This window comes from Ectopseudomonas toyotomiensis, assembly GCF_017167985.1.
Lineage (GTDB): Bacteria > Pseudomonadota > Gammaproteobacteria > Pseudomonadales > Pseudomonadaceae > Aquipseudomonas > Aquipseudomonas toyotomiensis.
Genome location: NZ_CP070505.1, coordinates 2,541,715 through 2,598,168 on the forward strand (window position 1 = coordinate 2,541,715; position 56,454 = coordinate 2,598,168).

A 56,454-nucleotide genomic window follows, 5' to 3' on the forward strand; every position below is an offset into this window, starting at 1 on the left:
AGACTAGCAACAGCACGGCCAGCAACAATACCGAGACCAGCGCCGCCTTCAGGCGAAGATGATTGTTCATGGTCGGGTCCTCATGCGTGGCGGATGTCGAAGCCGGCCAGGTAGTCGTCGGGGGCCGTCGGATCGTATGGCCTGCCCATCACTTCGAAGGGTTTGTAGCCACTGGCCGGCTGGGCCTCGGCTTCGGCCATGCCCAGCGCCGCCATCTGCCGGCGTGCGTCGGTGAGCAAAAACACCTGCTCGGCCAGCGCGCTGTAATCAACATCCGTTTTCACGTAACCCCAGCGCTTCATCTGGGTCAGCATCCAGGTGGCCATGGAATACCAGGGCATGGGGTCGAAGCCGGAGCGTTGCGGCTCGTTCTGTACCTGGCCCAGGCCATCGGCATAACGCCCGGAAAGTGCCTGGAGGATCACCGTCTCCGGCTGGTTCAGGTAATTCGGCGTCGAGATCGCCTTGGCGATGGTCGGCAGCTGGGCCGTGTCCTGAGCCATGGCGGCGGCGTTGAGAATGGCGCGGTAGAGCGCGGCGAACGTGTTGGGGTTTTCCTTGATGAAGGCTTCGGATACACCGAAGGAGCAGCAGGGATGGCCATCCCAAAGGTCCTTCGACAGCACATGGATGAAGCCGACCTGGTCATACACGGCGCGCTGATTGAACGGCTCCGGACCAAAGAAACCGTCGATGTTGCCGGCCCGCAGGTTAGCGATCATCTCGGCCGGCGGCGTCACCCGCAGCTGTACGTCGCGGTCCGGGTCCAGTCCATGCTCGGCGAGGTAATAGCGCAGCAGGAAGTTGTGCATCGAGTACTCGAAGGGGATAGCGAACTTGAAGCCCTTCCAGTTCTTCGGGTCGCGGTTCTCCTTGTGCTTGAGCGCCAGCACGATGGCCTGGCCGTTGATGTTCTGGATGGTGGCGACCCGCATTGGTTGCGGATTCGAGCCCAGGCCCATGCTGATCGCCAACGGCATGGGGGCGAGCATGTGTGATGCGTCCAGCTCGCCGTTGAGCATGTTGTCGCGCACCAGTGCCCAGCCGGCGGTCTTCTGCAGGCTTACCGACAGGCCCTGCTCCTGATACAGCCCGAGCGGGTCAGCCATGATTAGCGGCGTGGCGCAGTTGATCGGGATGAAGCCGATCTTCAGGTTGGTCTTTTCAAGCGGCCCGCGTTCATCGGCCATCGCCTGCAGTGACGTCAGCGGCAGCACGCTGGAGATGGCGGCCATTGCCGTGCCGACACCGACCGCCTGGAGAAAGCGCCGGCGCGTCACGTCGTTAGGGAAGAGCGCGCGCACCGCCGCGGCCTCGACGAAGTCCTGAGACAGGAGATTCCGGTCGCGCGAGCGTGCCAGGCGCGCCTGTTCCGCAGCGCGATCATGCGCTTCGGGGCTTTCATGCTTTCCGCAGGCACAACCGGTCAGCGCGGTGTGCTCCGAATAGGGGCGGAAGAAGTTATCGTCGCTCATGTCTGTACCCTCCAGTTTGGTCTGCAGTCACGCGGCGTCGGCGCGGCCAACCCGCAGCGTTGACGTACTCGTGCCATTGGTGCGTTGTTCCATGAGCAGAAAGCCCTCGGTTTCCTGCACGACATGCCACTGCCCGTCTGCACGAGGCATGCCGTGCAGGGCTATCGGCAAGGAGGCGGTCTTCAGCCGGATCACTGGATCGCTGTGGCGATAGAGCGCGTCCGGCATGCCGGCGATATGGGCGGCGATGGCTCGCGCCTGACGGGCGATGGGTTCGATGAAGCGGCAGGGCATGCCGCCAAGACTGATGCAATCGCCCAGGGCATAGATGTCCGGGTCGCTGGTCTGCAGCGTGGCGGGGTCAACGCTGATGCCGCGTGCGAAGTCCAGGCCGGCCAGGCGCGCCAGGCGGGGCTCGGTGGCCAGGCCAGTAGCGGCGATCACGTGATCCACGTCGCGGCGCTGACCACAGCGAGTCAGCAGGCGCTTGCGGCCGTCTCCAAGCGAGGTCAGCGAGGAGATTTCGACGTTGCCAAGCAGCTCGATGCCCAACTGGCGTTGCGCGGCGTGCAGACGGCGGGCCGCCGGCTCGGGCAACAGGTTCGCCAGTGGCAGAGACTGACGATCCACCAGCGTGACCCGGTGTCCCGCTCGCGCCAGATCCTCGGCGATCTCGCAGCCGATCATCCCGGCGCCGATAACCGCCACGTCCTGAGGGCTGCGCTCGGCCAGCCGCGCCTGCAGACCGGCCCAGCCGTGCAGGTGGTTGACGCGCCAGCAAAGCTCGGCCGGCAGCGAAGCCGGCAGGGCGGGGCGGGCGCCTTGGGCGAGAACCAGCCGGGTGTAGCTCAGGTTGCCGCGTGTGGTTCGCAGTTGACGGAGCCGCGGGGAAAGGCCTACGGCGAAGGTTTCAGGCAAAAGGCGCACGCCAAGCCGAACAGCGGCATCGGCGGCGCGCTCACGCACCAGCTTGTCCGCGGACTGACCGCGGCTGAGCGCAACGGACAGCTCGGGCTTGTGGTAAAGGTCGCCCTTGCAACCGCTGACCAGCGTGATCGGCGTGGCTGGATCGATGGCCCGGATGGCTTCGACGACCGACCAGCCGGCCAGCCCGCCACCGACCACGAGGATGCCTGTCTCGCGGGGCCCGACCGGCATCGCCACGGCAGCCGGCGTCTCGCGCATCACGTAGGGTTCGAAATCCAGCTTGGTCACGCCGCAAAGCGGGCATTCCCAGTCATCCGCAATGTCCTCGAAGCGGGTACCGGGCGCCAGCCCGCTGTCCGGATCGCCGAGCTCTTCGTCGTAGATCAGGCCACAGGCGCGGCAGATGAACTGCCGCCAGGCTTGGGTGATTGCGCTCATGCTGGCTGGGCCTCCTGCATCAGGCGGTTCATCTGGTAGCGCAGGTGCTTGATCGCCGGGGTGACGATCGCCACGAAGTGCGCCTCGCGGATGCGCCGTTGTGGCCCGGCACTCATCAGGTAACCGCGCGCGCCCTGGTGCAGCAGGGCCGACTGAGTCGCACGCAGCGCCAGCTCGGCGCCTTGCACGCGCGCATCGAGCACGTCGAGCATGAAGTCCTTGTCGGTTTCGTAAGGGGTGCGCACCAGCTCGGCGACTCGTGAATTGAGTTCTGCAAATTCGGCTTGGAGCACGTCGGGACGGTCATGAAGGAACTGGTTGACGTGCCCCAGTACCGGCTCGACCTCGTGCATCGCGTCCAGGCTGGCCTGCACCAGGCCGGTCGCCATGCCGACCTGCAGGAGGATGAAGGCGGCGCGTACGCGGTTGACGAAGGGCCCGGCGGGGTCGGCGATGAGCTGGTCCTCACCGATGAAGTGATCGGTCAGGCGGATGCCCCAGGTGCTGGTGCCTTCCATGCCGGAAAACTCAGGGCAATGCCTGAGCTCGACGCGCTCATCCAGATCGAGCAGAAACATGATCTCGTGGGACCGAGTGCCATCGGCCCGTTCGACAGCCGCGATCGCGCCGCAGTACTGCCCGGGGGCGATGTGGCTGACCCAGGGCAGTGAACCGCTCACCCGATAGCCGCCTGGCACCCGCTGTGCGCGCAACAACATCGGCTCGATGCCGGCCATGGCCTTCATCGGGTTGGACAGGGCGGTACCGCCGAAGCGACGACCTTCGACGTGGTCGTTCAAGCGCTCCAGCAGAGCCGGGTTCGCCGATTGCTCCATGTACAGGCCGCAGACGTTATGGCACCAGGCGAGAAAGCCGGTGGAGCCACAACTGCGGGCGATCTCGCTGGTAGCTGCCAGCGCAAGCCCGAAGTCGGCACCGCGCCGGTCCAGATGAGCCCCGAACGCGCCCACCTCGGCGAGGCGCGCCATGATGTCCAGCGGGTAGTAACCCTCCCGGTCAATGCGGTGGGCGGCCTCGGCGAGAGGCCCGCCGGCTATCTCGGATACCCGCTGGAGCACGGTTTTGTCGTTCACGCTGGGTGTCAGCCCAGCAACGGGCGCGGCGACACTGTTCATGGCGACCTCCTCGATGCGTGACTCAGTCGGCCAGCGCGATGCTGAACGGAATGGGGTTGCGCATGCTGTTGGCCACGGGCGAGTAGAAGTTGGCGTGCTTGACGATATCGTCGAGCTCTTCGCGCGTGGCGTCGCCCTCGACCAGGACCTTCACGCGAATCTCCTGGAAGCCCATTTGCTCAGGCTGCATCGGCGCGCCGCCGGCGCCCCACGCCGCTGGGTTGCCGATGTCGGCTTCGAGGAAGATTTCCAGCTTGCTGAGCTTGATCTGCTTCCAGGTGGCCACTGCTGTAATCCCTACGGCGAGACAGCCACCCAGCCCGGAGAGCACGATCTCGCCCGGTGCGGGCGCGGTGTCTTCGCCGAACAGATGCAGCGGCTCGTCGACCACAACGGCCTCGTGGTCACCGACATAGCTGAGGCTGCGGTACATGCCCTGCATGACCGTATGGACCTTGTTGGTGCCACGGCTGGCCGGGTTGTTGCGGCCCTTCTCGGCGAAGGCCAGCAGGCCGTCGCGATCGATCGGTCGCAGGTAGGATTTAACGGTGGTAGGTGCAGGTGTGTTCATGGAGCTCTCCATTCAGTTCATCAGTACCGACGCAATGTCAGCCCTGGCTGAATGGGGTATCGCAACTGCCATGCCAGCTGTCGAAAGCCTAGTAAATGTGCTTACATTTCAAACTGTTACGGGCCTTGGGTTTGGGATTGCCCTGATTTCGTCCTTCGCTGAACCCGAGTAGAGCCGAACACAATGTAGACATTGTCGACATTGCGTTCGGCCTCAGCGATGGGCTACCAGCTTCTGCCAGCGGTAGTGGAACTGTCGCGCGGTCATGCCCAGCAGCTGAGCGGCGCGCGTCTTGTTTCCGCCACAGCGGTCCAGCGCCTGGCGCAGCGCATCGGCCGTATGGGAGGCGACCGAGACGTAAGGTCGGATGTCCTCGATATAGGCCGGGGGGCTGGGTGGTGGAGTGGCCAGGGCAGGTGTCGGCGCAGCTTGCTCGTTCTCCCGCGGCAGGTAACGGTCGACGTCCGCTGCGCTCAACAAGGCGTGATCGGCCAGCAGCACCATTCGCTCGATGACATTGGACAGCTCGCGAATGTTGCCCGGCCAGGCATGCCGCTGCAGGCGCTTGATCGCCTCGGCACTTAGGCTGACGTTTCGCTGGTTGGCCTGGTTGATCCGGTTGAGGAAGTGCAGCACCAGCACGGGGATGTCCGACCGGCGTTCAGCCAGCGAGGGCAGGCGTATCGGGATGACGTTCAGCCGGTAGTACAAGTCCTGGCGGAAGGTGCCGGCAGCGACCTCGGTTTCCAGATCACGGTTGGTGGCCGCCACCAGCCGGACGTCGATGTGCAGCTCCCGCTTAGCGCCGAGGCGGGTGATGGTGCCCTCCTGCAGCGTGCGAAGCAGCTTGGTCTGCATCGCCAGCGGGAGCTCGCCAATCTCATCGAGGAAAATGGTGCCGCCATCTGCCTGCTCGAACCAGCCGGCACGGGCCGTTTGCGCCCCGGTGAAGGCGCCCCGCTCGTAGCCGAACAACTCAGACTCGAACAGTGAATCGGGAATGGCTGCGCAATTGACGCGGATAAACGGCTTGTCCCGTCTGGGGCTGGACAGGTGCAGCGCACGGGCGAACAGCTCCTTGCCGGTGCCCGACTCGCCGAGCAGCAACACGCTTGCGGTGGTATTGGCAACGCGTTCCAGTTCTGAAAGCGCGCGCAGCAGCTGGGGCGCGCTGCCGATAATCCCGTAGCGGCTGGTGCGGGTCTCCAGTGCCCGGGCCAGCAGGGCGTTGCGCTGCTCGAGCGCCTCGGTCTTTTCTCGCAGGTGCTGCTCCAAATGGAGGATCTGCCCGGCAAACGTCGCCAGGATTCGCAGGATGGTGAGGTCATCTGCCAATGGGCGTGCGCGGCTGCGGATGCGATGGCAGGCCAGTACGCCGATGGTGCGCTGGCCGATCTGGATCGGTAATGCGATATAGGAAACCGGCCCGGAGGGGAGGTTGTTACGCGCGACCATGCGGCCCAGAAACAGCGGATCGTTATCGATGTCCTGAACGATGATCAACTGACCGCGCGCCAGCACTCGCCCCGTCACGCCTTCATCGTGTGTATAGCGGCCACGACTGATTTCGTCTGCGGTCAAGCCATAGGCATAACGGATCTGGCTCGATTGCCCTGACTCGTCGAGCAGCACGATTCGCCCACGGTTCAAACCGAGGAGCTCGGACAGCAGGTGGAGCATCTCCCGCAGCACGGTGTCGGGCGAGAAATCTCGCCCCGCCAGTGCGGTTACCTGTTGCAGCAGCAACATTTCCTGAGTCCGCCAGAAAACGGGGGAGTTCTCCGGTTCCTTGTCGCCGCTGGTCATGGTCGGCGTTCCTCGTAAGGCGTTAACGATGCGTCAGTATTGGGGTTAAGCGAAGCAATGTTCGTGCTCGTCGCAAAAACCCCCCTTAGCTGACCTGCGGTATCAAGCGGGCATTTTTCGCACATCTCTTCTGACGGCCTGAGGTGGCACGCCGAATCCGCGGACAAAAACCTCGCGCATATGGCGTCGGTCGCGAAAACCCGTTTCGCGTGCAATGACGTCCAGGCTATGGCGGCTTTGTTCGACCATCAACCGCGCGGCTTCCAGGCGCAGGCTTTCGATCGCCTTGGCAGGGGATTGGCCTGTCTCGGCCGTGAAGACTCGAGTGAACTGCCTTGGGCTGAGGTGCACGTGCTCGGCCAAGTCCTCGACGCTCAGCGGGCGATTGAGGTTCTGCCGGGCGAAGTTCAATGCCTGTTGAATGCGATCGGACTTCGGTGCAAGCGCCAGCATTTCAGAGTGTTGCGATTGACCGCCGGAGCGGCGCTGGTACATCACCAGCTTGCGCGCGACGGACCGCGCCGCCTCGGCACCGAGGTCCTTTTCCACCATGCCAAGGGCCAGGTCGAGCCCCGCCGTCATGCCCGCCGACGTCCAGACAGAACCATCAATGATGTAGATCCGGTCCTCTTCGACATGAACCGCTGGATGGCGGCTTTGCATCTCCCGAGCGTAGGCCCAGTGCGTGGTCGCCCGTTTGCCGTCCAGCAAGCCGGCCTGCGCAAGCACGAACCCTCCCGTGCACACGCCAGCCGTGCGGCGAGCCTGGGCGCCGGCCAGGCGGACGAAAGCCAGCACGTCCGGGTCGGGCGGGTTGCTCAGCGGGTCATTGACGCCCACGACCATCCAGGTGTCGGCATGACCAGGCGCCTGGAAGGCACGGGTTTCGATAGAAATACCCAGCGACGAGCGAACCGGCTGGCCTGACGCCGAGAAGTTTTCGATCACATAAAACGGCTCGCCAGCCACCACGTTTGCGAACTCGAACACTGTCTGGGTGGCGAGCGACATGATCTGGAAGCCGTCCGCCAACAGATAACCGATGCGATGCATGACGAATCCTCGATGTCCTAAAACACGAACATAAACGTCATTTGCGACATTGGCTAGCCCCGGCATGATGGCTCCACCTGAACGACACACCCCTGGAGCTCATCATGAACCACCCAAATGCAGGAACCGCCCTCATCACCGGCGCGTCGTCCGGCATCGGCGCGATCTACGCCGACCGCCTTGCCCGCCGCGGTTATGACCTGATTCTGGTTGCGCGCAACCGCGATCGCCTGAACACCCTGGCCAACCGCATCACCAACGAAACCCGTCGGGTTGTGGAGGTGCTCGATGCCGATCTCGGCGATCGGCGCTCCCTGGCCAAAGTAGAAGCCAAACTTAAGGAAGACGCCAGCATCACGCTGCTGGTGAACAACGCCGGCATCGGTACCCACACGCCTCTGTTGCAAAGCGATGTGGATCAGATGACCCGCATGATCGACCTGAATGTTACCGCCTTGACGCGCCTGAGCTACGCCGCCCTGCCGGGGATGGTTGCCCGCGGCCATGGCGGCATCATCAATATCTCGTCGATCGTCAGCATCGCCCCGGAAATTCTCAACGGCGTGTATGGCGGCAGCAAGGCGTTCGTTACCGCGTTCAGCCAATCACTTCATCACGAACTTGCCGACAAAGGCATTCAGGTTCAAGCGGTGCTGCCTGGCGCCACTGCGACCGAGTTTTGGGAGATCGGTGGCTTGCCGCTCGAGCACCTGGACCCTGCAATCGTCATGACCGCCGACCAATTGGTCGATTCGGCTCTGACCGATTACGACCGCGGCGAGCTGATCTCCATCCCTTCTCTGCATGACATCGAGCAATGGCGCACCTATGAGACCAGTCGCCGCGCTATGTCCGCCCAGCTGTCGAGCAATACCCCTGCACCCCGTTACTCCACCCACTAAGACCAACTGAAATAGAAGGAAACCTAGCCATGAAACTGACTAAAAACACGATTTTCATCACCGGCGGCACCTCTGGCATCGGTCGCGGGCTGGCCGAGGCCTTTCACCGGCTTGGCAACCAGGTCATCATCGCTGGCCGCCGCAAGGCCCTGCTCGACGAGATCGCCGCAGCCAATCCGGGCATGGATACCGTCGTACTCGACATCAACGACCCGGTGCAGATCAAGGCCGTCGCCGCTGAGGTGATCGCTCGCCACCCTGGCCTGAATGTGGTGATCAACAATGCAGGCATCATGCCGTTTGACAACCCCGCATCGGGGGATCTGGATGACGACCAGGCGGTCGGGCTGCTGAACACCAACGTGCTCGGCCCGGTACGCGTCAGCGCGGCCTTCGTCGAGCACCTCAAGCGTCAGCCGCAAGCCTGGATCATCAACAACAGCTCGGTGCTGGCCTTCCTGCCCCTGGCCGCGACCGCGCTGTACTCGGCCACCAAGGCGGCCATTCATTCCTACACGCTGTCGCAGCGCTTCGCCCTGCGAGATACCAGCGTCGAGGTTCTGGAAATCGCGCCGCCGTGGGTCGACACCGACCTGATCCACAAGAGCGGCGACCCGCGCGCCATGCCGCTCGATGCCTTCTTGAGCGAGACACTGGCCAAGCTCGAGCACGCGACCACCGAGGTGCTGGTCGACGGTGTGGTACCGCTGCGGGCCAATGTCGGGCCTAACGAGCATGCGCTGGTGAACCAATTCAATCAGTCGCTGGTAGACAACCCGATCCCTGTCGCCTGAAAAACTGCCGGCCGGCCCTGACTTGGGGTCGGCCGCTTCTGCTCATCACAGGAGCACGACCATGAGCAACTCCATCCCGGCCCAGCCCCTGTTTGCATTGCGGCTGCTGAGCCTCGCCTATTTCATCCAGGCTGTCGGCGCCCTGTCGGTGGTCGGCAGCCTGGAAGCGATATCCCGAGAATGGGCGCTGAGCGCCTCGCAAAGCGCCTACCTGATTACCGTTTTCGGCGTGACCTTCGCGCTCGCAGCGCCGTTGCTGCAGGTCGTGCTGGGCTACCTGCCGCGCCGACGGCAGGTGTTGCTCGGGCTTGGGCTGTTCAGCACAGCGTCCATGCTCTTTGCGTTTGCACCCAGCTACGAAGTCTTGTTGGCCTCACGCGTGCTGATGGGGATCGGCGCCGGCTTCATTGGCCCGGTGCTCGGTGCGCTCGGGTCGAACCTTGTCGAGCGGGATCAGCAAGGCAGCGCCATCGCCGTCGTACTGCTCGGGCTGAGCGTCGCGGGACTGGCAGGCATGCCGATCACCGCCTGGCTGGCTCATGTATGGGGCGCACGTAATCTCTTCATGGGCATCGGTCTGGCGGGCATGGTGACGGCCATGCTGATTCTCTGGCGCGTGCCGAACAAGGTTGCCGGCGAGCGCGTGGCCTTACGCAGCATGTTGAGATTGCTGACCGACCCGGGCTCGCTTAGCGCGTTGCTCGTGGTCTTCTTCGTCACCACCGGGGTGTTTTCGACCTACGCCTTTCTCACGCCGATCATCCGCAACGATTACCACGGTGATCCCGCTGACGTCTCACTGGCGCTGACCGTACTGGGCGTGGCCGGCGTGCTTGGCAACCTGTTCGTAACCCGGGCGGCTCGTTACCTGAGCGCTGTGATCATGCTGGTGGCCGGGGTCGGCCTGCTGATGGCTGACGTTCTATTCATGTGGATGGCGCCATCGCAGCTCGGCTGGCTGCTGGTTGCACTGGTGCTTTGGGCCTTTGCCACGGACATCGTCTGGCCGACGCAACAACGGCGGATGGTGGAGCTGCGGCCCGAGCAGCGCGGCATTGCGCTTGCCCTGACCGCGTCATTTCTCTTTTGCGGCATCGGCCTCGGTTCGGCGATCGCCGGCTGGGTCTACCCGGCGTACGGCTATGCGGGCCTGCTGGCCTCGTCACTGCTGTCTCTCAGCCTTGCATTGGGCTGCCTGGTGCTCTCGGAACGTCGGGCTCTGCCTGCCTCCGCAGATGCCATGGCGTGACCGAATTCCACTAAGACCACTACCTCGTTATCCAACCAGGAGAATTCCTCATGAAGCAAGCAATGGCAATCTTCGCCCTGGTGGCGTCCCTTCTCGGAGGCTGGAAAGGCGCCTACGCCTCGGATGATGTCGATGTCCGTCTGTACCGACTGGACTGCGGAACCATGCATCTGGGTGATCTGACGCTGATGTCGGATTCCGGCGCCTACAAGGGCCGTTCCTATGACATCGTCGTGTCCTGCTATCTGATCAAGCATGGCGACGACTGGCTGCTCTGGGATACCGGCCTTTCCAAGGACTTCCTGGGCGGCGTGACGAGCGGGAGCTTGAAAATGGAACTCACTACGACGCTGGTTGAGCAGCTCGAGGCGCTCGGTCTTTCGCCCAGCGATATCGACATCGTCGCCCTGTCCCACGCGCACTTCGATCATGCGGGGCAGACCGGTGACTTCCCTGAAGCCACGTTGGTTTTGCAGCGCAGCGAATATCAAGTGCTGCTTCAGGAGAAGGTGGCCAAGGCGCATTTCATCGAGCCCGGGCTGCTGCAGAGCCATGTATCCGATCCAGAGCTGAGCAAGGTCAAGTTGGTCGAAGGCAATCACGACCTGTATGGGGATGGTCGGGTGAAGATGATCGCATTGCCGGGGCATACCCCAGGCCACATGGCACTGGAGCTGACCCTGCGTAACGCAGGAACGGTGCTGCTATCTGGCGACCAGTGGCATTTCACCGAGAACAGACTGAGAAATCAGGTCCCGACATTCAACTTCAGCCACGACCAGACACTGGAATCATCGGAGAAGCTCGAACAGCTGGCCAGCCGTAAAGGCGTGACTTTCATCATTCAACACGAGCCTGCTGACAACGCACGGTTGCCCGCTCTTCCTGGCTATCTTGACTGAGTGGTCCGCTGGCGCGGGTGGGTTGAAATGGCGTGTATCGCAACGGCTGCGCAGCAGTGATGGCAATTGCTGCACAGTTGTTAGCGGGCCCAGCCCTCTCGTCTGGCCGGATAACAGAACCTCCGATCTTCCAAGTCCCCGTCTGCATCTTGTCCCCCGAAACAACAACCCTTAGGAGTACTGATTCATGGACACCCCGATCATTGTGGTTGCCACGATTACGTTACAGCCCGGCAGCCGTGAAGTGGCCGAAGCGGCGCTGCGCAAAGCCGTCGCACGAAGCCGCAAGGAACCTGGCTGCGACCAGTACCAGCTGCATGAAGACAGTGAGCGGCCGGACAGGTTGGTCATGATCGAGCGTTGGCGAGACGAGGCGGCGCTACAAGATCATCTTGAAGGGCCAGTCTTTCGAGAGCTGGCCGAAACGCTTGAAGGGCATATCACGCTCGACGTGACGAAGCTGTCGCTGCTGGCTTGAAGCCGTGGCGTCTCGGCCGCCAGAACCGTGGGATGCGCTACGGGTTCTGGCTGGCGCTATTTGGGCTTGCCGTTCAAGCGATCAAACCCGGATCAGACGCGAGAGGCGGCAGCTCCTGTTTCAGCGGATCGAGACGACTGCGCAACAGTGCATGCAATTGCTGAACGGCCGGCGAATATTGCTTGCGATGCGGGCACACCAGGTTAAGCGGTGTGGACTCGCCTTTATACTGAGCCAGCACTATCTCCAGCCGTCCCGCCTCGATGTCGTCGTGTACGTCCAGCCAGGATTTGTAGACCAACCCTTCTCCCGCGACCGCCAAGCGTCGCACGATGTCGGCGTCGTTGCTGAACAGCGGGCCGGTGACCTGTACCGTATGATCACCTAACCGCCAGCGGTCATGCGCGCGTCCGTTGAGCGAATACAGCAGGCAATGGTGCTGAGCAAGATCGGCGGGCGTTTGCGGCCTGCCGTTACGCTCCAAGTAATCCGGGGCGCCTACCAGGACACGGCGATTCCAGGGAGCCAGCGACAGGGCTACCCAACTAGCATCGTCAAATACCCCGTAGCGCAGCGCAACGTCCACCGGGTCTCGGAATACGTCGGCCACTTGATCCGATATCAGCAGGCGAAGGCTGAGCGCCGGATGCTGCCGGCGGAACTCGGAAAGCCACGGCAGCAGCAGGTTACGACCGAGATCCGACGGCGCGGAGACCTGCAGCAAGCCATGCAGTTGGGTGCTTTCCCGACGCACCCGGTCCTGGCCTTCGCGCAAGGTATCCAGCGCCTCGCGCGCAAACGGCAGGTACTGCTCACCTTCGGCAGTCAACCGCAGGCTGCGCGTGGAGCGAGCGAACAAACGAACATCCAGATCGCGCTCGAGGCGCTTGATCGCCGCGGCCACCTGGCCCGGTAGCAGGCCAACTTCGCGGGCGACGTTGGAGAAACTGCCCAGTGCGGCTGTGCGCACGAAAAGCTGAAGGTCTTCGAACCGAACCATTTTCACACCTGCGATGAAAGTGCTGGCGGATTTTGAGCCTTTTTCCAGAGGTATGGGAAGCCGAAGATGACCCGACGTTTCGCTTATACCTGACCTTCAAGGATTACCCACATGAAAGCTATCGTCTTCACCGAATACGGCCTGCCAATCGACGACCCTCGTGCATTGTTCGACAGTGAGCTGCTAGAACCTACCCCAGGGCCGCACGACCTGCTGGTGCAGGTCAGGGCCATCGCGGTGAACCCGGTCGATACCAAGGTCCGTTCCGGTAAGGGTGCTACCGAGCAGCCTAAAGTGCTCGGCTGGGATGCGGTCGGTGTAGTGCGTGCCGTAGGCGCCGACGTAACGCTGTTCCAGCCCGGCGATGAAGTGTTCTATGCCGGCGCCATCGACCGTCCTGGCAGCTATAGCGAGCTGCACCTGGTCGACGAACGTATTGTCGGGCGCAAGCCGCGCAGCCTGGACGATGCCAGTGCCGCCGCTTTGCCATTGACGTCGATCACTGCCTGGGAACTGCTGTTCGACCGCCTCGGCATCAGCGAGGACAGTGGAGCAGGGCAGAGTCTGCTGATCCTGGGTGCCGGCGGCGGCGTGGGTTCGATCCTGACGCAACTGGCCCGCCAGTTGACCGGCCTGCAGGTGATCGGCACCGCTTCTCGCCCAGAAACCCGGGAATGGGTCAGCGCCCTGGGTGCGCATCATGTGATCGACCACAGCCGGCCGCTGGCCGAGCAGCTAAAGGGCATTGGTATCGAGGCGGTGGATCACGTGATCAGCCTCACCCACACCGACAGCTACCTTCCTCAACTGATCGAGGTGTTGCGGCCCCAGGGCCATCTGGCACTGATCGACGATCCGGCCGTGCTCGATGTGGTGCCGCTCAAGCGCAAGTCGCTGGCGCTGCACTGGGAGCTGATGTTCACCCGCTCGCTGTACGGGACGGACGACATGATCAAGCAGCACCAGTTGCTCAACCGTGTGGCGGAGCTGATCGACGCCGGTGTGCTTAAGACGACTGTAGGCGAGCATTTCGGCCGCATCGAGGCGGCCAACCTGCGGCGTGCCCATGCACTGATCGAAAGCGGCAAAGCCATGGGCAAGATCGTCCTGGAAGGCTTCTGACTTATCCATGGACCAGCGCCCGCCGCGCGGGCAGGAGACTCATCATGCGCATCGAAAAACGGTTTCGCCACACACTGTTGGCCTTGGCGCTCGCCAGTCCAGTCACCTTCGCCACACCACTTCAGCCGCTGCCGGCGAGCGCTGCGTCGGCTCGGCCGATTGGAGTGATTGACCAGGTATTTGCATTCCATGACGCCATGCCCACCGGCGTCACCGTCAGCGAGACCGGACGTATCTTCGTCAACTTCCCGCGCTGGGGCGACGCCGTGCCTTTCACCGTTGCTGAAATTCGAGACGGGAAGGTCCAGCCTTACCCCAATGCAGCCATCAATACCGAAGATCCGGACGACCCGGCCAAGGGATTCATCAGTGTGCAAAGTGTGGTCGCCGACGGCATGGGGCGTATCTGGGTGCTGGACACCGCTGCGCCGGAATTCTCCACGCCGCGTCCCGGCGGCGCGAAGCTGGTCGCCATCGACCTGGCCAGCAATCGGGTGGTCAAGACCCTGGTCTTTCCACCTGAGGTGATCCTGCCGAGCACCTATGTCAACGACATGCGCTTCGACTTCCGGGTGGGCAAGCAAGGCACGGTTTACGTGACCGATTCGTCCGTATCCGGCCCCGGCGGCATCATCGTCATGGATATCGCCAGTGGTAAAGCCAGCCGTCGCCTGAGCGGCGCAGTGCAGACTTCTGTCGACCCGGACTTCGTACCGGTCGTGGAGGGCAGACCGGCACTACTGACCAAAGGCGTCGATGGCAAGCCGAAGGCGCTGGGGGTGGCTTCCGACGGCATCGCTTTATCCGCGGATGGAAAAGACCTCTATTTCTCTCCGTTGTCCAGTCGCCACCTGTACGCCGTATCTACCGCACTTTTGCGCGACCCAGCTGTGAGCGAGGCACAGCTGCAGGCTGCCGTGCGTGACCTGGGTGAGAAGGGCGCCTCCGATGGCCTTGAGGCGGATGCCGAGGGTGCCGTTTACGCCACCGACTACGAACACAACGGGATTCGCAAGCGTCTGCACGACGGCACGTGGCAAACCATTGTCCATGACCCGCGGGTGCTCTGGCCGGACACCCTGTCCATCGGCCCGGACGGCTACCTGTATTTCACCGCCAACCAGCTGCATCGCTCGCCTGGCTTCAACGATGGCCAGGACCTGCGTAGCAAACCCTACAGCCTGTTGCGGGTGAAGATCGATGCAGCGCCGGCACCTACTCACAGAGACGGCTCCGCTGATGCAGCAGCTATCGGCAACCATTGACTTCGGACTGTGCCCGAGACGTACGTCTGCGGGCGAGGTGAAACCATGAAACCGATCATCCGCCTCGGTTACATCGACCTGAGCTTTCATGCGGCCAGTGCCGCGCTGGTGCAGCGCGTACTCGAACGCCACGGCTATGAGGTTCAGGTCAGTGCCGCGCCCCATGAAGACATGTTCCGCCGCTATGGTGCCGGCGCTGTCGACATGCTGGCCTCGGCCTGGCTGCCGGCGAGCCATGGCGACTACCTGGCGCCTTATGCCGCGCAAACACGCACGCTCGGCGTACTGTACCGGCCTTACTGCATCTGGGGCGTGCCGGACTATGTGCCCGTCGACGCGGTACAGAGCGTCGCGGACCTCCTTCGCCCCGAGGTCGCAACACGGATGACGAGGCTGATCCAAGGCATCAATCCCGGCGCCGGCATCAGCCGCTTCTCCAGGGCGATCATTCAAAAATACGCCCTCGATCGGCTCGGCTATCACTTCGAGAACGGTACTCAGGCCGATTGCTTCGTGCACTACGAACAAGCCCATGCACGGCGCGAATGGTGCGTCGTGCCACTGTGGCATCCGCAGTTCCTTCATCACTCACACTGCATTCGCCCATTGGACGAACCCCTGGGGCTGCTCGGTGGCCAGGATGACGCAACGCTGATCGTGAGCGAGCCATTTGCCCGCGATATGCCCGTGGCATTGCTTGATGAATTGAACCGCCTCAGTCCTGGCAACGCAGTCATCAGCGAACTTGATCACTTGATCTGCCGCGGTGGGATGTCAGCGCTGCAAGCCGCCGACGCCTGGCTGGCTCGCAGCGCTGCCCTTTGAAAAACACTATCTGACAGGAGAAACAACCAATGGAACTCGCCAGCCTCGCCAAACGTCGCTACACCACCAAGGCCTTCGACGCCAGCCGCAAGATCCCGCAGGCGTCCATCGACGCGTTGCTCGAACAACTGCGCCACAGTCCATCCTCGGTCAACTCGCAACCCTGGCATTTCGTCATTGCATCTACCGACGAAGGCAAGGCGCGAATCGCCAAGGGAACCGAGGGTAGCTTTGCCTATAACGCACCCAAGGTCCTCAAGGCTTCGCATGTGATCGTGCTGTGCAGCCGTAACGACATGACCGAGGAACACCTGCAGGCGCTGCTGGAGCAGGAAGCCCGTGATGGCCGTTTCCACAGTGAGGACGCCAAGGCCGGGCAGGACAATGCCCGCCGCGGTTACGTAGCGCTGCACCGCTATGACCAGAAGGACCTGCAGCATTGGATGGAAAAGCAGACCTATCTTGCGTTGGGGACCCTGCTGCTAGGCGCTGCCGCGCTTGGTCTGGACGCCACGCCAATGGAAGGCTTCGACTTCAAGAAGCTCGACGAGGAGTTGGGGTTGCGGGCACAAGGTCTAACCAGTCTCGTACTGGTCGCGCTTGGCTATCGTGACGAAGCCGACTTCAATGCCGGCCTACCGAAGTCGCGCCTGCCGGCAGAGCAGCTGTTCACTCATATTTAAGAAACAAGCCCCCCTAAATCGACGAGCAAGCGGGCGCCACTCGGCTTCCTGATGGCAGGCATTCGCCAGCAGCTTCTTTCGTAAAGCAGCGAGCAGCCGCTACGACAGGGCTTGATCGATCCAAGCAACCCTGGATGCTACCGATCAGCCCTATGGAAACGCAGGGGGGGTGGAGCGGCGCGCGAAGCGGCGATGATGAGGGGGCCGCCTCGCGATGACTTATAGGCGATGCTTACGCTCATCGATTCACATCTACCACCACGCGTCCGCGAACCTTGCCATCAAGTAACTGCTCGGCGACCGGAATGGCCTCGCTCAGGCCAATCTCGTGGGTGATCTGATCCAGTAGCGAGAGGTCCAGGTCGGTGCAAAGACGCTCCCAGGCCTCTACACGCTCCTTGTAGGAACGGGTGACGCTGTTGATGCCAAGCAGGCTTACACCGCGCAAGATGAAGGGCGCCACCGTTGCTGGGAATTCCATCCCTTGAGCTAGGCCGCAAGCAGCAACGACTCCATCGGCGTGCGTACCGGCGCATACGTTAGCGAGCGTATGGCTACCGACTGAGTCGATTGCCGCAGCCCATCGCTCTTTCGCCAGGGCTCGCCCGGGATTGGACAGTTCGTTGCGATCGATGATGGTAGCTGCGCCTAAACGCTTGAGATATTCCATCTCGCCGATCCGGCCTGTCGCGGCAATCACCTGGTAGCCTCGGCGTGCCAGCAGCGCAATGGCGAAGCTGCCAACACCACCATTGGCCCCCGTTACGAGTACCTCGCCACGCGCCGGGGTCAGGCCATGACGCTCGAGGGCTAACAGACAAAGCATCGCCGTATAGCCTGCAGTTCCTATTGCCATGGCCTGGCGTTCGCTCAAACCCTTCGGCAGCGGGATCAACCAATCCCCGCGCAGCCTGGCTTTCTGGGCCAATCCTCCCCAGTGGCTTTCACCTACGCCCCACCCGTTGAGCAGAACTCGGTCACCAACCTGATAGTCCGGGTGATTGCTGGCTTCAACCATTCCTGCCAGGTCAATTCCGGGGATCATAGGAAATTGGCGGACGACCGGGCTCTTGCCGCTGATAGCCAAGCCGTCCTTGTAGTTGAGCGTGCTGTAGCCCACGCGGACGGTAACATCGCCAGCCGGGAGCTGTTCGTCATGCAGCTCAGCTAACTGGGCTTGGTACCTATCTGCGTTTTTCTCGATAAGAATCGCCTTGAACATCTTTGCCTCCTATTTAGACCGATCGTCTATAAATTCCTAAAAAAATTAACGGGTAATCGCCGCGATGAACCCTTCGCTGAAGATTTCCAGCGGCCGCAGATCGCGGCTCAACTTGCTGCGAAGCACTGCGCCTTCCCAACCGATCCAGAAAAAAGCAGCGAGAGAAGCGCAGTCGCTATCGATGTCTACCTGTCCTTGGCTCGCGGCTTCCTGTAGGCAGCAAGCCAGACGTTCCTGCCAATCAAGCAAAGTATGCTCCAGCGCCAGACGGAAGCTTTCAGGCAAGACCATGATCTCCTGTCCAAGATTGCCCACCAGGCAACCGCGGCGGAATTCATATTTCGTCATACCCGCTTTGGCATCCTCGACGAAGTTTCGTATGCGCTGAAGCGGCGGCACGGCCTCCTCTAGCAGCAGACGATCCAATTTCCTGGCGAAGCGGTTTGCATAGCGATCCAAGACCGCCCGGCCAAACGCCTCTTTGCTATCGAAGTAGTGATAGAACGAGCCCTTGGGAACATTGATCCGTTTCAAAACCCCATCGATACCCGTCGCCGCAAAGCCCTGTTCGCTCAATACTTCCATGCCGCAACGAAGCAGTGCTTCGCGGGTGTCTTCACGCTCTCGAGGAACCTTTGGGGGGCGGCCGCGACGGGCTACTGGTTTTGCGATAGTCATGGCAGCATATTAGACCGATCGTCTTAAATATCAAGGCAGCAAAAACTGGATTGCTCAAGTATGCAAGGGCTGAAAGTCTCTTTTGCTGAGGCATTTGAAAGGGATGGGAGTTGTGCCGGCTGGCGGCTAATACTCAAATCTCGAAGGGCCTTGAGCATGCTAATCCTGCGCGTGGCACGGTTTGGGCACAGAATTGGCACAGCCTGAAAGGCTCCCCATGAGATGTGACTGAAGGCAGTACTCATCGCCGCCCAAGGGCTGGCATAGAGAAAATAAGCGGGAGTGAGCCGACATGAGCTTCTAAAGCGGCGCAGCTTGAACAAAGCCATTGAATCAGCAAGAGATGGCGCACCTGGCGGGATTCGAACCCACGACCCTTGCCTTCGGAGGGCAATACTCTATCCAGCTGAGCTACAGGTGCGTAATTGTTGCGACGGTCTATTTGACCACTAGCTGTCACCCTTCTCAACTCGATGATCACTGCCTTCGGAGGGCAGTACTCTATCCAGCTGAGCTACGGATGCGTTGCGGGGCGCAATCATACGCATCTCGGCGGTTAGCGTCCATTCTGCATGAGTGTGCATTATTCAGAACGGACTTTACACTTTCTGGCCATCAGAACCTGCATTTCAGAAGTTTCTGCCATTATTTTAAGGATTTTTCCCGGCCACCTATTGCCCTTTACCCCTGCCGATCCTAGGATTCGTTTGAGATTTCAAACGGCGTGTTCGGTCATTCTGAACCCTCGCACGTTCAACGGCTCTGAATCCATTACCAGGCCCCGCGCGGCTCAATTTCGGCCTGCGGGCTCTGCCCGTGACTCCAACGACTTACGCCGACGCCCGGGCGCCGGAACTGAAGGAGACTGCCATGCAACTGAAAGACCCCCAGCTGCTGCGCCAACAGGCTTATATCGATGGCCAGTGGTTGGATGCCGACAGCGGTCAGACCATTGCCGTGAACAACCCGGCGACTGGCGAGATCATCGGCCATGTTCCGAAGATGGGCCGAGCTGAAACCCGCCGCGCCATCGAGGCTGCCGAGAAGGCGCTGCCGGCCTGGCGTGCGCTGACCGCCAAGGAGCGCGCGAACAAGCTGCGCCGCTGGTTCGAGCTGCTGATGGAAAATCAGGACGACCTGGGTCGCCTGATGACCCTGGAGCAGGGCAAGCCGCTGGCCGAAGCCAAGGGCGAGATTGCCTACGCCGCCTCCTTCATCGAGTGGTTCGCCGAAGAAGCCAAGCGCGTCTACGGTGACGTGATCCCCGGCCACCAGCCGGACAAGCGCCTGATCGTGATCAAGCAGCCGATCGGCGTCACTGCGGCCATCACCCCGTGGAACTTCCCGGCGGCGATGATCACCCGCAAGGCCGGCCCGGCGCTGGCGGCTGGCTGCACCATGGTGATCAAGCCGGCTTCGCAGACCCCGTTCTCCGCCCTGGCCCTGGTCGAGCTGGCCGAGCGTGCCGGTATTCCTAAAGGCGTGCTGAGCGTGGTCACCGGCAGCGCTGGCGAAGTGGGTGGCGAGCTGACCAGCAACCCCATCGTGCGCAAGCTGAGTTTCACCGGCTCCACCGAGATCGGTCGCCAACTGATGGCCGAATGCGCGCAGGACATCAAGAAGGTGTCGCTGGAGCTGGGCGGCAACGCGCCGTTCATCGTCTTCGACGACGCCGACCTGGATGCCGCTGTCGAAGGTGCGCTGATCTCCAAGTACCGCAACAACGGCCAGACCTGCGTCTGCGCCAACCGTATCTACGTGCAGGATGGTGTCTACGATGCCTTTGCCGAGAAATTGATCGCTGCCGTGGGCAAGCTGAAGATCGGTAACGGTCTGGAAGATGGCACCACCACCGGCCCGCTGATCGACGAGAAGGCCGTGGCCAAGGTTCAGGAGCACATCGCCGACGCGGTGAACAAGGGCGCCAAGCTGGCCCTGGGCGGCAAGCCGCATGCCCTGGGTGGCACCTTCTTCGAACCGACCATTCTGGTGGACGTGCCGAAAACCGCTGCCGTGGCCAAGGAAGAGACCTTCGGCCCGCTGGCGCCGCTGTTCCGCTTCAAGGACGAGGCCGAGGTGATCGCCATGGCCAACGATACCGAGTTCGGCCTGGCCTCCTACTTCTATGCCCGTGACCTTGGCCGCGTGTTCCGCGTGGCCGAGGCGCTGGAGTACGGCATGGTGGGCATCAACACCGGCCTGATCTCCAACGAAGTCGCGCCGTTTGGCGGCGTGAAGGCTTCCGGCCTGGGCCGCGAAGGCTCCAAGTACGGGATCGAGGATTATCTCGAGATCAAGTACATGTGCCTGGGCGGCATCTGATGCCAAGACGGGGCAAGGTGCGAAAGAGCGTGCGGCGCCCCGGTTGTAAGTCGTAACCCTATTGAGTCCCTCGCGGGCTCGGTTCAGTCGATCATCGCATGCTGAACCGACCTCCCGCCGGGGACGACCATGAGGACACCATGAGCAAGACCAACGAATCCCTGCTGCAACGCCGTGCCGCTGCCGTACCGCGCGGTGTAGGCCAGATCCACCCGATCGTCGCCGAGCGCGCCGAGAACGCCACCGTGTGGGACGTCGAAGGCCGCGAATACATCGACTTCGCCGGCGGTATCGCCGTGCTGAACACCGGCCACCTGCATCCGAAGGTGGTCGCCGCCGTGCAGGAGCAGCTGACCAAGCTGTCGCACACCTGCTTCCAGGTGCTGGCCTACGAGCCCTACATCGAGCTCTGCGAGGAAATCGCCAAGCGCGTACCGGGCAACTTCGCCAAGAAGACCCTGCTGGTGACCTCCGGCTCTGAAGCCGTGGAAAACGCCGTGAAGATCGCCCGTGCTGCCACTGGCCGCGCCGGCGTGATCGCCTTCACCGGCGCCTACCACGGCCGCACCATGATGACCCTGTCGCTGACCGGCAAGGTCGTACCGTACTCCGCCGGTATGGGTCTGATGCCTGCTGGTGTGTACCGCGCCCAGGCGCCGTGCCCGTTGCACGGTGTGAGCGAGGACGAGTCCATCGCCAGCATCGAGCGCATCTTCAAGAACGACGCGCAGCCGCAGGACATCGCCGCCATCATCATCGAACCGGTACAGGGCGAGGGTGGTTTCTACGTCAACTCCCCGGCCTTCATGCAGCGCCTGCGCGCCCTGTGCGATCAGCACGGCATCCTCCTGATCGCTGACGAAGTGCAGACCGGTGCCGGCCGCACCGGTACCTTCTTCGCCACCGAGCAACTGGGCGTGGTGCCGGACCTGACCACCTTCGCCAAGTCCGTCGGCGGCGGCTTCCCGATCTCCGGCGTGTGCGGCAAGGCCGAGATCATGGACACCATCGCCCCCGGTGGCTTGGGTGGCACCTATGCCGGCAGCCCGATCGCCTGCGCCGCGGCCCTGGCCGTGCTCAAGGTGTTCGATGAAGAGAAGCTGCTGGAGCGTTCCAACGCCGTGGGCGAGAAGCTCAAGGCCGGCCTGAAGACCATCGCCGAGAAGCACAAGGTGATCGGTGACGTGCGTGGCCTGGGTTCTATGGTCGCCATCGAGCTGTTCGAAGGCGGCGACCACAGCAAGCCGGCTGCCGAGCTGGTCGGCAAGATCGTCGCCCGTGCGCGCGAGAAGGGCTTGATTCTGCTGTCGTGCGGCACCTACTACAACGTCATCCGCTTCCTGATGCCCGTCACCATCCCTGACGCGCAACTGGAAAAAGGCATCGCCATCGTCGCTGAGTGCTTCGACGAGCTGGCCTGAGCCGGACGCTGAGCACGCCTTTGCGTGCTGATGAAAAGACCCGCCCTGTGCGGGTCTTTTTTTGTCTGATACCTGATAATTGGTTGACGAGGTAAAATGATCGTTTTACCTTGGCTTTATGAATGTAGACGCCAAACTCATTTCCGTGGCCGAAGGGCTGTTCGACCGCCAGGGCTTCAACGCAACCGGCATGGACCGCCTGGCTCAGGCCGCCGGGATGTCCAGCCGTACGCTGTACAAGCACGCGGGCAGCAAGAACGAACTGATTGCCGCCGTGTTGATGACACGCGGGCAGCGCTTCCTGCAGCGACTGGAGTTGGACAGCGTCGAGGCGCTGTTCGATGCACTGGCATGCTGGATGAGCGAGGAGGGTACGCGCGGTTGCCTGTTCCTGCGTGCCCAGGGCGAGATTGGCAGCGCGGTGACGGAAGTCACCGATGCCCTGACGGCCTACAAGGCACGTTTCAGCGAGACGGTCAGGCGGATTCTCGTTCGGCAGTTGGGCGCCGATCCCGACGAGGAACTGATCGAACAGGTCGTCATTCTCTTCGAGGGTGCGACGGCGGCTGCCAGCTACCGCGGCCTGGCGGCGGTGGCCACGGCGGGCCGGGCTGCGACACTGCTTGTCGAGCGAGCGCGGGCGTGAGCCGCACCTTGCATCTGGGGGCCACGGGCTTCGGCCTGATCGCGGTGTGCTACGGTTTCGCCCGCTTCGCTTTCGGCCTGTTCCTGCCGCAGATCGAAGCTGACCTCGTGCTGCCGGAGGCTGTCGGTGGCCTGATCGCCGGCGGCTCCTTTCTTGGCTACTGCCTGGCCATTGTCGTCGCCGCGCAACTGACCGAGCGCATCGGTGCTCGGGCGGTCGCGGTGTGCGCTGCGCTGGTTGCCGCCCTGGGCATGCTGGGTATCGCCCTGGCGCCTTCAGCTGCGTGGCTCGCTGCTGCAGTATTGTTGGCGGGGATGAGCACGGGGCTGGCGTCCCCGCCCATGGCTGCAGCAGTGGCGGCGGTAATAGAGCCGCGGCGGCAGGACACCAGCAACACCCTGATCAATGCCGGTACCAGTGGCGGAGTGATTCTCTCCGGCCCTGTCGCGCTGTTGCTAGGCGCTGAATGGCGCCTGGCCTACGCCGTGTTCGCCTGCTCGGCACTGGCCCTGGCGTTGTTTGCGAGCTTCTGCGTGCCGAGTGCCACGGGTTCGCGAGTGCGGGCTGACAAGGCCGGACCGCTGTTCAGCGTGACGCTGAAGCGCCTCGTCGTCGCTTCGTTGCTGATGGGAGCGGCAAGCACGGCGTTGTGGTCGTTCGGTAGTCAGATCGTCGCCCAGCGCCTGGGTTGGGGCAGCGCTGGTTCCGGGTTGCTCTGGGTGGTGATTGGTGCTGCCGGCATCGCCGGCGCGGGTGCCGGCAGCCTGATCGCTCGGCTGGGTGTGGACTGGGCGAATCGTCTGTGTCTTGGCGCTCTGGCGGCAGCCATAGCCCTGGTCGGCATGGGCAGCATGCCGGCATTGGCGCTGCTGGGCGGCGCGTTGTTCGGAGCGGCCTACATTACCCTGAGTGGCATCTATCTGGTCTGGGGCGTAGCGGCGCTTCCCGAGCGGCCCGCGACCGGGCTCACCGTCGCCTTTCTCGGCATCGCCATCGGTCAGACGCTGGGGGCGCCGATTTTCGGCCTGCTGATGAGCTGGCTGAGCATGGACCACGCTGTGGGTCTGTTCGCGTTGCTGGCATTGGCTGCCGGAGTGATGCGCTCGAACGTCGGTGACGCGATGCGTTCGAGCCCCGTCGGTTGCCCAGAAAAAGGCCCGTACTAGACGGGCCAAAGGGTGACAAGCAACAACAGGATTCGGGGTGGCGGGAACCTGCCAGGCACTTCCCAGTCAAGTGCTTACTTGGCTTCGAAAATCACGTAGACCTTGCGGCAGGCTTCGAGTACTTCCCAGGTGCCGGAAAAACCGGCAGGTATCACGAAACGGTCGCCAGCGCGTACGGTTTTGGTATTGCCGTCGGCGTCACGCAGCACGGACACGCCCTGGAGAATCTCGCAGTACTCGTGCTCGGTGTAGCTCACCGTCCACTGACCCACGGCGCCTTCCCAGATGCCGGTGCTGAACTGGCCGCACGGGCTGCTGTAGTGGTTGCGCACGCTTTGCTCCGGGTCGCCCTTGAGCACTTTTTCCGGCGCTGGGCGATAGTGTTCGGCGGCCGTGCCGGCCTGGGCGAAGTCGACGATCTGTTCGATGTTCATCTGGCTGTTCCGTGGTTTCGGTGGCGGCAACCGCGCGACCAGCAAGGCCTTCGCGGAAAAGTCGTGGCAGCAGTCTATGTTTAAAAAAACGAACATGACAAGGGCTTTTGCCGGTCTATGTCAAAAATATTGAAAAGCCACAGCCCTCTGGTTTAGTGTGTCGGACAGGATTTGGCCAGCGATCTGGCCTTGCAGAATTATTGACAGTGCGCGCCCTCGCGGGCGCCGCTTCCACCCATTGAGAGGATGCCGGAATGACTAGCCTGACTCGTGCCGACTGGGAACAGCGTGCCAAGACCCTGACCATCGAAACCCGTGCGTTCGTACACGGTGAGTACCGCGCCGCCGAGTCTGGTGCTACCTTCGAATGCATCAGCCCGGTCGACGGCCGTCTGCTCGGCATGGTGGCCAGCTGTGACCAGGCTGACGCTGACGTGGCGGTCAAGGATGCCCGCGCCACCTTCGAATCCGGTGTGTGGTCGCGCATGGCCCCGGCCAAGCGCAAGAAGGTGATGATCCGCTTCGCCGAGCTGATCGAAGAGCATGGCCAGGAGCTGGCGCTGCTGGAAACTCTGGACATGGGCAAACCGATCAGCGACTCGCTGAGTATTGACGTCGGCAGCGCCGCCAACGCCATCCGCTGGAGCGGCGAGGCCATCGACAAGATCTACGACGAAGTCGCCGCCACCGCCCATGACGAGCTGGGCCTGGTCACCCGCGAGCCGGTCGGTGTGGTCGCCGCCATCGTGCCGTGGAACTTCCCGCTGCTGATGACCTGCTGGAAGCTTGGCCCGGCGCTGTCCACTGGTAACTCGATCATCCTCAAACCGTCCGAGAAGTCGCCGCTGACCGGTATCCGCATCGCCCAGCTGGCCATCGAGGCCGGCATTCCGGCGGGCGTGTTCAACGTGCTGCCAGGCTTTGGCCACACCGTCGGCAAGGCCCTTGCTCTGCACATGGACGTCGACACCCTGGTGTTCACCGGTTCGACCAAGGTCGCCAAGCAGCTGATGATCTACGCCGGTGAATCGAACATGAAGCGCGTCTGGCTGGAAGCAGGCGGCAAGAGCCCGAACATCGTCTTCGCTGACGCGCCGGACCTGCAGGCCGCTGCCGAAGCGGCTGCCAGCGCCATCGCCTTCAACCAGGGCGAAGTCTGCACCGCCGGTTCGCGCCTGCTGGTGGAGAACTCCATCAAGGACACCTTCGTGCCCATGGTGGTCGAGGCGATCAAGGCCTGGAAGCCGGGCAACCCGCTGGACCCGGCGACCAACGTCGGCGCCCTGGTCGACACCACGCAGATGAACAATGTGCTGAGCTACATCCAGGCCGGCCATGACGACGGCGCCAAGCTGGTGGCCGGCGGCAAGCGGGTGATGGAAGAGACCGGCGGTACCTACGTCGAGCCGACCATCTTCGACGGCGTGAACAACGCCATGCGCATCGCCAAGGAAGAGATCTTCGGCCCGGTGCTGTCGGTGATCGGTTTCGACGATCAGGACGAAGCCATCGCCATTGCCAATGACACCGTCTACGGCCTGGCCGCCGCTGTATGGACCAGCAACCTGTCGCGCGCCCACCTGGTGGGCAAGGCGCTGCGTGCCGGCAGCGTGTGGATCAACCAGTACGATGGCGGCGACATGACCGCGCCGTTCGGCGGCTTCAAGCAGTCCGGCAACGGCCGCGACAAGTCGCTGCACGCGTTCGACAAGTACACCGAGCTGAAGTCCACCTGGATCAAACTGTAACGATAGCGGGGCGATTTCCTGGTCATCGGCCAGGTAATCGGTTCCCCTCTCCCATTTATGGGAGAGGGGCTGGGGGAGAGGGCCGAGAACGTAGAGAAACTGCCGGCTACCCTCGCTCCTGAAACCTACGGCCGGGTTCCCGAGGAGCCCGGCCGTTGTCTTTGCAGCCACTCGTTAACCAAGGAATTCGGCAATGCGTTGGGGCACCTACTTCGCCGTCTGTGCGGCGGTCATCAGCATCGGCCTGGCACTGGGCGTGACCATGCCGCTGGTTTCGCTGCGCCTGGAAAGCTGGGGCTACGACTCCTTCGCCATCGGCGTGATGGCGGCGACTCCGGCTGTCGGCGTGCTGCTCGGTGCGTTGCTGGCCGGGCGTCTGGCGGCGCGCTTCGGCACCACCGTGCTGATGCAGCTGTGTCTGCTGCTGGGTGCGATATCGGTGGCGGGGCTGGCGCTGGTGCAGAACTACGCAGTCTGGGTGGGTCTGCGCCTGTTCATCGGCGTGGCCCTGACCGTGGTGTTCATCCTCGGCGAGAGCTGGATCAACCAACTGGCGGTGGAGAAGTGGCGTGGTCGCCTGGTGGCGTTGTACGGCACCGGTTATGCCCTCAGTCAGCTCAGTGGCCCGTTACTGCTGACGGCGCTCGGTACGACCACCGATGCCGGTTTCTGGACGGGCGTGTGCCTGCTGATCGGCGGCTCACTGGTTCTGCTCGGGCGCACCGGCGCACCCAAGGTGGATGCGCACAGCGCTTCGGGGCGGGGTCTGCTGGTGTTCTGTCGCAAGCTGCCAGCGATTGCCTGGGCGGTGATGTTGTTCGCTGCCTTCGAAGCGATGATGCTGACCCTGCTACCGATCTACGGTCTGCGCCAGGGCTTCACCCAGGAGGTGGCGCTGTTCATGGTCAGCGTGGTGGTGGTGGGCGATGCGGTGCTGCAGCTGCCCATCGGTTGGCTGGCTGACCGCATGTCGAGGCAGTTGCTGTTCCGTGGTTGTGGCATCGTGCTGCTGGTGTCCAGCCTGGCGATTCCGCCGCTGTTGCATACGCCGGTGATCTGGCCGGTGCTGGTGGCCTTCGGTGCCAGTGCCGGCGGCCTGTTCACTCTGTCACTGATCATGATCGGTGAGCGATACCGTGACGACGAACTGGTGCGCGCCAATGCCCATGTCGCCCAGCTGTGGGGCCTGGGCTGCCTGATCGGGCCACTCACTACAGGCGCCGTCAGCCAGTGGCTGAGCGGCCATGCGCTGCCGCTGATGATGGCCACTGGCGCCTTCGTGTTCATCATCCTGGCGAGCAAGCGCGGGGCCTTCAGCGAGATGGAAGCGGCGCGTTCCTGAATCGGCTCAGCGCCACTGCCCGAGCGCCTGCGTGTGCTGCAGGTCGGCCTCTTCGATCAACTCGGCGATGGTCGCGCCGATCTGCTTCACTGCCGCCTCGATCACATCGCTCGGCGGTTCGGCGTAGTTGAGGCGGATGCAGTTACGGTATTTGCCTGCCGCCGAGAAGATGCTGCCCGGCGCGATCTGGATCTTGTGCGGCAGCAGGGCGCGGTTGAGCTTCTGGCTGTCGAAGCCCTGGGGCATCTCCACCCACAGCATGAAGCTGCCCTGCGGACGGCTGACCCGGGTGCCGGCCGGGAAATAGCGGCTGACCCAATCCACCATCAGGTCGCGGCTGCGCAGGTACTGCGCGCGCATGCGCCGTAGGTGCGGTTCGTAGTGCCCGTCCTTGAGGTACTCAGCGATGGCCAACTGCGGTAGCTGTGCGGTGCTGCCGGTGCCCAGGTATTTCATGTGCACCACCTGCTCCAGGTATCGCCCAGGGGCGATCCAGCCGACGCGCAGGCCCGGTGCCAGGGTCTTGGAGAAGGAGCTGCAGAACAGTACGCGGCCGTCCTCATCGAACGATTTTATGCTGCGTGGGCGTGGGTAGCTGTAGGCGAGGTCGGCGTAGACGTCGTCCTCGATGATGGCCACGTCGAAGCGTTGCGCCAGGGCCACCAGGGCGCGCTTGTTGGCGTCGGGCATGATGTAACCGAGCGGGTTGTTGCAGTTGGGCGTGAGCTGGATGGCCTTGATCGGCCACTGCTCCAGGGCCATTTCCAGGGCATCAAGGTTGATCCCGGTGAGCGGGTCGGTGGGCAGTTCCAGCGCCTTCATGCCGAAACCCTTGAGCGCCTGCATCACGCCGTGGAAGCTCGGCGAGTCGACCGCGACGATGTCGCCGGGCTGGCAGATGGCGCGCACCGCCGCCGACAGCGCCTCGTGGCAACCGGTGGTGACCACCAGATCTTCGGCCTCCAGCTGGCAGCCGGAGTCGAGCATCAGCCGGGCGATCTGTTCGCGCAGGCGAGCGTCACCGCGAATGCCGCCGTAGGTGAGCACGTCCGGGTCCTGGCGACGCGCCTGGCGCGACAGGTTGCGCAGCAGCGGTTTCAGCGTCGGGCCGCTGATGTCCGGACGACCGCGGCCCAGCTGCAGCATGTCGTGCTGCGGTGAGCTGCTGATCAGCTCCAGTACGTGATCCCACTGCGAAACTTCCACCGGCCTCTGCGCCGCGCGGCTGATCTGCGGCAGCGCGGGCATCTGTCGCCCCAGCGGTACGAAGTAGCCGGACTTCGGCCGCGGCGAGGCCAGGCCCATGTCCTCCAGATGACGGTAGGCCTGCTGCACCGTGCTGAGGCTGACACCATGCTCCTGGCTCAGGCTGCGTACTGACGGCAGACGGTCGCCGGGACGGTACAGTCCCTGCTCGATGCGGGTGCCGAGTAGTTCGGCCAGATTCAGATAGAGCGTCATGGCAGTCGTCCGGTTCGTCTAAGGTGTATTAACTGAGACCAGTACAGATCAGCACGAAAATTCCCATTCAGGGGAAAATGTACGGAATCTGTATGGAGTTAATAAGAGTTTTTTGGATCTGTCATGACTTTTCTTCTGACGGCATTCTGATCTCCCATGACAGAAGACAACGGGAGAACAGCCATGACCGGGTTCAGCAATACAGATTTCGTAGCACGAGGCGAGGCCGTGCGGATTGCGACGCACGAGGGCGAGGTTCGCTATTTTGGCCGTGACTGGCCGTCCTTCTGGCGGCGCCTGGGCACTCGTCGTGTGCTGCTCAAGCTCAACGACCAGCAGCTGCGCGACATCGGCCTCAGCCGCGCCCAGGCCGAGCGCGAGGCAAGCCTGCCGTTCTGGAAGCTGTAAGGGCAGCTTCGCCGCACGGCACGCCCGTAGGAGCGGCTTCAGCCGCGAACCCTACAGCAGCTCTTTCAGTCGGTGCCAGGCCATGCCCATTGCCAGCAGCGGCGAGCGCAGGTGCTTGCCACCAGGGAAGGTCATGTGCGGCACCTGGGCAAACAGGTCGAAGCCACGGCTTTCCTGGCCGGCGATGGCCTCGGCGAGCAGCTTGCCAGCCAGGTGCGTGGCGTTGACGCCGTGGCCAGCGTAGGCCTGGGCGTGGAACACGTTGGGCTGATCCTTGAGTCGGCCGATCTGCGGCAGGCGGTTGGCGCCGATGCCGATCATTCCGCCCCATTGGTAGTCAATGCGCACATCGGCCAGTTGTGGGAACACCTTGAGCATCTTCGGCTTCATGTAGCCAGCGATATCGGCCGGATCGCGCCCGGAATAGTGGCAGGCACCTCCGAACAGCAGGCGGCGGTCGGCGGAGAGTCGGTAATAGTCGACTGTCACGCGCTGGTCGCACAGCGCCATGTTCTGCGGAATCAGTTGCCGCGCCTGCTCTTCGGAGAGTTGTTCGGTAGCGATGATGTAGCTGCCGGCCGGTAGCACCTTGCCGCTCAGGGTCGGGTTGAGGCCGTTGATGTAGGCATTGCAGGCCAGCACCAGGTACTTGGCGCGCACCTGGCCCTGGGCGGTGTGCACGCGCACCTCGTTGCCGTAGTCGATGCGTGTCACCGGCGAGTCTTCGAACAGCTGCACGCCGAGCGATTGGGCGGCAGCGGCTTCGCCGAGCGCCAGGTTGAGCGGGTGCAGATGGCCCGAGCCCATGTCGATCATGGCACCGTGATAGTTGTCGGAACCGACCACTTCATGGATGCGCTCCTTCGGCACCATGCGCAGTTCGTGACGATAGCCGAGGCTTTCCAGCTCGGCCTTGTCTTCGGCGAAGCCTTCCATGTGCGCCGGCTTGTTGGCCAGGTCGCAGTAGCCCCAGGTCAGATCGCAATCGATCTGGTACTGGGCGACGCGTGCGCGCACGATCTCCACAGCCTCCAGGCCCATCAGCTTGAACTGACGCACGCCGTCCTTGCCGACCACCGATTCGAACTGTTCGACATCATGGCCAACGCCGCGAATCAGCTGCCCGCCGTTGCGCCCGCTGGCGCCCCAGCCGATCTTGCGCGCCTCCAGCACCGCCACCGACAGGCCTTTCTGGGCCAGCTCGATGGCGGTGTTCAAGCCGCTGAAACCGCCACCGACGATGCACACGTCCACCTGCAGCTCACCGCCCAGGGGCGGGTAGGCCTGCTGGCGATTGACGCTGGCGGCGTAATAGGAAGCGGCATGCTGCGGGCTGTGGACGGGCTGGTGAACGCGGGCGTTCATGTGCGAAATCCTGATTTTGTTGTGTGGAAAATTCAACGCAGCATAAGCGCGTGATCCGTCCGACGCCAAGAGGTCAGTGGAAAAAAGCGGGATTTCCCGCAGGGTGTCGCGGGATCGCCCAGGTCTTGCGCACCACTGCTCGCCCAGCAGTTCCCGGATTGCATCCGGGCTACGCCTGGCCTGTTGGGGCGCTGTAAACTGCCACCTCCGTATCAGGGCGCCCGAGCATGAGTTGTACCGACCGCAAGATCGACCACCTGCGCCGCCAGATCCCGCGCTTCGACTGCGTGCCCGGCTGTCACGACTGCTGCGGGCCGGTCACGGCCTCGTCCGAGGAGCTGGCGCGCCTGCCGGTGAAAAGCGAGGCCGAGCATGACGCGGCGCTAGCCGAGTACAACTGCGTGCACCTGGGGCCGAATGGCTGCGAGGTGTATGACCAGCGCCCGCTGATCTGTCGCCTGTTCGGCACCACACCGAACCTGCCGTGCCCACATGGCCGTGGACCGGAGCAGCCGATCGAACCGGCGGTTGAGCGTCAGGTGCACCGTCTGATCGCCACGACGCGGCAGAGGCTGGTGTAGTGGATTTATCGAAGCGTCGATATAATGCGACTCACTATCAATTAGTTGTATTCCCTTACCATGACCAAGTCCTCCCCCAGCGTCGAGCTGATTGGCGCGCTCGCGCTGCATTACGACGATCTGGTGGAGTACGTCCGACGACGTTTCCAGGGCTCTCAATTTGCCCGTGAAGTGGTACACGACGTCTGCGTGCAATTGCTGGAAAAACCCCCTCAGCAGCCGGTCAGCCTGCCTTTTGCCTTTCTGCGTCGCGCCTCGTTCAATCGCGCTATCGACCGCCGTCGTGCTGATAACACCCGCGACGCCTACTTCGAAGTGACTGCCGAGGTGCCGGACTGGCACGTACACGAACTCGATGGTGCCGTCGCGTTGGATTTTGAACAACAGCTCGAAGCCCTGCTGGCAATCATCGATGCTTTGCCGGCACGTGCCCGCCAGGTATTCCTGTTGCATCGCATCCATGGCATGCAGCAGCGTGAGATCGCCGACGAGCTGGGCATTTCCACCAACATGGTGACCCAGCATTTCTCCCGCGCCATGCGCAGCATCGCCAGCGACTGGGAGCCGGCGCGGCGAGCGCTGGCGGGACGCTACTGAAATGCTGGAGCGCCCCGATGATCCTCGACGCGGCAGCGGTGCCGACCCGCTGTCGACGTTCGAGCAAGCCCTGCGTGATCGGGTGCCGTCCCGCGAGGCGCTGCTGGCAGAGGGCAAGGCACAGACGGCACGGCAGCGGCGGCGCAAGCAGGCACTCGGTGGCGGGCTGTCGGTACTGCTGATGGCTGTTGCACTGTGGATGGCCGATCCGGCCTGGCATAGCGAGGAAGTACGTACCGCGGTTGGCCAGCGTGACAGCCTGACGCTGGCCGATGGCAGCCAGGTACTGCTCAACAGTGCCACTCACTTGCGCGTCGAGCGGCGCCTGCGCAGCCGGCAGATCGAACTGCTGGCCGGCGAGGCCACCTTCACTGTCGAACATGCCGATAGCCCTTTCATCGTGCGCAGCCAGGGTGTGTCCGTGCTCGACATCGGCACGGTGTTCAATGTACGCAGTGACGCACGCGGTGTGGCGGTTGCGGTGCTCGAAGGCGAGGTCGAGGTGTCCAGCACGCAGTCGCCGCCGCAGCGTCTTTACAACGGGCAGCAGGTGCTGGCCACAGGTGGGCGGATCAGTGCCGGTGGTGTGGTCGACAGGGTACGCGTCACCGCCTGGCAGCAGGGCAAGCTGCGTTTCGACGGTACGCCGCTGCGTGAGGTGATCGTCGACATCCAGCGCTACCGTCTGGCGCCGGTGCGCCTGGCCGATCCGCGCCTCGGCGAATTGCGTGTATCCGGCGAGTTCGACAGCGCTGCCATCGAGGAACTGATTGAACTGCTGCCGGCCATCCTGCCGGTACTCGTGGTTCGCGGCGGGGATGGCAGCGTGGTGATCAGCGGGCTCTGAGCGTGAGTCACCGGTGCTCGTAGGAGCTGGTCGGGCGAGCGTTGAAAAAATAAACGAGAATTTTTTGCATTCACCCTCAACATCGGTGACCTCTCATCCGCCACTCCCTGTGAACGCCATTTCTGATCGTGTCACGGGGAGCTTCATGGACACTAGAACACCATCGCGCCGCTCGCGGCTGAGCCGTCTTTCACTGTTGGCCGCCGGCATCGTGCTGACCACGACGCTGCACGCGCAGGACACCACGCATGCGCTAAACCTGCCGGCGCAGCCGTTGGATCAGGCCCTCAATGCGCTGGCTGGGCAGACTGATAGCCGCATTCTGTTCGCCACCGATATCGCCGAGGGTCTGAGTGCTCCGGCGGTGACGGGCGAGATGACTTTGCAGCAGGCGCTTGAGCGCCTGCTGAGGGGCTCTAATCTGACGGTGCAGCAAACCAGTGACGGCAGCTTCGTGATTGCTGCCCCGGTAGCGAGCGACGCCGCGCTGGATCTGGGGGTGATCACCATCCAGGGGCAAGGCATGGGCGAAACCACCGAAAACACGGGCTCCTACACGCCTGGCCTTATCAGCGTCGGCTCGAAGAGTCCCATGTCGCTGAAGGGAACCCCGCAATCGGTATCGGTGATCACTCGCCAGGTCATCGAGGATCGCCAGATCACCGACATCAACGAGGCCATGAAGGCGGTACCGGGCATTACGGTGCAGAGCAACACCTTCCGTATCCAGGATTTCTACTCGCGCGGCTTTCCCATCCAGAACATCCAGCTCGACGGTGCTGCGCCAATGGCTCTTGGAACTACTGCCGGTAGTTTCTACTCGTCGAATATCTACGACCTGGCCGAGTTCGACCATGTGGAGGTGCTGCGCGGCAGCAGCGCGCTGTTCGGTGGCACCGGCGACCCCGGCGGCATCATCAATCTGGTACGCAAGCGCCCGCTGGATACCTACCAGCTCAAGTTCAGCGCCTCGGCCGGCAGCTGGGACAACTACCGCAGCGAGCTGGATGTGACCGGCCCGCTAGGGTTCGACGGTAGGCTGCGTGGGCGTATGGTGGTGGCTTATCAGGACCGTCAGTACTTCGTCGACAACCGTGCGACTGACAAGCCGCTGGTTTATGGGGTGCTGGAGGCGGATGTCAGCGACGACACCATGCTCACCGCCGGTCTGCGCTTCAACAAGGTGCACGAAACCGGCACCGCTTCGCAGCTGCCGCGTTACAGCAATGGTGCCGACCTGGGCCTGCCGCGTCACACCGGCCTGTCCACCACCTGGGCCTATGCCGACGGCTTTTCCCGCGAGTACTTCGCCAAGCTCGATCATCGCCTGAACGATGACTGGAAGCTCAATCTCAGCTACACCAACATCTACGACACCATCGACACCAATAACGCCACCACCCTGGGTTCGGTCAACCCAGTCACTGGCGTCGGCGTGACTCGCTATGGCACCTATGTTACCCAGTGGAGCGAGCAGAACCTCTGGGATGCCAATCTCTCTGGCGCCTTCAGCATGTTTGGTCTCGACCATAAGCTGGTCGTTGGTGCGGACTATCAGGAGATCGACAGCCGCTGGTTGGGTACCGGCCGCTTCACCACCGCCGGTGGTGCGGTCAACGTGTTCGACCCGAACTCGACGCCCTGGGACGATCCAGGTGCTCGGCCGCTATTCAGCCGTAACTACAGCCCCAACAGCCAGGAGCAGTACGGCCTGTATTCGAACCTGCGCCTGCAGTTGGCCGAGCCGCTGCACCTGATCCTTGGCGCGCGCGTGCAGCGCTACAAGTTCGACCAGACCTATCAGGTCGCCGACGCGAGCGGGATGGTCTGGGCCCAGCAATCGCGCGTTGACATGCATGAGCCGACCAAGGTCACGCCCTTCGGCGGTATCGTCTACGACCTGACCGACGAGTGGGCCGCGTACGCCAGCTACGCCGAGATCTTCAAGCCGCAACAGAACCTGCTCAGCGGCCCGGCCAGCGCCGGTTCTCCGCTCGACCCGATGACCGGCAAGACCTACGAGACGGGGATCAAGGGTGAGCTCTTCGGCGGCGCGGTCAACACCAGCATCGCGCTGTACTACACCAAGCGCGAAGACCAGTCCGTGCAGGATGCGAACTACCCGGCTACCCAGGTGCTCTTCGGTGGCAACTGCTGCTACCTGAATGGCGGTGAAACCATCAGCAAGGGCATCGACATGGAGATTTCCGGCGAGCTGCTGCGCGATTGGATGCTGATGGCCAGCTACACCCTCAACCTCAACAAGAACCGCGACACGGGCTCGGCGCTGAGCACCGTCACGCCCAAGCACGTGGCCAAGCTGTTCACCACCTACCGCCTGCCGGGTGAGTTGGAGGACTTTCGCGTTGGTGGCGGTGTGGACATCCAGAGCGCCACCTACGTCAGTGGTAGCGCGTCGACCTTTGACAGCCTGGGCGCTGTAGTGCAGGCCAATGTCCCGTTCGAATACAGGCAGGGTGGCTATGCCATCTGGAACGCGATGGTCGACTACCGCATTGACGAGCACTGGAACCTGACCCTCAACGGCAACAACCTGCTCGACAAGAAGTACTACCAGACGGTTGGCGGCGCGACCTACGGTAACTACTACGGCGACCCACGCAACTACATGCTGACCCTGCGCGGCACCTTCTGGTAAGCCTGTTCCCAGCCGAAAAACAAACGCCCGCTGTGCAGCGGGCGTTTTCCATTGCGTGGGGGTTATTCAGGCACCGGCAGTGCCAGGCTCTCCTTCACCTCTTCCATGACGATATAGCTCTTCGACTCGCGCACGTGCGGCAGCTTGAGCAGGATGTCGCCGAGCAGCTTGCGGTAGCTGGCCATCTCGTTGATGCGCGCCTTCACCAGATAGTCGAAGTCGCCGGAGACCAGGTGGCATTCCAGCACGTGCGGCAGCTTGAGTACGGCGCGGCGAAACTCCTCGAAGGTGTCGCCGGATTTGTAGTCCAGGCTGATCTCGACGAACACCAGCAGGTTGGCCTTGAGGTGCTGCGGATTGAGGCGGGCATGGTAGCCCATGATGATGCCTTCGCGCTCCAGACGGCGTACGCGCTCGGTGCAGGGCGTGGTCGACAGCCCCACGCGCTCGCCCAGTTCAGTGAAGCTGATGCGCCCGTCCTCCTGCAGGATGCGTAGGATGTTACGGTCGATCTTGTCCAGTTCACGACGGCTTTGATGCTGGGTTCTCATGGGGAATCCGCCTCTGTAAAACGGCTTTTTGCCAAGAATTCTCGCCAAATATAGCCGTGTATATGGTGAAAAGCACTGCGCGGCTCTTCCTATACTGCGCCCATCGACAACAATGGCCTGTAACGCACGCGCCTTGGGCGCGGCGGGGAGAAAAACATGCGTGTTCTGGTTCTCGGCAGCGGTGTGATTGGTACCGCCAGTGCTTACTACCTCGCCCGTCAGGGCTTCGAGGTGGTGGTGGTCGACCGTCAGAACGGCCCGGCGCTGGAAACCAGCTTCGCCAACGCTGGCCAGGTTTCCCCCGGCTACGCTTCGCCCTGGGCTGCCCCGGGCGTGCCGCTGAAGGCCATCAAGTGGCTGCTGCAGAAGCATGCGCCGCTGGCGATCAAGGCCACTGGCGACGTCGACCAGTACCTGTGGATGGCGCAGATGCTGCGCAACTGCACCGCCAGCCGCTATGCGATCAACAAGGAGCGCATGGTGCGCCTGTCCGAGTACAGCCGCGATTGCCTCGATGAGCTGCGTGCCGAGACCGGCATCGCCTACGAAGGCCGCCAGCTTGGTACCACCCAGCTGTTCCGTACCCAGGCCCAGGTCGATGCCGCTGCCAAGGACATCGCCGTGCTGGAAGCCTCCGGCGTACCGTTCGAGCTGCTCGACCGCGATGGCATCGCCCGCGTCGAGCCTGCCCTGGCTGGCGTCAAACACAAGCTGGCCGGTGCCCTGCGCTTGCCCAACGACCAGACCGGCGACTGCCAGATGTTCACCACCAAGCTGGCGGACATGGCCAAGGCGCTCGGCGTCGAGTTCCGTTTCGGCCAGAACATCCAGCGCCTGGACGCCGTGGGCGACCGCATCAATGGCGTGTGGATCGACGGCAAGCTGGAAACTGCCGACCGCTACGTGCTCGCCCTCGGCAGCTACAGCCCGCAATTGCTCAAGCCGCTGGGCGTGCGTGCACCGGTGTATCCGCTCAAGGGTTATTCCTTGACCGTGCCGATCACCAACGCCGACATGGCGCCGACCTCGACCATTCTCGACGAGACCTACAAGGTCGCCATCACCCGTTTCGATGGCCGTATCCGCGTCGGTGGCATGGCCGAGATCGCCGGTTTCGACCTGTCGCTCAACCCGCGTCGTCGCGAAACCCTGGAGATGATCACCGCCGACCTCTACCCGGAAGGTGGCGATCTGCAACGTGCCGATTTCTGGACCGGCCTGCGTCCGGCCACGCCTGACGGCACGCCGATCGTAGGGGGCACCGCCTTCCGTAACCTGTTCCTCAACACCGGCCACGGCACCCTGGGCTGGACCATGGCCTGCGGTTCCGGTCGCCTGCTCGCCGATCTGATGGCCAACAAGCGTCCGCAGATCAGCGCCGATGGACTGGATATCTCGCGTTACTCGCGCAAGGCGCGTGAAGTGCAAGCTGCACCGCAGCCGCTGCGCACCTGATAGCCTTCGCGCTTTCGCACTCCAAGGAGCTTTAGCTTTATGTCGATTCAGCGCCTGCATGTGGCCAAACGCTACAGCGAAGTGGTGATCCACAACGGCACGATTTACCTCGCCGGTCAGTTGGCCGATGACTTCGACGGCGACATCCGCGAGCAGACCCGGCAGACCCTGGCCAACATCGACAAGATGCTGGCCGAGGGTGGCAGCGACAAGAGCAAGATCCTTTCGCTGACCATCTTCCTCAAGGACATGGCCGACTACGACGGCCTCAACGCCGAATACGACGCCTGGGTCGCCGACGGCAATGCACCGGCCCGCGCCTGCGTCGAGGCGAAGATGTACAAGCCCGAAGTGCTGGTGGAAATGTGTGTGGTGGCTGCCGTCTGAGGCGGCCACAGCCTCTTTTGTGTTGGCTTTTCACCCGGCTCCCCTGCCGGGTTTTTTTTGAATGACGATTTGCCGGCATGTGGCCCGGATGCACTCCGGGAACCTGCGCCGACATGGCCCCGGATTTCATTCGGGCTACGAAAAAACCGTCGCTTCAGCGAATGATTGAGAGATAAACGACCATGCGTCCCGCCCGTGCCCTGATCGACCTCGACGCCCTGCGTCACAACTACCGCCTGGCCCGCGAACTGAGTGGCGCCCGTGCTCTGGCCGTGGTCAAGGCCGATGCCTACGGACATGGCTCGGTACGCTGTGCGCAGGCACTCGAAGCCGAGGCCGACGGCTTTGCCGTGGCCTGCATCGAAGAGGCGCTGATACTGCGCGAAGCGGGCATTCGCGCACCTATCCTGCTGCTCGAAGGCTTTTTCGAGGCTGATGAGCTGGCGCTGATCGAGCAGCATGACCTGTGGTGCGTGATTCATGCACAGTGGCAGATCGAGGTCATCGAGCAGGCCCAACTGAGCAAGCCGCTGACCGCGTGGCTCAAACTCGACAGCGGCATGCACCGTGTCGGCCTGCCCCCGGCCGATTATCAGCATGCCTATCGTCGCTTGCTGGCCAGCGGCAAGGTCAGCAAGATCGTGCTGATGAGCCACTTCGCCCGTGCCGACGAGCCCGAGTGTGAGCGCACGAGCGAACAGCTGGCGGTGTTCCAGCAGGCGCGCGAAGGGCTCGCCGCCGAGGTCAGCCTGCGCAATTCGCCGGCCGTGCTCGGCTGGCCGCAGGTGCCAAGCGACTGGGTGCGCCCCGGCATCATGCTTTACGGCGCCACGCCTTTCGAGCAGGTTCAGGAGCAGGCCGCGCGCCTGCAGCCGGTGATGACCCTTGAGTCGAAGGTCATCAGCGTGCGTGAACTGCCGGCCGGCGAGCCGGTGGGTTATGGCGCGCGCTTCGTCGCCGAAAGACCGACCCGCGTCGGTGTGGTCGCCATGGGCTATGCCGACGGCTATCCGCGCCATGCGCCGAGCGGCACACCGGTGATGGTGGACGGCCAGTTGACCCGCCTGATCGGCCGCGTGTCGATGGACATGCTGACCGTGGACCTGACCGATCTGCCACAGGCCGGCCTCGGCAGCCATGTCGAACTATGGGGCAAGCAGGTGCTGGCCAGCGACGTGGCCATGGCGGCTGGTAGTATTCCCTATCAGATTTTTTGCAATCTGCGGCGAGTGCCGCTGCTCTATCTCGGGGGCTGAGCTTGCCGTGTAGGCGAAGGGTGAACGCAAGTGTTGTAAATTCCGAACGCTATGCCATGATACGGACACTTTTCCGTCTCTTATCCCAAGGGGGATTCCAGCATTGGACGTCGGCGTTCGACTGCAATCGATTCGTAAGCTCAAAGGCCTATCCCAGCGTGAACTCGCCAAGCGGGCGGGCGTCACCAACAGCACCATTTCCATGATCGAGAAGAACAGTGTCAGCCCCTCGATCAGTTCGCTGAAAAAGGTGCTCGGCGGCATTCCCATGTCGCTGGTGGAATTCTTCTCGCTCGACATGGAGCAGGAGAACCAGACCCAGGTGGTCTATCGTGCCGCCGAACTGACCGATATCTGTAGTGGCGCCATCACCATGAAGCTGATTGGCAAGGCCCACCCGAGTCGCGCCATTTCCTTCCTCGACGAAACCTACCCGGCCGGCACCGACACCGGTGACGAAATGTACGCCCACGAAGGCGAAGAGGCTGGCATGCTGGTCGAGGGCAAGCTGGAGCTGACCGTTGGCAACGAGGTGTTCATCCTCGAACCGGGCGACAGCTATTACTTCGAAAGCAGCAAGCCGCATCGCTTCCGCAATCCGTTCGATGTACCGGCGCGGTTGATCAGTGCCACGACGCCAGCGAACTTCTGATCAATAACCCTGCGACAATATGGGTTGTTTCGGCCTGGCCTGCTTGCCGTTATACTGTCGCCCGCTCGCGAAACCGTGGCCGCGGGCGTGACTAGCCACGAAGAGGGTGTACCGTGAATCTGATGAAGAAAATGCTGGCAGTACCGGCTGCCGTATTGGCCCTGTGGGCAGTGACTGCTCAGGCCACGACCGATGAAGCTATCGCCGAGCGCCTCAAGCCTGTAGGCGAGGTGTGCATCATGGGCGAAGAGTGCAAGGGCGTCGAAACCGTCGCCGCATCCGCCGGTGGTGGTGCACGTACCGCTGACGACATCATCGCCAAGCATTGCAATGCCTGCCACGCCACCGGTGTGCTGGACGCGCCGAAGATCGGCGACACCGCTGCCTGGAAAGAGCGTGCCGACCACCAGGGCGGCCTCGACGGCATCCTGGCCAAGGCCATCTCCGGCATCAACGCCATGCCGCCGAAAGGCACCTGCGCTGATTGCTCGGACGACGAACTGCGCGAAGCGATCAAGAAGATGTCCGGTCTGTAAGAGCCGTCTCTTCCCTGAAAAACCGCCCTCCGGGCGGTTTTTTCGTTTCTGGCGGCGGCATGCAACCATGCCGGTGGCTATACAGTCCAAGCTGCATTCGTCATGGATGTCGCGAGGAGCGTCAGATGCCGCACACCTGTACCCTCGAACAAGCCGTCGACCGCGTACTGAGCGAGATCGCCGGGCCGATTCATCTGGGTTTACCACTCGGTTTGGGCAAGCCCAATCGCTGGGTCAACGCGCTGTATGCACGGGTGCGGGAGATGCCCGAGCGGCAACTGACCATCTACACCGCGTTGTGCCTGGCGCGTCCGCGTGCCGCTCAGGACTTGCAGCGGCGCTTTCTCGAACCTTTCGTCGACCGGGTCTACGGCGATTATCCTGAGCTGGATTTTCTCGCCGATCTGCACAGCGGCAACCTGCCGAGCAACGTGCGCGTCGAGCAGTTCTTCTTCCAGCCCGGCAGCCTGCTCGAATGCGAGCCGGCGCAGCAGGACTACATCAGCAGCAACTACAGCCATGTCGCCCGTGACCTCAATGCCAAGGGCCTGAATCTGGTCGCCCAACTGGTCGCCGTCGACGCCGCGCAGCCCGAGCACTTCAGCCTGAGTTGCAACCCGGACATCACCCTCGATCTGCTGCCGCTGCTGGACAAGCGCCGCGAGGCTGGCGAGACCGTGCTCAGCGTCGCTCAGATCCACAGTGAGCTGCCCTACATGGCCGGCGATGCCCAGGTGTCGCGCGATACCTTCGATATCCATATCGGCGAGGACGAGCGCACCACGCTGTTTTCCACACCGAACATGCCGGTGACCCTGCAGGATCATTGCATCGGCCTGTTCGCCAGCGCTCTGGTGCGCGACGGCGGCACCCTGCAGATCGGCATTGGTGCGATGGGAGATGCCGTGGCGTCGGCGCTGATGGCCAGGCAGGACGACAATGCCCGCTATCGCGCGCTGTTGCAGGCGCTGCATGCTAATGAGTGGGCGGGGGAAATCACCGCCAACGGCGGTGTCGAACCGCTCGATCATGGGCTCTATGGCTGCAGCGAAATGTTCGTCAACGGCTTGCTGGCACTGGCTGAGGCTGGTCTGCTGCGACGCCGGGTCTACCCGGATCTGCGCCTGCAGCGTCTGGCCTCTGGTGGTGCGCTGGATAAAAAGGGCCAGCCACACAGCATTCAGGCGCTCGTCGACGCGGGGCTGCCGACGAAGTTGCAGCCAAGCGATCTGGCCTGGCTGCGCGATAGCGGCTTGCTGCGTGGCGAAATCCGGCTGGAGAATGGCGAGTTACACCTGCCTGACGGTAGCCAAGTCGCGGCTGACCTGAGCGATCCTCAGGCGCAGGCTCGCCTGCAGTCCTGCCTCGGCAGCGCGCAGGGCGGCGTGGTGCTGCATGGCGGTTTCTTTCTCGGCCCGGAAAGCTTCTACCGGCGTCTGCGCGAGCTGGATGACAGCGAACGGCAGCGCTTTGCCATGACCGGCATCCGCTATATCAACGAGCTGTACGGCGAAGAGGAACTCAAGCGTCTGCAGCGCCGTGATGCACGCTTCATCAATACCGCTTTCACCATGACCCTGCTCGGTGCGGGTGTGGCCGATCAACTGGAGGACGGTCGGGTGCTTAGCGGCGTAGGCGGCCAATACAACTTCGTCGCCCAGGCCCATGCGCTGGAGGATGCGCGCTCGATCCTGCTGCTGCGCAGCTGGCGCGAGTCAGACGGCGAGGTGAATTCGAACATCGTCTGGGAGTATGGCCACGCCACTATCCCTCGGCACTTGCGCGATATCGTGGTGACCGAATACGGCATCGCCGATCTGCGTGGCAAGACCGATGCCCAGGTGATCGAGGCGCTGCTCAAGATCAGCGATTCACGCTTCCAGAATGGGCTGATCGAGCAGGCCCAGCAGGCCGGCAAGCTGCCGGCGGATTTCCGGCTCGATGAGCGCTTCGGCAGCAACCTGCCCGAACGCCTGGAGGCGCTGCGCACTGAGCATTCGTCGCTGTTCGCCGAATATCCACTGGGCAGCGACTTCAGCACGGTGGAGCAGGATCTGGTGCGGGCGCTGAGCTGGCTCAAGAGCAAGCTGCGTCTGACCGAAGTACTGGAACTGGGCAAGTCCACCCTCGATGCGCCCGAACCGGCAGCCTATGCCGAGCATCTGCGACGCATGAGTCTGGAGGCGCCTGACGGGGTGCGTGAAGCCCTCTACCAGCGCTTGCTGCTGGCCGGGTTGCAGGCAACCAGCGGGCCTTAGTCGAGGAAACGTACCTGGCCGTTCTCCAGCGCGGCAACACGGGCCAGCGACTCGACACGGTAGCCTTCGCTCTCCAGCAGGTTGCGGCCGTCCTGGAAGGATTTTTCGATGACGATGCCGATACCGGCAATCTGGGCACCGGCTTGCTGGATCAGGTCGATCAGCGCCTTGGCGGCATGGCCGTTGGCGAGGAAGTCGTCGATCACCAGGACGCGGTCCGCGGCGGTCAGGTGACGGGCGGAAATGGCGATGGTGCTTTCGGTCTGCTTGGTGAAGGAGAACACCTTGGAGATCAGCAGGTCGTCCTTGAGCGTCAGCGACTGGAACTTGCGCGCGAAGATCACCGGAATGCCCAGCTCCAGGCCAGCCATCACCGCCGGGGCGATACCCGAAGCCTCGATGGTGACGATCTTGGTGATGCCCTGGCTGGCGAAACGCTGGGCGAACTCGTGGCCGATCTCCTGCATCAGGCGCGGATCGATCTGGTGGTTGAGAAAGGCGTCCACCTTGAGTACATGCTCGGACAGCACGATGCCTTCGCTGCGAATCTTCTGTTTCAACGACTCCACGGTCGATCCTCTGGTTGAGCAGAAAAGCTGCGGATTTTCGCTCAAAACGACCTGCATTGTGTAGCAAAACCGCAGCCTGCCCGATAGTCGTAGCCAGTTGACCGCTTGGACAGGTTGGTAGCCCGGATGTAATCCGGGGGCGCACTCTGCTCAGGCGCTCTTGCTCAGCCGCCGCAGAATGTCCCTGGGAATGCCGCGCGTATCCAGCGGCAGCTTGTCCGGCGCGGGCTCTATGCCCAGTTCGTAGAGCCAGTTTAGGGCGTACTCGCGCAGTTGCTTGATCTCGTAGGCTTGCCACTGTTCGCGAATCGCTGGAAAGGCCTCGATCTCGTAGTCGAACGCGCGCAGCGGCCTGCGTCCGGTCAGCGCGGCGCTGAGCAGCGGGTGGGCATGCGGATCGTCAAGGGTGAACAGGAAGGATTCACGCATGGCCACGCGCTGGGGAATGTCGAGGTTGGGCATCTGGCTGTAGCGCTCGGGATCGAGTTCGATCTGCTGGCGTTCGTCGCTGTAGTGATCTTCCGCAGGCAGGCTCAGCACGCTACCGCTCTCCAGATCCAGCCAGTTCTCCTGTGGTTCGCGACCGTTGATCAGTCGAGTCAGGGCGTCGAGGTCGAGCGTGAATGTGCGCATGGTTTCAGCCCCTGTTTCCGAACGATGTCTTCTTTCTGACTGGCAAATATGGCGAGGGTGCCAGTTGAAGTGGTGGGCTGAAGCGGATCGCCGCCCGGCCCACCCTGCGCTGTGCATGAGTAGGGTGGGCTTCAGCCCACCAGACAACAAGCCCCGCGCTTCAGCGTTTGAGCATCGCCCGCATATTGGCCAGGGCGTCATTGCCGCGCGCCGCCTTGACCTCCACCGGCGCCTCTTCCAGGCCTTCCCACACCAGGTCCTCCGGCGGCAGCTCATCGAGGAAGCGGCTCGGCGAGCAGTCGATCACCTCGCCGTACTGCTTGCGCTTGGCCGCGAAGGTCAGCGCCAGGTTGCGCTTGGCGCGGGTGATGCCGACGTAGGCCAGGCGCCGCTCTTCCTCGATGGTGTCGGCTTCGATACTGGAACGGTGAGGGAGAATCTCTTCCTCGAAGCCGATGATGTACACCGACGGAAACTCCAGGCCCTTGGAGGCGTGCATGGTCATCATCTGCACGCCCTCGGCGCCTTCTTCCTCTTCCTGCTGGCGCTCGAGCATGTCGCGCAGCACCAGCTTGCCGATGGCGTCTTCGATGGTCATGTCGCCGTCTTCGTCACGCTCCAGCGTGCTCTTCAGCGCATCGACGAGGAACCAGACGTTGCCCATGCGCGCGTCGGCCACCTTGTCGCTGGAGGCGTTCTGGCGCAGCCAGTTCTCGTAGTCGATGTCCATGACCATGCTGCGGATGGCGGCGATAGGATCGTTCTGCGCGCACTCTTGGCGCACCCGGTCCATCCAGCGGGTGAAGCGCTGCAGGCGCTCGGTGAAGCGCGCGTCGAGATGCTCGCCGAGGCCCATCTCGCCGGCTGCGGCGTACATGCTGATCTTGCGCTCGTTGGCGTAGTTGCCGAGTTTTTCCAGGGTGGCGGAGCCGATCTCGCGGCGCGGCACGTTGATCACGCGCAGGAAGGCGTTGTCGTCGTCCGGGTTGACCAGCAGGCGGAAGTAACTCATCAGGTCCTTCACTTCCTGGCGGGCGAAGAAGCTGGTGCCGCCGGATAGGCGATAGGGAATCTGGTGGTGCTGCAGTTTCAGCTCCATCAGCTTGGCCTGGTAGTTGCCGCGATAGAGGATGGCGAATTCGCTGTAGGGACGCTGGGTACGCAGATGCTCGGTGAGAATTTCCAGGGCCACCCGTTCGCACTCGGCGTCTTCGTTGCGGGTGCGGATCACGCGAATCTCGTCGCCCATGCCCATCTCGCTCCACAGCTGCTTCTCGAACACGTGCGGGTTGTTGGCGATCAGCACGTTGGCGCATTTGAGGATACGGCTGGTGGAGCGGTAGTTCTGCTCCAGCATCACCACTTTCAGCGACGGATAGTCCTCTTTCAGCAGCATCAGGTTTTCCGGGCGCGCGCCACGCCAGGCGTAGATCGACTGGTCGTCGTCGCCGACCACGGTGAACTGGTTGCGCATGCCCACCAGCATCTTCACCAGCAGGTACTGGCTGGCGTTGGTGTCCTGGTATTCGTCGACCAGCAGGTAGCGGATGCGGTTCTGCCATTTCTCCAGGATGTCGGCGTGCTCCTGGAAGAGTTTCACCGGCAGCAGGATCAGGTCGTTGAAGTCCACCGCGTTGTACGCCTTGAGCGTGCGCTGGTAGTGCAGGTAGACGATGGCGGCAGTCTGTTCCTTGGGATTGCGCGCCTTGGCCAGGGCTTCGTCGGGCAGGATCAGGTCGTTCTTCCAGCTGTCGATGAGGTTCTTTACCTCGTCGGCACCGTCGTCGCCGGAATACTCCTTCTGCATGATGTCGCTGAGCAGCGCCTTGATGTCGCCGTCGTCGAAGATCGAGAAACCGGGCTTGTAGCCCAGGCGCGCGTATTCCTTGCGGATGATGTTCATGCCCAGGTTGTGGAAGGTGGACACGGTCAGACCACGCGCCTCACTGCCCTTGAGCAGGGTGCCGACGCGCTCCTTCATCTCGCGCGCGGCCTTGTTGGTGAAGGTCATGGCGACGATGTGCTGGGCGCGGATGCCGCAGTTCTGCACCAGGTGGGCGATCTTGCGCGTGATCACGCTGGTCTTGCCGGAACCGGCACCGGCGAGCACCAGAAGCGGGCCGCCGACGTAGTTCACGGCCTCTTGTTGCCGGGGGTTCAGTCGGGACATGGGATCGTTCGCAGAAAAAGGGCCGCGCATTTTAACAGGCCTGGCGACTTCTGCCGCGGCCGTCCGGAACTGTGGCCTAGCGCACGAAATTGCATAGCCATGCACTTGGTTAATCACTTTATTCCAGTACTCTGGTCCCACTTGTCGGTTTACTGGCTATACCTCAGGATCTGCACTACCTTTCGCACGGATGTGATTGATTAGACGCCGATTACGGCGCGTTCAGGCGACGCGATTCGCCATCATTCTTGTGGTCATTGGGGGAGGTTGCTTGTCCACGCTCGTCGAACCCTTGCGGTTGGTCCTGTTGGCGGAAACGCCGGACTGGGCCGAATTGTTGCGCGAGCAGTTGAGCGCCCTGGGCAGCCCATCCCCGCTGATTACCGCGCCGTCATGGGAAGCGGCCAGCAACCTGTTTGATGATCACGCCAGTGGTCTGTTGCTGAGTACCCCGGATCGCCTTCCCGAGCCCCATCAGTGCCCCTTGCCCATCGTCCTGCTGCTTGACGAGGAGCCAATCGAAGAGCCCGCCGGCGTCAGCGACTGGCTGGTGCGCGGCAGCCTCAATCTCGACGTGCTGCGTCGCTGCCTGCGCTACGTGCGCGAACAGGGCAACCTCAAGCACACCCTGCAGCGCCTGGCCGAACAGGACCCCTTGACCGGCATCGCCAATCGCCAGGGTTTCCAGACCCTGCTCGCGGCGCGCCTGGCCGAGTGTGGCGGCCGTGGCCTGGTGCTGGGTCACCTCGATCTGGATAACTTCCGCCACGCCAACGATGCCCTCGGCTACCAGGCCGGAGATCGCCTGATCCTGCAGGTGGTGGCGCGGCTCAAGGGGTTGCTGCAGCCCTGCGATCAGATCGCCCGCCTGGGCAGCGACGAATTCGCTCTGTTGCTCGATGCACGCCGCGATCCGCAGCGCGTGGAGCGCCTGGCCGAGCGCGTCACCGAGGTATTGGGAGAGCCATACTGGGTGGATGGCGAGAGTCTGCTGATCGGTTGCAGCCTTGGCCTGGCCCATGCCCGCGCGGGCGAGGGCGCCGATCCGCTGCTGTGGCACGCGCATATCGCCATGCAACAGGCCAAGAATCAGCAAGGCTGCGTGTTTCATGTCTATGACGAACGCCTGAACCGCAGCGCACGTAGCCAGGCCGATCTGGAAGGCGAGCTGCGCCGCGCTCTACGCCGTGACGAACTGGAGCTGCATTATCAGCCCCGGCTGTGCCTGAAGAGCGGGCGCATCGTCGGCCTGGAGGCGCTGGTGCGCTGGCAGCACAGCGAGCGTGGGCTGCTTTCGCCCAATGAGTTCGTACCGCTGGCCGAAGAAACCGGGCTGATCGTACCGCTCGGTTACTGGGTCATTTCCCGTGCCCTGCGCGATATGCAGTGGCTGCGTGGGCGCGGCCTGCCGGCACTGCACATGGCGGTCAACCTGTCGTTCCGCCAGTTTCAGGACAGCCAGTTACTGCCGACCCTCAGCCGCCTGATCGAGGAGCGTGGAGTCGATGCGCAGTGGCTGGAGTTCGAACTGACCGAAACCGCGGTGATGCGCCGCAGCGATCAGGTGCAGCAGACCATGCTGGCGCTGGGACGGCTCGGCGTGCGTTTCTCGCTGGACGACTTCGGCACCGGTTTCTCGTCGTTCGTTCATCTCAACAACCTGCCGATCACCCTGCTGAAGATCGACAGGAGTTTCGTCGGCGGCATGGGCGAGCGCGCCGAGAACCGTCAACTGGTGCGGGCGATGATCAATCTGGCGCACAACCTCAATCTCGAGGTGGTGGCCGAAGGGGTGGAGAACATCGAGCAGCTCGACATGCTGCGCCAGTTTGGCTGTGATCAGGTACAGGGTTACCTGATCAGCAAGGCCATACCTCTGGCGGAGCTGGCACGCTTTCTGGTGTTCGGCCTGCGCCAGCCGCTGCTCGGCGGCGGCTGATTCTGGCCCGGACGCAAGCCGGGAAATATGCGGCACACGACCCTGGCTTGCATGCGGGCTACGACAGGCAGGTCTCGCCTTCCACTACAGGTGGTCGCTGCAGGCGCGCAGTCTTCCACTGGAAGCCCAGCACCAGACCGCTCGCCGTTACCGCCAGGCCGGCAGCCAGGCCCCACCAGACGCCCTGTGCGCCCCAGCCAAGGGCGAAGGCGAACAGCCAGACCAGCGGTGCGCCCACGCACCAGTAGCCGGTCAGACCGATCAGCAGGGTGGTGCGGCCGTCATTCAGCCCGCGGATCGCGCCCATGGCGATGCTCTGCAAACCATCGAACAGCTCGAACCAGGCGGCGATCGCCAGCAGGCTCACCGCGAGGGTGACGATATCGGCGAACGCCGGGTCGTGGCGGTCGAGGAACAGACCGATGATCCACTCCGGCAGCAGCCAGAACAGCAGGGCAAACAGCAGCATCAACGCCGCCCCCAGGGCCATGCCCAGATGGCCGCTGAGGCGCGACAGGTGCAGGTGCCCGGCACCGTAATGCAGGCCGACGCGGAAGGTCACCGCGTAGGACAGCCCTTGCGGCACGATGAACGCCAGCGCCACGGTCTGCATGGCGATCTGATGTGCCGCCAGTTGCACACTGCCAAGCGCACCCATGCACAGGGTGGCGAAGGTGAACAGCCCCTGCTCGGCGGCGTAGGTACCGCCAATGGGCAGGCCCAGGCGCAGCAGGGCGCGCATTTCCGCCCCTTGTGGGCGGCCCATACCGCCCCGCAGTTTGTAACGGTGGTAGGTTGGCGAGAGCAGGATGTACAGCGCCAATGCCAGTGCCATGGTGCTGCTGACCAGCGCAGTGGTCATGCCGATGCCGCTCAGGCCCAGACTGGGCAGGCCGAACCAGCCCTTGATCAGCGCGTAGTTGATGACGAAGTTGGCGATGGTGCCGACGATGCTGATGGCCATCACCGGGCCGGGATGACCGATGGCACTGGTGAAGCCGCGCAGCGCCATGAAGCACAGGTAGCCAGGCAAGGCCAATGACAGTGGGCGCAGGAACTCCATGGCCTGGCTGGCCGCGCCTGGATCCTGACCCAGATGCGGCAGCAGCGGGCCCAGACTGTTAAGGCACAGCGCACTGGCCACGCCCAGCAGCATGGCCAGCCACAAGCCATTCTGGATCAGGCGCGTGATACCCCGCGGATCGTCCGCGCCATGGCGGATGGCGATCAGGCTGCCCACCGCGGCGATCACTCCGGTGCAGAAGATCGAGAAGATGAAATAGCAGGTGGCGCCCAGTGCACCACCGGCCAACTGCTGCGGGCCGAGCATGGCCATCATCAGCGTGTCGGTGAAAATCATCAACGCGTGGGCCAGCTGTGCGGAGATCAGCGGGCCGGCCAGGCGCAGCAGCGCACCCAGTTCGTGGCCAAGGGAATTCTTCATGATGAGTAAAACTTCGGCAGGGTAAGCATCCCCAGGCTGTCGGGGAATGAGCAATGACCGCTATTCTGTGGTTCTTGTCGATTGCTCACAAAAGGAAAATAGCCATGCCAGGCATGATTAAAACTCATGGTTCGATGCGGTGAGCCGTCGTTTACCACCGCTTTACGCCCTGCGCGCCTTCGAGGCCGCAGCCCGGCACGCCTCCTTCACGCGCGCCGCCGAAGAGCTGGCAATCACCCAGAGCGCGGTGAGTCGGCATATCCGTACGCTGGAGGAGTACTTCGCCTGCCGTCTGTTCGAGCGCCGTGGCCGCAGCCTGCACCTGACCGATCCGGCCCGTGCCCTGCTACCGGGGCTGAGTGAGGGTTTCGATGCACTGGAGCGTGCCAGCGCTGTCTTGCACGCCGACGATGAGGTGCTGCGCCTGAAGGCACCGTCGACCCTGACCATGCGCTGGCTGTTGGCACGCCTGTCGCACTTTCGTCTGGCCAACCCGGACAGCGAAGTGCAGCTCACCAGCGCCTGGATGGACGTGGACAAGGTCGACTTCCGCCATGAACCCTTCGACTGCGCGGTGCTGCTGTCCGATGGTCAGTTTCCAGATGAGTGGGAGAGCGTGCTGCTGTTCGAGGAGTGGCTGATTCCGGTGTGCGCTGCCGGCGATTCCGAGGCCGGCCCCTGGTCGCTGGCGCGGCTGCGCGCGGCGGAGCAACTGCACCCGACGCCGGATCGCCGCGACTGGCGGCGCTGGTTGCAGGCTACAGGCCTGATCGAACAGGTGCCGCTGAAGAGCGGGCAGCTGTTCGACATGCTCGAACTGGGCATCGTTGCGGCGGCACGCGGTTATGGCGTGTCCATTGGTGATCTGCTGATGGTGGCCGAGGACGTGAATGCCGGCCGGCTTGGGGTGCCCTGGCCGACCGCGGTATTCAGTGGCGACAGCTACTATATGGTGTGGCCGCGTGGACATCGTGCGCAGACACGTCTGCAGCGTTTGCGTGACTACTTGCTGGCGGAGGTCGCCGCGCTGTCACTGCCAGGGGTCGAGCGCTTGCGCTGAACGATCATGGCCAGCGCTAAGGGCTCTGGCAGCCATCCAGGACCGGGCAGGTCGACTGTAATGTGGCAAGGATGCTCTCTATAGGCATGAGTGCCATCATCTATTGAGCGATCGATAAAACCTATCAATCATCACTTCGTCACACTGTTTTGATAATAAATGACGACCGTATGGCGCTTTGATATTGACCGAGCTGAGTGCTCAAGTATCCTCGCGGCCTTTCGCCAAGTCATATGACGACTGGGTGGTATCGAAATTGCCTGAGTTATCTGCCCATATGCTCGTGGGCGCACATCTGGAGTCCTCATGAATCCTCCTCGCTCTCGTATAGCCCTGCAACTGGCTGCCATGCTGGCTTTGGTGCTGGTGATGCTGATCAGTATCAGCACCCTGTTTGCCCTGCGCTCACTCAACGAGGCCAATCTGGTCACTCGCGAAAAGCACCTGGGCAGCGAGGCGGGGCTGCTGGCCGACCAGCTCGAAACCTTCCACGGCAGCCTGCGTGAGAGCACGCAGCGGCTGGCTGGATTGTTCGAACAGCGCTTCAGCACGGGGCTGCAGGTGCGCAGTGAAGAGCGTGTGAACGTTGGCAGCATGCAGACACCTGCGCTTTACCTGGGGGCTACGCGCTTGAACAACGAGTTCACCGAGGTCGATGACTTCACGCGCATGACTGCGGGTGTGGCCACGGTATTCGTGCGTGACGGTAGCGAATTCATCCGCATCACCACCTCGCTGACCAAGCAGGATGGCGCTCGTGCTCTGGGAACGGCGCTTGATCACCAGCACCCGGCCTATCAGCGCCTGCTGGCCGGGCAGAGTTACGTGGGCCGGGCTTTGCTCTTCGACCGCAACTACATGACCCAGTACACCCCCGTGCGTGATGGTAGTGGGCAGGTCATTGCGGTGCTGTTCGTCGGCTTCGACTACACCGACGCGCAGAAGCTGCAATTCAACAAACTCAGCGAATTTCGCATTGGCGAAACAGGCTCGCTTGCCCTGCTCGACGAGCAGGGCAAGTGGCTGGTCAAGCCTGCTGGTACTGGCGCTCTGGATACACTGCCGGCAGCCCTCGGCGATCTGATCGCACACTCGGGGGACGGCGGTTTCTGGAACGATGGCCAGAATGAATTCTACAGCGTCGCCATGCCCTTTACCGGCGGACCCTGGGTGGTGCTGGCGAGCATGCCGCGCGAGGAAATTCAGGCCGTTACCTGGCGTGTCGGTACCCAGTTGGCCATCGGTAGTGCACTGACCCTGCTGCTGGCGGTGATCGCCGTGGTCTGGTTGCTGCGACGCAAACTGCGCCCGCTGGGCGATCTGGTCCAGCAGGCGCAGGCGCTCGGTGCCGGTGATCTCGGCGCGCGTATGGCGCAGTCCAGTGACGATGAAATCGGTGAGCTGGCGCGCAGTTTCAACCGCATGGGCGAGGCGCTGGCGAGCATGGTGGCGGGTATTCGCAGCGCAGCTCAGGATGTCAGCGCGCGCTCGCAGGGGATGTCCATGCTGTCGCGTGACGCCTATCAGGGCATCGATCAGCAATCCGGTGAGATCAGCAGCATGGCCGGCGCGGTGGAGGAGTTCAGTGCCACCTCGCAGAACATCGCCGACAACATGCGCAGCACCGAACGCCTGGCCAGCGACAATGCCCAGCAGACCCGCATCGGGCGTACCTCGATGGATCAGGCTTCCGAAGCGTTGGTGCAGATCGCCGAAGCACTTGAGCAAACCTCCACGGCGATCAACGGCCTCGGCCAGCGCTCCCAGGAGATCGGCGGTATCGTCAGCGTCATCACCGCGATCGCCGACCAGACCAACCTGCTGGCGCTCAACGCTGCCATCGAAGCAGCGCGGGCCGGCGAGCAGGGCCGCGGTTTTGCCGTGGTCGCCGACGAGGTGCGCAACCTGGCTGGACGCACCCGTGAGGCGACCAACGAGATTTCCACCATGATCGGCAGCATCCAGAGCGAGACCAGCAGCGCCATCGCCACCATGGAGCACGGCCGACAGTTGATGCAGGACGGCCTGGAACGTAACGCCAAGGTGGCTGCGGCGCTGGCGCAGATCAGTGAGCAAAGCGCCGAGGCCGGCGAGCAATTCGCCGCCATCACCACCGCTACCAGCGAGCAGAGTAGCACTGCGACCGTGCTAAGCGCCAACCTGCAGAGCATCGCCCAGGCCAATGGCGAGCAGCGTGAAGTGGTGGCCAACCTGGCCGATACCGCGCGCGAGCTGGATCGCCTCGCCGCTCAGCTGCGTCAGGAGGTCGAGCGCTTCCGCTGATTCATCCCGCGGCGGGGCGATACTGCAGTGCTTCGGCCAGATGTTCCCGGCTGATCTGCTGCTGCTCCGCCAGGTCTGCCAGCGTGCGCGCCACCTTGAGCACTCGGTGCGCGGCGCGTAGCGACAGGCCGAGGCGTTCGCAGGCGCTCTCCAGCCACTGGCGATCCGCGCCGCTCAGGGCGCAGTGCCGACGCAGGCCTGGCAAGTCGAGAAAGGCATTCGCCGTCCCTTGACGTTGCAGTTGTCGCTCACGAGCCCGCGCCACTTTGGATGCCGCCTGCACAGTGCTTTCGCCATCTTGTGGTGGGGCGTTCAATATCGTCGTTTCGCGGGCGACCGTCAGGTGCAGGTCGATGCGATCGAGCAGTGGCCCGGACAGCTTGGCGCGGTAACGCTGAATCTGCTCCGGTGTGCAGCGACAGCGGTTGCTCGGGTCCCCCAGATAGCCGCAAGGGCAGGGGTTCATGGCGGCAACGAGCTGAAAACGCGCGGGGAAACGTACCTTGTCGCGTGCCCGGGCAATGACGATGTGGCCGCTTTCCAGCGGTTCTCGCAGCACCTCCAGCACTTTCCTATCGAATTCCGGCAGCTCATCAAGGAACAGGATACCCATATGGGCCAAGGTGATTTCGCCAGGCTGCGGGCGACTGCCACCCCCCACCAATGCCGGCCCGGAGGCGCTGTGGTGCGGCGTGCGAAAGGGGCGCTGCGGCCAGTGCTGCAGCGGCAGATGGCTGGCTACCGAATGGATGGCGGCGACCTGCAGCGCCTCGCTCTCGTCCAGCGGTGGCAGCAAGCCGGGCAGGCGGCTGGCCAGCAGCGTCTTGCCGGTACCGGGTGGGCCGCTGAGCAGCAAGTTATGCGATCCCGCGGCGGCCACCAGCAGCGCACGCTTGGCGGCCAACTGGCCCTGCACTTCGGCCAGATCCGGATAGGGCAGGCTCTGCCTGAGCAGACCTTGGGCGGCGTAGGGTTCGAGAGGAGCACTGCCGTTGAGGTGCGCGGCGATCTGCAGCAGGTGCTCGACGGCGATTACCTTCAGCCCCGAGGCCAGGCTGGCCTCTTCGGCATTGGCCTGTGGCACCAAGAGGGTGCGCCCGGCTGCGCGCGCGGCCAGGGCGGCCGGCAATACGCCCTGCACGGGACGCACCGCGCCTGACAGTGCCAGTTCGCCCAGGCATTCGCATTCATCCAGGGATTGAGCCGGCACCTGGCCGCTGGCCGCAAGAATCCCCAGAGCGATGGCGAGATCGAAGCGGCCGCCGTCTTTCGGTAAATCGGCGGGCGCGAGGTTCAAGGTGATGCGTTTGCTGGGGAATTCGAAGGCGGCATTGAGGATGGCGCTGCGCACGCGATCCTTGCTCTCCTTGACTGCTGTCTCCGGCAGGCCCACCAGCGTCAGGGAGGGTAGGCCGTTGGCCAGGTGCGCTTCGACGGTGACGGCCGGTGCTTCGACGCCGACCTGGGCGCGGCTGTGGACGATGGCCAGGGACATGATCTCTCCTTGATCAGTCCACCTTCCTGTGGGATCAGTCGGTGGATGGGTTCAGCTTGGCTTCCAGTTCGGCGACCTTTGCTTCCAGCGCCTCGAGGCGGGCGCGGGTGCGGGCCAGGACTACCATCTGGCTGTCGAATTCGTCACGGCTGACCAGATCGAGCTTGCTGAAACCGCTCTGTAGCAGGGCTTTGAACTGCGCTTCCAGTTCGGCGCGAGGCAGCGGGCTGTCGCCGCTGAAAAGACGCGAGGCGTGGCTACTGAGAGTGTCGAGCAAGGCTTTCGGCGGCAGCATGATCAGGTTCCGTAAACAGACGGTCGGCAGTGTAGCACGCAGCCAGCGGCGGGACGGTCTAGCACTGGTTGCACGATTTTTGAGCATTACTCAATGTGTCGATGCACCAAGTTTGTGCGTTGCATTCGACGTGAATGACCGGTCACCGTGGCTGGAAGCTGTTAAAGGCCTGATAGATAGCGCTTTTGCGTGAGCTGGCAAGCTTTCTGCTTAGACCCCAGCGACGCATGCACCGATGCAGTTCTGGTGCTGCAGGCGAAGCGGGGGAGTGCTTCGTCGGGAGCGGTTGGTGGGTATCGACCACGCCAGGCTGGAGCGGTCGATGCATTACAAAAGCCAGACACTGCGCTTAGACTTGAGCCGGGTTCGCAATTCCTGGGGCAAGTCCACCTTACACGGGAGAAAGTTTCATGAAGCTAGTCACTGCCATCATCAAGCCGTTCAAGCTGGACGACGTGCGCGAGTCGCTGTCGGAGATCGGCGTGCAGGGCATTACCGTCACCGAGGTCAAGGGCTTCGGCCGCCAGAAAGGCCATACCGAGCTGTATCGTGGTGCCGAGTATGTGGTCGACTTCCTGCCCAAGGTGAAGATCGACGTGGCCATCGCTGACGATCAGCTCGATCGCGTGATCGAGGCCATCACCAAGGCCGCCAACACCGGCAAGATCGGTGACGGCAAGATTTTCGTAGTCAACCTGGAACAGGCGATTCGTATCCGTACCGGCGAAACCGATACCGACGCGATCTAACAAGCCTCCGAACCCCACGCCCCAGGAGTAAACCCATGACTCTGCGAACTTTCGCAGGGCTAGGAGCCCTTTTGTCCTCGAATTCTGGCTTTACGCTGTTTTCGAGGGCCAAAGCCGGAGCTGGCGATGTCTTCGCCGCTCTGCTGTGCCAGACCCTCTTTGGTCTTGCGCTCGGCCTAGTGATGGGAATGCCTGGTCGCCTCACGGCGCAAGGGGTTCCGGTGATCCAGAGCGAGCGTGGCAACGACCTGTAAGCATGCGGAACGCGTCCTGAGCCAACCTGGACGTTTCAACCGAACAGCGCACAACAAAAGCGCCGGCAAGAGGTGAAAAATGGATAACACAGCATTGACTGCATTGCAGTACGGCTTCGATACCTTCTACTTTCTGATCTGTGGTGCCCTGGTGATGTGGATGGCAGCGGGTTTTGCCATGCTCGAATCCGGCCTGGTGCGTGCCAAGAACACCACCGAGATTCTGACCAAGAACGTGGCGCTCTATGCCGTGGCCAGCGTCATGTACCTGGTGATCGGCTACCACATCATGTACTCCAGCCCGGAAGGCGGCATCCTGCCGAGCCTGGGCTTCCTGATCGGTGACGAGAACAGCGTCGACTCGGTACTTGCCGGTGGCGACGATGCACCTTACTACTCGGCGCGTTCGGACTTCTTCTTCCAGGTGGTGTTCGCCGCGACCTGCATGTCGATCGTGTCCGGTGCCGTTGCAGAGCGCATGAAGCTGTGGGCCTTCCTGGCTTTCGCCGTGGTCATGACCGGCTTCATCTACCCGGTTCAGGGTTTCTGGAAATGGGGCTCGGGCTTCCTCAACGAAGCTGGCTTCCTCGACTTCGCCGGTTCCGGCGTGGTTCACATGGCCGGTGCCGCCGCTGCTCTGGCTGGTGTTCTGCTGCTCGGTGCGCGTAAAGGCAAATACGGCGCCAATGGCCAGGTCAACGCCATCCCGGGTGCCAACCTGCCGCTGGCGACGCTCGGCACCTTCATCCTGTGGATGGGCTGGTTCGGCTTCAACGGCGGCTCGCAGCTGAAGATGAGCACCATCGAAGATGCCAACGCCGTTGCCCAGGTGTTCGTCAACACCAACATGGCAGCCGCCGGTGGCCTGATTGCCGCGCTGATCGTTGCCCGCATCCTGTTCGGCAAGGCTGACCTGACCATGGCGCTCAACGGTGCCCTGGCTGG

Annotated in this window: 53 protein-coding genes and 1 tRNA gene (2 of these 54 cut by a window edge); 33 read left to right on the forward strand and 21 right to left on the reverse strand. The window is 62.9% G+C overall.

Annotation, left to right across the window (positions count from 1 at the left end; all coding sequences use genetic code 11):
• The 7 genes from ntrB to JWV26_RS11745 all read right to left on the reverse strand — a co-directional run.
• Positions 1-70, reverse strand: partial view of a nitrate ABC transporter permease gene (ntrB, locus tag JWV26_RS11715; RefSeq protein WP_206419123.1) — the beginning only. 782 nt of this gene lie to the left of the window's left edge; the window shows 70 of its 852 coding nt (coding positions 1-70); the start codon lies at positions 68-70; its stop codon lies off the left edge, out of view.
• Positions 71-80: 10 nt separating this feature from the next.
• Positions 81-1,475 carry an ABC transporter substrate-binding protein gene (locus JWV26_RS11720; RefSeq protein ID WP_206419124.1) on the reverse strand — a complete coding sequence of 465 codons (1,395 nt, stop codon included), beginning with the start codon at positions 1,473-1,475 and terminating at the stop codon, positions 81-83.
• Positions 1,476-1,502: 27 nt separating this feature from the next.
• Entirely contained in the window at positions 1,503-2,840 is a 1,338-nt protein-coding gene (locus JWV26_RS11725) for an FAD-dependent oxidoreductase (protein ID WP_206419125.1), read from the reverse strand.
• Entirely contained in the window at positions 2,837-3,976 is a 1,140-nt protein-coding gene (locus tag JWV26_RS11730) for an acyl-CoA dehydrogenase family protein (RefSeq protein ID WP_206419126.1), read from the reverse strand. Before JWV26_RS11730 ends, JWV26_RS11725 begins: the two co-directional genes overlap by 4 nt.
• 22 nt (positions 3,977-3,998) lie before the next feature.
• Positions 3,999-4,547 (reverse strand): OsmC family protein, encoded by a 549-nt coding sequence (locus JWV26_RS11735; RefSeq protein WP_241201296.1) that lies wholly within the window; start codon positions 4,545-4,547, stop codon positions 3,999-4,001.
• A 213-nt stretch (positions 4,548-4,760) separates the two neighbouring features.
• A complete protein-coding gene (locus tag JWV26_RS11740; RefSeq protein WP_023100450.1) occupies positions 4,761-6,353 on the reverse strand; it encodes a sigma-54 interaction domain-containing protein in 1,593 nt (530 codons plus the stop codon).
• A gap of 102 nt (positions 6,354-6,455) precedes the next feature.
• Positions 6,456-7,406 carry a GlxA family transcriptional regulator gene (locus JWV26_RS11745; RefSeq protein ID WP_206419128.1) on the reverse strand — a complete coding sequence of 317 codons (951 nt, stop codon included), beginning with the start codon at positions 7,404-7,406 and terminating at the stop codon, positions 6,456-6,458.
• Positions 7,407-7,510: 104 nt separating this feature from the next.
• Here JWV26_RS11745 and JWV26_RS11750 point away from each other — a divergent pair, with 104 nt between their 5' ends.
• The 5 genes from JWV26_RS11750 (at position 7,511) to JWV26_RS11770 (ending at position 11,731) form a co-directional block, all read left to right on the forward strand.
• A complete protein-coding gene (locus tag JWV26_RS11750; protein ID WP_206419129.1) occupies positions 7,511-8,308 on the forward strand; it encodes an SDR family NAD(P)-dependent oxidoreductase in 798 nt (265 codons plus the stop codon).
• A gap of 29 nt (positions 8,309-8,337) precedes the next feature.
• The gene (locus JWV26_RS11755; RefSeq protein ID WP_206419130.1) at positions 8,338-9,102 is read left to right on the forward strand and encodes an SDR family oxidoreductase; all 765 of its coding nucleotides are present in this window, start codon (positions 8,338-8,340) and stop codon (positions 9,100-9,102) included.
• Between the two features lie 61 nt (positions 9,103-9,163).
• Positions 9,164-10,351, forward strand: coding sequence for an MFS transporter (locus JWV26_RS11760; RefSeq protein WP_206419131.1), 1,188 nt, complete (start codon positions 9,164-9,166; stop codon positions 10,349-10,351).
• Between the two features lie 50 nt (positions 10,352-10,401).
• Positions 10,402-11,253, forward strand: coding sequence for an N-acyl homoserine lactonase family protein (locus JWV26_RS11765; RefSeq protein WP_206419132.1), 852 nt, complete (start codon positions 10,402-10,404; stop codon positions 11,251-11,253).
• Positions 11,254-11,440: 187 nt separating this feature from the next.
• Positions 11,441-11,731, forward strand: coding sequence for a putative quinol monooxygenase (locus tag JWV26_RS11770; RefSeq protein ID WP_206419133.1), 291 nt, complete (start codon positions 11,441-11,443; stop codon positions 11,729-11,731).
• A gap of 73 nt (positions 11,732-11,804) precedes the next feature.
• Here the strand turns inward: JWV26_RS11770 and JWV26_RS11775 are convergent, their stop codons facing one another.
• Positions 11,805-12,731 (reverse strand): LysR family transcriptional regulator, encoded by a 927-nt coding sequence (locus JWV26_RS11775; RefSeq protein ID WP_206419134.1) that lies wholly within the window; start codon positions 12,729-12,731, stop codon positions 11,805-11,807.
• A 111-nt stretch (positions 12,732-12,842) separates the two neighbouring features.
• Between JWV26_RS11775 and JWV26_RS11780 the strand changes: the two genes are divergently transcribed.
• From JWV26_RS11780 to nfsB, 4 genes are read left to right on the forward strand one after another with little or no spacing between them, the layout of a single operon-like run.
• Positions 12,843-13,853 carry a zinc-binding alcohol dehydrogenase family protein gene (locus tag JWV26_RS11780; RefSeq protein ID WP_206419135.1) on the forward strand — a complete coding sequence of 337 codons (1,011 nt, stop codon included), beginning with the start codon at positions 12,843-12,845 and terminating at the stop codon, positions 13,851-13,853.
• 44 nt (positions 13,854-13,897) lie between these two features.
• Entirely contained in the window at positions 13,898-15,118 is a 1,221-nt protein-coding gene (locus JWV26_RS11785) for a major royal jelly family protein (protein WP_241201297.1), read from the forward strand.
• Between the two features lie 45 nt (positions 15,119-15,163).
• Positions 15,164-15,943, forward strand: a complete 780-nt coding sequence (locus tag JWV26_RS11790; protein ID WP_206419136.1) for a glycine betaine ABC transporter substrate-binding protein — start codon at positions 15,164-15,166, stop codon at positions 15,941-15,943.
• A 29-nt stretch (positions 15,944-15,972) separates the two neighbouring features.
• A complete protein-coding gene (nfsB, locus tag JWV26_RS11795; protein WP_206419137.1) occupies positions 15,973-16,626 on the forward strand; it encodes an oxygen-insensitive NAD(P)H nitroreductase in 654 nt (217 codons plus the stop codon).
• A 238-nt stretch (positions 16,627-16,864) separates the two neighbouring features.
• Here nfsB and acuI read toward each other — a convergent pair whose 3' ends face one another.
• The 3 genes from acuI to JWV26_RS11810 form a co-directional block, all read right to left on the reverse strand.
• Entirely contained in the window at positions 16,865-17,848 is a 984-nt protein-coding gene (gene acuI / locus JWV26_RS11800; protein WP_206419138.1) for an acrylyl-CoA reductase (NADPH), read from the reverse strand.
• 45 nt (positions 17,849-17,893) lie between these two features.
• Positions 17,894-18,526 carry an acrylate utilization transcriptional regulator AcuR gene (gene acuR / locus JWV26_RS11805; RefSeq protein WP_206419139.1) on the reverse strand — a complete coding sequence of 211 codons (633 nt, stop codon included), beginning with the start codon at positions 18,524-18,526 and terminating at the stop codon, positions 17,894-17,896.
• A 344-nt stretch (positions 18,527-18,870) separates the two neighbouring features.
• Positions 18,871-18,947 (reverse strand) — tRNA-Arg (locus JWV26_RS11810).
• A 449-nt stretch (positions 18,948-19,396) separates the two neighbouring features.
• On the opposite strand from JWV26_RS11810, the gene gabD reads away from it, so the two are divergent.
• The 4 genes from gabD to JWV26_RS11830 all read left to right on the forward strand — a co-directional run bounded on the left by gabD (position 19,397) and on the right by JWV26_RS11830 (position 24,081).
• Positions 19,397-20,848 (forward strand): NADP-dependent succinate-semialdehyde dehydrogenase, encoded by a 1,452-nt coding sequence (gene gabD / locus JWV26_RS11815; protein ID WP_013713440.1) that lies wholly within the window; start codon positions 19,397-19,399, stop codon positions 20,846-20,848.
• Positions 20,849-20,988: 140 nt separating this feature from the next.
• Complete coding sequence (gene gabT / locus JWV26_RS11820; RefSeq protein WP_093048021.1) at positions 20,989-22,269, forward strand: 4-aminobutyrate--2-oxoglutarate transaminase; 1,281 nt, start codon at positions 20,989-20,991, stop codon at positions 22,267-22,269.
• 118 nt (positions 22,270-22,387) lie between these two features.
• Positions 22,388-22,915, forward strand: a complete 528-nt coding sequence (locus JWV26_RS11825; RefSeq protein ID WP_072423597.1) for a TetR/AcrR family transcriptional regulator — start codon at positions 22,388-22,390, stop codon at positions 22,913-22,915.
• The gene (locus JWV26_RS11830) at positions 22,912-24,081 is read left to right on the forward strand and encodes an MFS transporter (RefSeq protein WP_072423596.1); all 1,170 of its coding nucleotides are present in this window, start codon (positions 22,912-22,914) and stop codon (positions 24,079-24,081) included. Before JWV26_RS11825 ends, JWV26_RS11830 begins: the two co-directional genes overlap by 4 nt.
• 74 nt (positions 24,082-24,155) lie before the next feature.
• Here JWV26_RS11830 and JWV26_RS11835 read toward each other — a convergent pair whose 3' ends face one another.
• A complete protein-coding gene (locus JWV26_RS11835; RefSeq protein WP_074915308.1) occupies positions 24,156-24,515 on the reverse strand; it encodes a cupin domain-containing protein in 360 nt (119 codons plus the stop codon).
• Between JWV26_RS11835 and JWV26_RS11840 the strand changes: the two genes are divergently transcribed.
• The 3 genes from JWV26_RS11840 to JWV26_RS11850 all read left to right on the forward strand — a co-directional run bounded on the left by JWV26_RS11840 (position 24,508) and on the right by JWV26_RS11850 (position 27,605).
• Positions 24,508-24,648, forward strand: a complete 141-nt coding sequence (locus JWV26_RS11840; protein ID WP_206419140.1) for a hypothetical protein — start codon at positions 24,508-24,510, stop codon at positions 24,646-24,648. The genes JWV26_RS11835 and JWV26_RS11840 overlap by 8 nt on opposite strands.
• Before the next feature lie 121 nt (positions 24,649-24,769).
• Entirely contained in the window at positions 24,770-26,263 is a 1,494-nt protein-coding gene (locus tag JWV26_RS11845) for an aldehyde dehydrogenase (protein WP_206419141.1), read from the forward strand.
• 193 nt (positions 26,264-26,456) lie between these two features.
• Positions 26,457-27,605: an MFS transporter gene (locus JWV26_RS11850; RefSeq protein ID WP_072423593.1), complete on the forward strand. Its 1,149-nt coding sequence runs from the start codon at positions 26,457-26,459 to the stop codon at positions 27,603-27,605.
• A gap of 6 nt (positions 27,606-27,611) precedes the next feature.
• Here the strand turns inward: JWV26_RS11850 and JWV26_RS11855 are convergent, their stop codons facing one another.
• The gene (locus JWV26_RS11855; RefSeq protein WP_206419142.1) at positions 27,612-29,066 is read right to left on the reverse strand and encodes an aminotransferase-like domain-containing protein; all 1,455 of its coding nucleotides are present in this window, start codon (positions 29,064-29,066) and stop codon (positions 27,612-27,614) included.
• Between the two features lie 228 nt (positions 29,067-29,294).
• Between JWV26_RS11855 and JWV26_RS24370 the strand changes: the two genes are divergently transcribed.
• Positions 29,295-29,474, forward strand: coding sequence for a DUF1127 domain-containing protein (locus JWV26_RS24370; protein WP_420890295.1), 180 nt, complete (start codon positions 29,295-29,297; stop codon positions 29,472-29,474).
• Positions 29,475-29,525: 51 nt separating this feature from the next.
• Here JWV26_RS24370 and JWV26_RS11865 read toward each other — a convergent pair whose 3' ends face one another.
• Entirely contained in the window at positions 29,526-30,839 is a 1,314-nt protein-coding gene (locus tag JWV26_RS11865; protein WP_206419143.1) for an NAD(P)/FAD-dependent oxidoreductase, read from the reverse strand.
• A 227-nt stretch (positions 30,840-31,066) separates the two neighbouring features.
• On the opposite strand from JWV26_RS11865, the gene JWV26_RS11870 reads away from it, so the two are divergent.
• The 4 genes from JWV26_RS11870 to JWV26_RS11885 all read left to right on the forward strand — a co-directional run bounded on the left by JWV26_RS11870 (position 31,067) and on the right by JWV26_RS11885 (position 35,523).
• On the forward strand, positions 31,067-31,420 hold the full coding sequence (locus JWV26_RS11870; RefSeq protein WP_074915300.1) for a YkgJ family cysteine cluster protein: 354 nt from the start codon (positions 31,067-31,069) through the stop codon (positions 31,418-31,420).
• Positions 31,421-31,480: 60 nt separating this feature from the next.
• Positions 31,481-32,017, forward strand: coding sequence for a sigma-70 family RNA polymerase sigma factor (locus JWV26_RS11875; RefSeq protein WP_074915298.1), 537 nt, complete (start codon positions 31,481-31,483; stop codon positions 32,015-32,017).
• A 1-nt stretch (position 32,018) separates the two neighbouring features.
• On the forward strand, positions 32,019-32,864 hold the full coding sequence (locus JWV26_RS11880; RefSeq protein ID WP_206419144.1) for a FecR family protein: 846 nt from the start codon (positions 32,019-32,021) through the stop codon (positions 32,862-32,864).
• Positions 32,865-33,009: 145 nt separating this feature from the next.
• Positions 33,010-35,523: a TonB-dependent siderophore receptor gene (locus tag JWV26_RS11885; protein WP_206419145.1), complete on the forward strand. Its 2,514-nt coding sequence runs from the start codon at positions 33,010-33,012 to the stop codon at positions 35,521-35,523.
• Positions 35,524-35,585: 62 nt separating this feature from the next.
• Here the strand turns inward: JWV26_RS11885 and dadR are convergent, their stop codons facing one another.
• Positions 35,586-36,074, reverse strand: a complete 489-nt coding sequence (gene dadR / locus JWV26_RS11890) for a transcriptional regulator DadR (protein ID WP_013713454.1) — start codon at positions 36,072-36,074, stop codon at positions 35,586-35,588.
• 156 nt (positions 36,075-36,230) lie between these two features.
• Here dadR and dadA point away from each other — a divergent pair, with 156 nt between their 5' ends.
• The 6 genes from dadA to JWV26_RS11920 all read left to right on the forward strand — a co-directional run bounded on the left by dadA (position 36,231) and on the right by JWV26_RS11920 (position 42,618).
• Positions 36,231-37,529: a D-amino acid dehydrogenase gene (gene dadA, locus JWV26_RS11895; protein WP_206419146.1), complete on the forward strand. Its 1,299-nt coding sequence runs from the start codon at positions 36,231-36,233 to the stop codon at positions 37,527-37,529.
• 39 nt (positions 37,530-37,568) lie between these two features.
• A complete protein-coding gene (locus tag JWV26_RS11900) occupies positions 37,569-37,916 on the forward strand; it encodes a RidA family protein (RefSeq protein ID WP_079784941.1) in 348 nt (115 codons plus the stop codon).
• A gap of 182 nt (positions 37,917-38,098) precedes the next feature.
• A complete protein-coding gene (gene alr / locus JWV26_RS11905; protein WP_206419147.1) occupies positions 38,099-39,172 on the forward strand; it encodes an alanine racemase in 1,074 nt (357 codons plus the stop codon).
• Between the two features lie 103 nt (positions 39,173-39,275).
• On the forward strand, positions 39,276-39,824 hold the full coding sequence (locus JWV26_RS11910) for a cupin domain-containing protein (RefSeq protein WP_004423167.1): 549 nt from the start codon (positions 39,276-39,278) through the stop codon (positions 39,822-39,824).
• Between the two features lie 113 nt (positions 39,825-39,937).
• Positions 39,938-40,360, forward strand: coding sequence for a c-type cytochrome (locus JWV26_RS11915; protein WP_017678283.1), 423 nt, complete (start codon positions 39,938-39,940; stop codon positions 40,358-40,360).
• 125 nt (positions 40,361-40,485) lie between these two features.
• Positions 40,486-42,618 carry an acetyl-CoA hydrolase/transferase family protein gene (locus JWV26_RS11920; RefSeq protein WP_206419148.1) on the forward strand — a complete coding sequence of 711 codons (2,133 nt, stop codon included), beginning with the start codon at positions 40,486-40,488 and terminating at the stop codon, positions 42,616-42,618.
• Here the strand turns inward: JWV26_RS11920 and JWV26_RS11925 are convergent.
• The 3 genes from JWV26_RS11925 to rep form a co-directional block, all read right to left on the reverse strand.
• A complete protein-coding gene (locus JWV26_RS11925; RefSeq protein ID WP_206419149.1) occupies positions 42,615-43,187 on the reverse strand; it encodes a xanthine phosphoribosyltransferase in 573 nt (190 codons plus the stop codon). The two genes, JWV26_RS11920 and JWV26_RS11925, sit on opposite strands and share 4 nt — an antisense overlap.
• A 150-nt stretch (positions 43,188-43,337) precedes the next feature.
• Positions 43,338-43,820, reverse strand: a complete 483-nt coding sequence (locus JWV26_RS11930; RefSeq protein ID WP_206419150.1) for a UPF0158 family protein — start codon at positions 43,818-43,820, stop codon at positions 43,338-43,340.
• Positions 43,821-43,980: 160 nt separating this feature from the next.
• Positions 43,981-45,990, reverse strand: coding sequence for a DNA helicase Rep (rep, locus tag JWV26_RS11935; RefSeq protein WP_074915278.1), 2,010 nt, complete (start codon positions 45,988-45,990; stop codon positions 43,981-43,983).
• Between the two features lie 271 nt (positions 45,991-46,261).
• Here rep and JWV26_RS11940 point away from each other — a divergent pair, with 271 nt between their 5' ends.
• Positions 46,262-47,929, forward strand: a complete 1,668-nt coding sequence (locus JWV26_RS11940; protein ID WP_079784937.1) for a putative bifunctional diguanylate cyclase/phosphodiesterase — start codon at positions 46,262-46,264, stop codon at positions 47,927-47,929.
• Positions 47,930-47,987: 58 nt separating this feature from the next.
• Here the strand turns inward: JWV26_RS11940 and JWV26_RS11945 are convergent, their stop codons facing one another.
• The gene (locus JWV26_RS11945; RefSeq protein WP_206419151.1) at positions 47,988-49,373 is read right to left on the reverse strand and encodes a NorM family multidrug efflux MATE transporter; all 1,386 of its coding nucleotides are present in this window, start codon (positions 49,371-49,373) and stop codon (positions 47,988-47,990) included.
• A gap of 139 nt (positions 49,374-49,512) precedes the next feature.
• Here JWV26_RS11945 and JWV26_RS11950 point away from each other — a divergent pair, with 139 nt between their 5' ends.
• Together JWV26_RS11950 and JWV26_RS11955 are read left to right on the forward strand one after the other, a co-directional pair.
• The gene (locus tag JWV26_RS11950) at positions 49,513-50,433 is read left to right on the forward strand and encodes a LysR substrate-binding domain-containing protein (RefSeq protein ID WP_196457902.1); all 921 of its coding nucleotides are present in this window, start codon (positions 49,513-49,515) and stop codon (positions 50,431-50,433) included.
• 306 nt (positions 50,434-50,739) lie between these two features.
• Positions 50,740-52,716: a methyl-accepting chemotaxis protein gene (locus JWV26_RS11955; RefSeq protein WP_206419152.1), complete on the forward strand. Its 1,977-nt coding sequence runs from the start codon at positions 50,740-50,742 to the stop codon at positions 52,714-52,716.
• A gap of 1 nt (position 52,717) precedes the next feature.
• Here JWV26_RS11955 and JWV26_RS11960 read toward each other — a convergent pair whose 3' ends face one another.
• Both JWV26_RS11960 and JWV26_RS11965 read right to left on the reverse strand, forming a co-directional pair.
• Positions 52,718-54,211, reverse strand: coding sequence for a YifB family Mg chelatase-like AAA ATPase (locus JWV26_RS11960; protein ID WP_206419153.1), 1,494 nt, complete (start codon positions 54,209-54,211; stop codon positions 52,718-52,720).
• 34 nt (positions 54,212-54,245) lie between these two features.
• Positions 54,246-54,506 carry an accessory factor UbiK family protein gene (locus tag JWV26_RS11965; protein WP_072423575.1) on the reverse strand — a complete coding sequence of 87 codons (261 nt, stop codon included), beginning with the start codon at positions 54,504-54,506 and terminating at the stop codon, positions 54,246-54,248.
• 410 nt (positions 54,507-54,916) lie between these two features.
• Here JWV26_RS11965 and glnK point away from each other — a divergent pair, with 410 nt between their 5' ends.
• From glnK to JWV26_RS11980, 3 genes are all read left to right on the forward strand, one after another.
• Positions 54,917-55,255 carry a P-II family nitrogen regulator gene (gene glnK / locus JWV26_RS11970; RefSeq protein ID WP_003096476.1) on the forward strand — a complete coding sequence of 113 codons (339 nt, stop codon included), beginning with the start codon at positions 54,917-54,919 and terminating at the stop codon, positions 55,253-55,255.
• A gap of 35 nt (positions 55,256-55,290) precedes the next feature.
• Positions 55,291-55,509: a hypothetical protein gene (locus tag JWV26_RS11975; protein ID WP_072423574.1), complete on the forward strand. Its 219-nt coding sequence runs from the start codon at positions 55,291-55,293 to the stop codon at positions 55,507-55,509.
• A gap of 79 nt (positions 55,510-55,588) precedes the next feature.
• Positions 55,589-56,454: the 5' portion of an ammonium transporter gene (locus JWV26_RS11980; protein WP_072423573.1), read on the forward strand. 385 nt of this gene lie beyond the right edge of the window; the window shows 866 of its 1,251 coding nt (coding positions 1-866); the start codon lies at positions 55,589-55,591; its stop codon lies off the right edge, out of view.

Coding starts and splice junctions, on each gene's coding strand:
- JWV26_RS11740 (WP_023100450.1), bottom strand. CDS start 6,353: ATGACCAGCGGCGACAAGGAACCGGAGAACTCCCCCGTTTTCTGGCGG.
- JWV26_RS11900 (WP_079784941.1), top strand. CDS start 37,569: ATGTCGATTCAGCGCCTGCATGTGGCCAAACGCTACAGCGAAGTGGTG.
- JWV26_RS11920 (WP_206419148.1), top strand. CDS start 40,486: ATGCCGCACACCTGTACCCTCGAACAAGCCGTCGACCGCGTACTGAGC.
- acuI (WP_206419138.1), bottom strand. CDS start 17,848: ATGTTCAAGGCGATTCTTATCGAGAAAAACGCAGATAGGTACCAAGCC.
- JWV26_RS11870 (WP_074915300.1), top strand. CDS start 31,067: ATGAGTTGTACCGACCGCAAGATCGACCACCTGCGCCGCCAGATCCCG.
- acuR (WP_206419139.1), bottom strand. CDS start 18,526: ATGACTATCGCAAAACCAGTAGCCCGTCGCGGCCGCCCCCCAAAGGTT.
- JWV26_RS11765 (WP_206419132.1), top strand. CDS start 10,402: ATGAAGCAAGCAATGGCAATCTTCGCCCTGGTGGCGTCCCTTCTCGGA.
- glnK (WP_003096476.1), top strand. CDS start 54,917: ATGAAGCTAGTCACTGCCATCATCAAGCCGTTCAAGCTGGACGACGTG.
- JWV26_RS11735 (WP_241201296.1), bottom strand. CDS start 4,547: ATGAACACACCTGCACCTACCACCGTTAAATCCTACCTGCGACCGATC.
- JWV26_RS11825 (WP_072423597.1), top strand. CDS start 22,388: ATGAATGTAGACGCCAAACTCATTTCCGTGGCCGAAGGGCTGTTCGAC.
- JWV26_RS11730 (WP_206419126.1), bottom strand. CDS start 3,976: ATGAACAGTGTCGCCGCGCCCGTTGCTGGGCTGACACCCAGCGTGAAC.
- JWV26_RS11775 (WP_206419134.1), bottom strand. CDS start 12,731: ATGGTTCGGTTCGAAGACCTTCAGCTTTTCGTGCGCACAGCCGCACTG.
- JWV26_RS11975 (WP_072423574.1), top strand. CDS start 55,291: ATGACTCTGCGAACTTTCGCAGGGCTAGGAGCCCTTTTGTCCTCGAAT.
- JWV26_RS11770 (WP_206419133.1), top strand. CDS start 11,441: ATGGACACCCCGATCATTGTGGTTGCCACGATTACGTTACAGCCCGGC.
- JWV26_RS11930 (WP_206419150.1), bottom strand. CDS start 43,820: ATGCGCACATTCACGCTCGACCTCGACGCCCTGACTCGACTGATCAAC.
- gabD (WP_013713440.1), top strand. CDS start 19,397: ATGCAACTGAAAGACCCCCAGCTGCTGCGCCAACAGGCTTATATCGAT.
- JWV26_RS11760 (WP_206419131.1), top strand. CDS start 9,164: ATGAGCAACTCCATCCCGGCCCAGCCCCTGTTTGCATTGCGGCTGCTG.
- dadA (WP_206419146.1), top strand. CDS start 36,231: ATGCGTGTTCTGGTTCTCGGCAGCGGTGTGATTGGTACCGCCAGTGCT.
- rep (WP_074915278.1), bottom strand. CDS start 45,990: ATGTCCCGACTGAACCCCCGGCAACAAGAGGCCGTGAACTACGTCGGC.
- JWV26_RS11965 (WP_072423575.1), bottom strand. CDS start 54,506: ATGCTGCCGCCGAAAGCCTTGCTCGACACTCTCAGTAGCCACGCCTCG.
- JWV26_RS11835 (WP_074915308.1), bottom strand. CDS start 24,515: ATGAACATCGAACAGATCGTCGACTTCGCCCAGGCCGGCACGGCCGCC.
- JWV26_RS11790 (WP_206419136.1), top strand. CDS start 15,164: ATGAAACCGATCATCCGCCTCGGTTACATCGACCTGAGCTTTCATGCG.
- nfsB (WP_206419137.1), top strand. CDS start 15,973: ATGGAACTCGCCAGCCTCGCCAAACGTCGCTACACCACCAAGGCCTTC.
- JWV26_RS11750 (WP_206419129.1), top strand. CDS start 7,511: ATGAACCACCCAAATGCAGGAACCGCCCTCATCACCGGCGCGTCGTCC.
- JWV26_RS11725 (WP_206419125.1), bottom strand. CDS start 2,840: ATGAGCGCAATCACCCAAGCCTGGCGGCAGTTCATCTGCCGCGCCTGT.
- JWV26_RS11720 (WP_206419124.1), bottom strand. CDS start 1,475: ATGAGCGACGATAACTTCTTCCGCCCCTATTCGGAGCACACCGCGCTG.
- JWV26_RS11855 (WP_206419142.1), bottom strand. CDS start 29,066: ATGACGCTCTATCTGAATCTGGCCGAACTACTCGGCACCCGCATCGAG.
- JWV26_RS11875 (WP_074915298.1), top strand. CDS start 31,481: ATGACCAAGTCCTCCCCCAGCGTCGAGCTGATTGGCGCGCTCGCGCTG.
- JWV26_RS11840 (WP_206419140.1), top strand. CDS start 24,508: ATGTTCATCTGGCTGTTCCGTGGTTTCGGTGGCGGCAACCGCGCGACC.
- JWV26_RS11880 (WP_206419144.1), top strand. CDS start 32,019: ATGCTGGAGCGCCCCGATGATCCTCGACGCGGCAGCGGTGCCGACCCG.
- JWV26_RS11780 (WP_206419135.1), top strand. CDS start 12,843: ATGAAAGCTATCGTCTTCACCGAATACGGCCTGCCAATCGACGACCCT.
- JWV26_RS11745 (WP_206419128.1), bottom strand. CDS start 7,406: ATGCATCGCATCGGTTATCTGTTGGCGGACGGCTTCCAGATCATGTCG.
- JWV26_RS11845 (WP_206419141.1), top strand. CDS start 24,770: ATGACTAGCCTGACTCGTGCCGACTGGGAACAGCGTGCCAAGACCCTG.
- JWV26_RS11945 (WP_206419151.1), bottom strand. CDS start 49,373: ATGAAGAATTCCCTTGGCCACGAACTGGGTGCGCTGCTGCGCCTGGCC.
- JWV26_RS11960 (WP_206419153.1), bottom strand. CDS start 54,211: ATGTCCCTGGCCATCGTCCACAGCCGCGCCCAGGTCGGCGTCGAAGCA.
- JWV26_RS11865 (WP_206419143.1), bottom strand. CDS start 30,839: ATGAACGCCCGCGTTCACCAGCCCGTCCACAGCCCGCAGCATGCCGCT.
- dadR (WP_013713454.1), bottom strand. CDS start 36,074: ATGAGAACCCAGCATCAAAGCCGTCGTGAACTGGACAAGATCGACCGT.
- gabT (WP_093048021.1), top strand. CDS start 20,989: ATGAGCAAGACCAACGAATCCCTGCTGCAACGCCGTGCCGCTGCCGTA.
- JWV26_RS11955 (WP_206419152.1), top strand. CDS start 50,740: ATGAATCCTCCTCGCTCTCGTATAGCCCTGCAACTGGCTGCCATGCTG.
- JWV26_RS11850 (WP_072423593.1), top strand. CDS start 26,457: ATGCGTTGGGGCACCTACTTCGCCGTCTGTGCGGCGGTCATCAGCATC.
- alr (WP_206419147.1), top strand. CDS start 38,099: ATGCGTCCCGCCCGTGCCCTGATCGACCTCGACGCCCTGCGTCACAAC.
- JWV26_RS11755 (WP_206419130.1), top strand. CDS start 8,338: ATGAAACTGACTAAAAACACGATTTTCATCACCGGCGGCACCTCTGGC.
- JWV26_RS11785 (WP_241201297.1), top strand. CDS start 13,898: ATGCGCATCGAAAAACGGTTTCGCCACACACTGTTGGCCTTGGCGCTC.
- JWV26_RS11885 (WP_206419145.1), top strand. CDS start 33,010: ATGGACACTAGAACACCATCGCGCCGCTCGCGGCTGAGCCGTCTTTCA.